This window comes from Ruegeria sp. TM1040 (assembly GCF_000014065.1).
Lineage (GTDB): Bacteria > Pseudomonadota > Alphaproteobacteria > Rhodobacterales > Rhodobacteraceae > Epibacterium.
The window spans coordinates 115344-173014 of sequence record NC_008043.1; the positions used below are offsets into that span (position 1 = coordinate 115344).

Genomic DNA, 57671 nt, shown 5'->3' on the forward strand with positions numbered 1-57671 from the left:
TCATCGCCATGATTTCGGGCGCAAAGGTCCGATCCGGGGTCATTACCTCGACTTCTGCGCCTGCTTCGGCGGCGATTTCAGCTGCCTGAAGTCCGGGATGATCGCCGCTTTCGTCGTAGATAAGCACCCGGCCCGCCGGCTTTACATCCCCCGCGATCAGATCCCAGGCCGAGACCACATGCGCGGCCTCCTGTCCGGTCTCGAACAGCTCCAGATTTGGAAGCCCGCCGGTGGCGATGATGACCAGATCGGGGTTTTGCGCCAGAACATCCTCTTCTTCGGCCCATGTATTAAAGTGAAACTGCACATCCCGCGCCGCGCATTGCGCCATGCGCCAATCTACGATCGAAATCATCTCGCGACGCCGGGGGGATTGTGCGGTGAGACGGATCTGGCCTCCGGGGTCGGGCTGCGCCTCAAAGACCACAACCCTGTGGCCACGCTCTGCCGCCACCCGCGCGGCCTCCAGCCCGGCCGGACCAGCGCCCACAATCGCTACTTTCCGTTGCTTTTCGGCCGGGGCGATCTCATGCGGCATCGTCAGTTCACGCCCGGTGGCCGCATTGTGAATGCAGAGCGCATCGCCCGCCTGATAGATCCGATCCAGGCAGTAGGTCGCGCCCACGCAGGGCCGGATGTCCTCTTCGCGCCCCTCTTTGAGTTTTTGCACCACATGCGGGTCGGCCATGTGGGCCCGCGTCATGCCCACCATATCCAAAAGCCCTGCCTGCACCGCATGGCGCGCGGTGGCGACATCGGGGATCCGCGCCGCATGGAATACAGGCAGATCGGTTTCATGTTTGACACGGCCCGCAAAATCCAGATGCGGTGCGGATCGCATGCCCTGCACCGGGATCACATCCGTCATCGCCGGATCGGTATGAATGCGCCCCCGGATCACATTGAGAAAGTCCACCTGCCCCGTCGCGCTCAGGATACGGGTGATTTCCAGCCCTTCTTCTTCGGTGATGCCACCTTTTTGCACCTCGTCGGCGGTGAAGCGCATCCCGACAATAAAGTCCGGCCCCACCCTTTTTCGAATGGCCTGAAGCACATCCATCGGAAATCGCAAACGATTCTCAAGCGTGTCCGCCCCATAGGGGCCGTTCAGATCATTGGTCAGCGGCGACCAGAACTGGTCAATCAGATGTCCATAGGCCTGCAGTTCGATCCCATCCATGCCTCCGGCTTTCATGCGTTCTGCGGCATCGGCAAAATCGGTGATGATGCGCTCGATGTCCCAATCTTCGACCAGTTTGGGAAAGGCGCGGTGCGCCGGCTCGCGATGCCGCGACGAAGACACTGACGGCAGCCAGTCGCCCTTGTTCCATGTTGTCCGCCGTCCCAGATGCGTCAGCTGGATCATTACCGCGCAGCCGTGTTCATGACAGCCCTCAGTAAGATCACGGATCCACGGCACCACCTCGTCCTTGTAGGCGAGGATATTGTTGAACACCGGTGGGCTGTCCTTTGAGACCGCCGCAGACCCCGCCGTCATCGCCAGCGCCACTCCGGCCTTGGCCCGCTCCGCATGATAGGCGCGGTAACGCGCCTTGGGCATGCCGTCCTCAGGGTAGGCCGGTTCATGACTGGTGGTCATGATCCGGTTGCGAAGGGTCAGATGCTTGAGTTGAAAGGGCTGCAAGAGCGGGTCGTGTGACATGGCGCTGCCTCATGGAATCAGGTGACTTGACACAAGTGTAAAGTCAGCCTGCACCCCGATTGACACTAGTGTCAATTATTTTAGAGTGCCCACATGTCCAAACCCACCTCCCCTCGCCCGCGCGGCTCGCGCGACCTCTGGCTCGATGCCGCGCTTGATCTTTTGGTCTCAAGTGGGATCGACGCGGTGAAAATCATGCCGCTGGCCCGCGCCGTGGATCAAACCCGCACCGGGTTTTACTGGTATTTCAAGGATATCGGCGCATTGCACGAGGCAATGATCGACACTTGGGAAGCGCGCAACACCGGCCAGATCCAGGCCCGCTGCGAGGCCCCGGCCCAGAGCATCGGCGCAGCGCTGTTCAACCTGATGGATTGCTGGCTCAACCCTGCGCTTTTTGATGCCCGCCTGGATCTGGCTATCCGCAACTGGGCGCGCAATGACACCAGACTCGCCGCGCGGCTGGAAAGCGCCGACAACGCCCGCATAAAATCCGTGCGCGACATGTTCCTGCGCTATGGCTACAGCAAAGAGCAGGCCGATGTCCGAAGTCTCACCACGATTTACACACAGGTGGGCTATATCTCGATGGAGGTCGAAGAAGATCCCCTGCAGCGCCTCAACCGCGTGCCGCATTATGTGGAGATGTTCTCGGGCCAGCCTCCCACAGAGGAAGAGATCGCCGAATTCATGGGGCGCCACCAAACGCCGCAATAAAAAACGGCAGGGTCACTCGACCCAGCCGTTCTATTGTTAGCCTTCCGCCATGTGGCAAGCGACACGGGTGGTGCCAAGCCTGCGCATCTCGGGGCGCTGCTGTTTGCAGATATCCGTCGCCAGCGGACAGCGCGGATGGAAGGCGCACCCCGAAGGCGGGTTGATCGGATCAGGGATCTCGCCTTCGGGCGGTGTCACTTCGCGTCCGAACCCGTCCATCCGCGGCGCAGCTTCAAGCAGCATCTGCGTGTAGGGGTGCTTGGGGCGCTCAAAGAGCTCATCGGGGGCGCCCTCTTCGACCAATCGGCCAAGATAGAGAACCCCGATCCGGTCCGCCATATGCTGCACCACCGTCAGGTCGTGCGTGATCAGCACATACGTGAGGCCAAAGTTGTCCTTGAGGTCGCTCATCAGGTTCAAGACCTGAGACTGCACCGACACATCCAGCGCCGAGGTGGGCTCGTCACAGACAATGAGGCGCGGCTCGGACGCGAGCGCACGGGCGATACAGATCCGCTGTCGCTGTCCGCCAGAAAACTCATGCGGGAATTTGCCTGCGTCTTTGACCGAAAGCCCCACCTGCTCCAGGAGCTTCTCGGCAAGGCCTTCGGTCTTGCCCCCACGCGCCGCCACCGGTTCAACGATGATATCACGCACCCGCCAACGCGGATTGAGCGAGGCATAGGGGTCCTGAAAGATCATCTGGATGTCAGAGCGGATCGCATCGACCTTGGCGGCGTCTTTCTCATTGGCGAGATCAACGCCCTCGATCTCCACATTGCCGTCAGACGGATTGAGCAAGCCCACCAACATGCGGCCGATGGTGGATTTCCCGGACCCGGATTCCCCCACCAAGGCATAGGTGGTCTGAGGTTCGACCTCGAAATCTACATCCGAGACCGCAGTCAAAAAGGCCTTGGGTTCACGCTCGATCACCCGGTTGAGCCAGGGCTTTGAGACATCAAACACACGGCTCAGGTTCTTGACAGAAACAAGCGCCATCAGGAGGCCTCCTCATGTTGAAGTGGGAACCAGCACGCGGCGGAACCTCCGTCGACCTTGGGTGCGGGGGCCGCGCGGCATTTGTCGGCCGCATGCGGGCAGCGTGGGTTGAAGGCGCAACCATCCGGCACCGCATCCAGACGCGGCATTGCGCCGGGGATCTGGTGCAGACGTTTCTGGCCACGCGACGCGAGTGGTGTCGAGGCCATCAGCCCATGCGTATAGGGGTGCTCAGGCGCGGTGATCACATCGCGCACCGGGCCGAGCTCTGCGAGGCGCCCGGCATACATCACCGCCACACGATCTGCTGCTTCGGCAATCACGCCCATGTCGTGCGTGATCAGCATGACAGCCGTGCCGCGCTCACGACAGAGCCGTTTCAGCAACGCGATGATCTGTGCCTGCACAGACACATCCAGCGCCGTTGTCGGCTCATCCGCGATGACCAGCGAAGGCTCCGCACAAAGCGCCAAGGCGATCACCACCCGCTGGCGCATACCGCCGGAAAACTCGTGCGGGTAGCTGTTCACACGTTTCGCAGCACCGGGAATGCCCACTTCTTCTAGGGCGGCCACGGCGCGTTTTTCGGCCTCGGATTTGCTGATCGGCAGGTGGGTCAGCATGGTCTCCACCAGTTGATCCCCGATCCGCAACAGCGGATTGATGGAGGTCAGTGGGTCCTGAAAGACCATACCGATTTCCTTGCCCCGCAGGCGGCGCAGCGCGTCCCCTTTCAGGGTGTCGATACGTTTGCCGTTGAGCCAGATCTCACCGGAAGACACATGCGCCGGCGGGTTCAGGAGACCAATGACGGCATTGCCCGCCATCGACTTGCCGGCGCCACTTTCGCCAACGATGCCAAGGATTTCGCCCTTGGCAATGTCATAAGAGACGCCATCGACCGGTTTCAGGATGCCGTGGCGGGTCGGGATTTCCACACAAAGGTTGCGGATGGACAGAACAGGGTCAGCCATTAGCGAAGCCTCGGGTTCAGAGCGTCACGCAGCCAGTCGCCCAGCAGGTTGACGCTGAGCGCCAGTCCCAACAGCGTGATCGCAGGGAAGAGAAGAATCCACCATTCGCCAGAGAACAGGAAGCCCTGCCCGATGCGAATGAGTGTACCAAGAGACGGCTGGGTCGGCGGCGCGCCCACCCCGAGGAACGACAGTGTCGCTTCGGCAATGATCGCCAGCGCCAGCGAGATCGTCGCGATGACCAAGACCGGCGACAACACGTTCGGCAGGATGTGCCTCAGCATGATCGCGCCGGAGCGCCGACCGATCAGCCGCGCGGCCTCGACGTATTCCTTGTTTTTCTCAACAAGGGTCGCGCCACGCACCACACGGGCAAACTGCACCCAATCCGACAGGCCAATCGCAAGGATCAGCACCCAGATCGCCATCTGATCGCGGTATTCCACCGGGGTGATGCCCTTGGCGACACCAAAGATCAGCATCGCCACGAGGATCGACGGGAACGTCAGCTGCACATCGGCAATGCGCATGATCACCGTCTCGACCCAACCCCCGAGGTAGCCGGACAACAGACCCAGCGTGATCCCCAGAACCATGGCAAAGAGCACCGCAGCCACACCCACAAAGAGTGAAATCCGCATGCCATAGAGAATGGTCGAGAATACATCGCGACCCTGATCGTCGGTGCCCATCAGGAACACTTCGCCGGTGAAATCATTGGGCGACATCGGCGCGGTAAAGCCGTTCATCAGGTTGAGCGAGGCCGGATCAAACGGGTTCGTGGGCGCGATCAGCGGCGCAAACACCGCCGAGAGGACCAGAACCAGAACCACGATGGTCGACACAACGGCCACGGGCGAGCGCTTGAACGTATAAAAGAGATCGCTTTCAAGCGCAGTGCGCAGGCGCGATTTCTGGGCGGGGGTAGATGTCTCAGACATTAGTGACCTCCCTTGCGATCAACGCGCAGACGCGGATCGATAAAGAAATAGAGGATATCGACGATAAGGTTGATGCCGACAAACATCACCGAGATCAGCATAAGATACGCCGCCATGACGGGAATATCGACGAACTGGATCGCGTTGATGAACAACAGGCCCACGCCTGGCCACTGGAACACCGTCTCGGTGATGATCGCAAAGGCGATGATCGCGCCCACTTGCAGGCCGATCACGGTGATCACGGGTACCATGGTGTTCTTGAGCGCATGGCGGAAATGCACCGCCCGGTCGCGCAGGCCACGGGCGCGGGCAAAGCGGATATAATCCTGCCTCAGCACTTCGAGCATCTCGGAGCGCACCAGCCGCATGATCAGCGTCATCTGATAGAGCCCGAGTGTGATCGACGGCAAGATCAGCGCCTTGAGACCGCTCACCGTAAGGAACCCGGTACTCCAACCGCCCAGATCGACGACATCGCCGCGCCCGAAACTCGGCAGCCAGCCGAGTTCGACGGAGAACAGATAGATCAGCAAAATCCCGATCAGGAACGTCGGCAACGACACCCCTATGAGCGAGCCTGACATGATGAGATTGGCCGCGATCCCGTTGCGTTTGATGGCCGTGAAGACCCCGAGCGCAATGCCGAATATGATCGCCAGAATGCCCGAGACCGCCGCCAGCTCCAGTGTTGCGGGCGCACGTTCCATCAGGATGTCGATGACGGGCCGCCCCTGCCGGTAGCTGACCCCGAAATTGCCTTGCACGGCGTTCTCGAGGAACCGGTAGTATTGCACCACAAAGGGCTGGTCGAGGCCAAGTTGTGCGCGCAGACGCTCGATGTCTTCGGCGGTGCGCTCCTGGCCCAGCATGTTGTCGATCGGGTCGCCGACAAAGCGGAACATGGCAAAGGCCACGAGTCCTACGATAAGAAGAACCAGCGCGGATTGGGCCACGCGCCGGATGATATAAGCGAGCATATCCTTGCTCTCCTGTGGGTGGATGAAGGGGGCCGAAGCCCCCGTCTGCCTTGATGAGCGGCGTTATTTAACGGAGACCCAGCGCAGGATAAAGAAGTTATCTGGCCGTTGGGTCAAAGTGACGTTGCTGCGGGTCCCCCAGACCAGCGGTTGCACGTAGAGCGGTACATAGGCGGTCTCGTCCTGCAAGACCTGCGCCACCTCATCAAGCATCCCCTGCCGGGTCGAATCGTCGATCTCGGACTGGATCTTAGGCAACAGCGCGTCCACGCGCGCGTTGGAATAGCCGCCAAAGTTCCAGGAACCGAGCTTCTTCTCCGTGTTCGGGGTCGCCGCCAGGAAGCGGATTGGATGCTCCGCATCAAAGGTGCCGGGCGACCAGCCCAGAAGATACATGTCAAAGTTCCCGGCCCGCAGTTCCGGCCAGTAGTTCTGCACCGGCATCGCATCCAAAGTCGCCTTGAGCCCCACCTGCGCCAGCATGGCCGTCACAGCCTGACAGACCGCCTCATCATTGAGGTAGCGGTTGTTGGGGCACTTCAGACCAAAGGAAAACCCGTCGGGATAGCCTGCCTCTGCCAGGAGCGCCTTTGCGGCCTCCGGGTCATAGGCCATCTGGCCCGGCAGCGCCTCGGAGTAGCCGCGCATGGCGCTGCTCACCAGCTGGTTCACCGGCTCGGCGTTGCCACGCATGATGGTGCGCAGGATTGCAGGCACATTGACCGCATGGGCCACGGCCTTGCGCACGCGCGGGTCCCCAAAGGGGTTGTCTTCAGTCTCGGCAGAGTATTTCAACGCCTCCGCCTGATGGCCAAAGCCCAGCATGATGACGCGGGCCTCGATGCCCTGCACCACATTCACATCCGGGTTGCCCTGCAGGCGCTCGACGTCCTGAATTGGCACCGGATTGATCATGTCCACGTCCCCCGAGAGCAGCGCCGCAAGGGCGGTGGCCGGGTTCTGGATCGGAGTCATCTCGGCGCGGGTGATGTTGTGCTCGGCCTCGCCCCACCAGCCTTCATAGGGCTCCAGCACGGTGCGCAGGCCAGGCTCGCGTGCGGTCACGCGGAACGCGCCGGTGCCATTGGCGTTGAGCGTCGCGTAGTTGCCGCTCTCCTTGTCGGGGCGGCTGGCGGCATTGGCCTCGGCCCAGCCGCTGTCCATGATCATCCAGTTCGCGATGCTGTCCGGAAAAATCGGGTTTGGAGAATTCGTCAGAAAATCAACGGTATAGTCATCGACCTTGACCACATCCGACACGGGCGCAAACCAGCTTGCGGTGTCGGATTCAGGGCTCGAGGCCCGCTCATAGGAAAAGATCACATCCTCCGCATCAAAGGCGCTGCCGTCCTGAAACGTCACGCCCTCGCGCAGGAAGAACCGCCAGCCCTCGCCCTCGCCAATCGGCTCCCAGCCGGTGGCCAGCGCAGGCTCGATGCTCATGTCCTTGCCGCGCCGCACAAGACCTTCGTAGACGTTGTTCAAAAAGCCCAGAACGGGCGAGGAATTCACCGCATGGGGATCCATGGTCTGCGGATCGGTGGTCACGGCCCAAGAGAACTCCTTGGCCACGGCGGAGGCAGGGAGCTGGGACACAAGGGCGGTTGCACAGGCAGCCGTGCATAACAGACGGAGCATCGGAACTTTTCCTTTCCTATCAATGCGCGTGTCGCCGGGATGCGTAAGCGCCCCGGCGACCTTGGCAAATCCTGCAGCACATCCTGAATGGCATGCGCTGCACACGAGATCAGTTCATCTTGAAGTATTTGACCTTCGGCTGATCCTCGGGATCGACAGCGATGTCGACCTTCTCGGACATGCCCCAGTTCAGCACCTGATGGTGGATCGGGATATAGAGCTGCTCGTCCTGAACCACACGCCAGATATCTGCGATGTCCTGGTTGCGCGCTTCAAGATCGGTGTTCGACGCCAGAGATTTGATCTTCGCGTCCAGCTCGTCATTGTCAAAGCCGGTGCCGTTCCAGGTGCCGATGTCGCTCTCACGACCATGCACGAGGAAGTTGAAGATATACTCGGAGTCGTATGTCGGCACGCCCCAGCCCAGCATGTAGAAGTCGGTCTTGCCATCGGTGATCAGCGGGAAGTGCTGCGCCTTGGGTTTGGCGTCGAGGTTCACGGTAATCCCGATCTGACCCAGCATGCCCACGGCGGCCTGACAGATCGGCTCGTCGTTGACGTAACGGTCGTTGGGACAGTCCAGACGGATCGAGAAGCCATCCGCGTAGCCCGCTTCGGCCATCAGCGCCTTGGCGCCTTCGATGTCTGTCTTGGATTCCGAGTCCATCTCTTCGGTCCAGCCGTTGACAAACGGCGGCGCGATCATGCCTGCCGGCTGCGACTGGCCGCGCATAACGACCTTCTGGATTGCATCGCGGTTGATCGCCATCGACATCGCCTTGCGCACGCGCACATCAGCGAGCGGGTTCTTGCCATCAACGTTGTCGGCTTCGATGTCATCGGCACCCATGTTCATGCCAAAGAAGATCACGCGGTTCTGCGGCGCCTTGCGCACCATCAGACCATCTGCACCGCTGACGCGGTCAAGATCCTGCACCGGCATGTCCTGAAGGAAGTCGATCTCACCCGACAAGAGCGCTGCCACGCGGGTCGCGGGATTCTGGATCGGCGTGTAGACGATCTCGGTCACTTCGAGCGGGAACTGGTCCTTGCCCCAGTAGTTCTCGTTGAGCGTCATCACGGTTTTGACGTCCGGCTCGCGGCTTTGCAGCACATAGGGACCGGTGCCGTTGGCATTGGTGGTGGCATAGGTGATTTCGCCGCCCTCAAAATCCTGCACGTTCACGGTGTTGTTGGCCTCGGTCCAGCCCTTGTCCATGATGAACAGGTTGGTGAGGTTCGACGGCAGGATCGGGTTCGGACCATCGGTGACGATCTCGACGGTCAGATCATCAACAGCGCGCACCTCGGTGATGGAGCCAATAAGCTCCTTCATGTCGGAGTTGGCCTGCTTGGCGCGTTCAAAAGAGAACACCACATCCTCAGCGGTGAAATCCTCGCCGCCGTGGAACTTCACGCCCTCACGCAGCTTGAACACCCAAACGTTGGGATCGCCTTCCTTGGGTGCCCATTCGGTCGCCAATGCGGGCTCAAACGCGCCGGTCACGTCGCGGATGATGAGCGGCTCATACATCTGGTGACGGACGGTATGCGTGGGCCCTTCGTTCTGGGCATGCGGATCCAGCGTCAGCGCATCGCCAGAACGCGCCCAGCGCAGGGTTTCCGCGCTCAGCGGCGCCGCAGACGCCAGCAGCAGCGACGTCAGTGTCAATACAGTCGTGGTCTTCATAGGACCTCCCCTAGTCTTTTCTCGATTCTTGGAACTGTTCGGCACATAGGCCGCCAGCCCGATGGCGGCAGTGTTGGCGAACACCCGGAGTTTGACAAGCCTACTCCGGGCAATCTTGGGAATAAATTTCACCCCAACACCCAGATTTGCTTACATATTATTATTCTCAGCGCAGCTCACCCAGAGCAATCCCATTTGCATGCGCAAATGCGAATGTTCAGATTGCCAACAGGGCTTGCGGATGCCCATGACAGCCCCCGACTGTGCCGCAGGGTGGCACCGAGCCACAAAGGGGGTTGCCATCCGCGTTTCCTCGCGTGGCGACCGGCGACGCTTCTCGAACCCGCTGCGACCTAATCCCTTGCTACCCCCCAGACGGACAGGGCTGGCCCGCCGCGCCCCAAAGCGCCATGTCATTGATGTGACCATCCAGACTGTAGGGCGCAGGCTCCCGCCCCGCACCCGGAGACCAGCCCCAGGCCACCGGCCCATTGAGGCTGGCGTCGTGTTCCAGATGCTCCACCATTCCTCGCCAGTCGCGCCCGCCGTTGCGCTCAGGGTCCTTGAGCTGTGCACAGATCTCGGCGCGGGATTTGCCGAACCATTCAAACTCCACCGGCGCCAATTGCCAGGCAATGCCAAAGCGCGGCGCGGCATGGGGAGCAGTGTTGAAATCATCCGACACCACATGACAGGTCTGGCAGGGCAGGAACTCCGCACCGATGCGGCTCTCGCCGGCGTTGATGTTCATGCCATGTGGTTGCGGCGCACCATAGCTTGGCCCCGACCACATGGGGATATTGTCATCACCCACATGGCAATTGGCGCATCTGGGGTGGGTCACGACCTCGTAGATCCGCTCAAACGCGGCCTGCCCCTCGCTACGGCTGATGCTGCCTTCCTCCGGCAGGGTCACTGAGCCCTCGGCCAGAGCCGTCCCAGCGATCGAGGCGAGCGCCACAATGGCAAATCCTTTTTGCATGTCCGGCCCTCCTCAGACGAAATCGATATGTTTATTCAGCGGCAACTCGCGAATGCGCTGCCCGGTGGCGGCAAAGATCGCATTGGCAAGGGCCGGCGCTGCGGGCGGCACCCCGGGCTCACCGATGCCCCGGATACGACTGCCTGTACTCAGCGCGCGGACCTCGATCTTGGGCGCCTGGTAGAGCCGCATTCCCTCATAGGCGTGATAGTTGGTCTCCAGCGGCGCGTGATCCTCATAGGTGAGCGCGCAATTCATGGCGTGCCCCAACCCAAAGATCACCCCACCAAAGACCTGCGCCTCAAGGTTGGTGGGATCCAGCACCTCGCCGACGTCCACCGCCACATGGACCCGATCGATACGGATACCCGCCTCCGTCTGCGTGACCTCGACGACTTGCGCACAGGGCACCCCGAAGGACATGCAAAAGCCCACACCGCGCCCGCGCCCCGCGCCAAGAGACGGACCATCCCAGCCTGACATTTCGCCCACGGCCTCCAGCACCCTGCGCGACGGGTCATGCAGACACAGGCGGATGCGTTCGGCCAGCGGGTCGGCCCCGGCGGCATGGATCAGCTCATCAAGAAAACAATCGTGGTAGAACCCATTGCTCGACGCGCCCACCGAGCGCCAGGACGATACCGGCACCATACTGGGCGCGCGATAGCCGGTGACGCGGTAATCGGGAATATCAAAGGGCTGGTCCCAGGCCCCTGTGGTGATAGTCGCATCCGGCCCCGGCAGTCTCATCCCGCTGAGGCGACCAAACCATTCCGGGGCCATGGCCGACTGGCTCACCGAGAGATCAAAGGCCACCACCTTGCCTGCCGCCACCTTGCCCCGCGCTGCCGCCACCGACGCCGGGCGCGGATAGTCGTGGCTCATGTCCTCTTCGCGGCTCCAGGTGAGCTTCAGATGCCGCCCGGGCACGGCCAGCGCCAGCTCCACCGCCTGCTCCACATGGGTCATCTCAAGACGGTGCCCAAAGCTGCCCCCCATGGGCAACACATAGACCTTGACAGCCTCGGTCGAGACCCCGGCGATTTTTGCCGCGCGGTCCCGGACAAAGACCGGGATCTGCGTGCCGGTCCAGATCTCCACCTGCCCCTCACGCACCCGCACCACGGCATTCATCGGCTCCAGCGGCGCATGGGCCAGATACGGCACACGATAGCGCGCCTCGACGATGTCGCCTGTGGTGCCGTCTGTGCCCAGCGCGGCATCCACGTCGCCCTCGTTGCGTTGGCGATGATCATAGTGATCGGGATCGCCCAGCGCCTCTTCGAGCGCGGTAAAGATCCCCTCTGAGTTGCCGGGGTAGTCGGGCTTGCGCCACTCGATCTCAAGCGCCTCTGCGGCCTGAAAGGCCCGCCATGTGTTGTTGGCAATCACGCCGACGCCGCTCGTCACCGGATGGATCTTCTCAACACCGCGCAGGGCCTCGGCTGCACTGGCATCATATCGGGCCACGCCCGCACCGACGGCGGGGTTGGCCCGCACGGTGGCATGCAGCATGTCCGGAAAATCAAGATCGATGCCATAGACCTCGGTCCCGGTCGATTTGCGCAGAATATCAAGGCGCGGCAGATCGCGCTTGCCCAGGTACCGCCACTCGGATGCTGGCCGCAAGGCGACATCCGTGATGGGATCGATCTCTGCGGCCTCTGCCGCAAGATCCGTATAGGCGATCTCGGTACCATCCGGCAGGATGACCGCGCCCTCACGGGTTTTCAGCGCCGCACGCGAAAGCCCAGTGCGCCGGGCCGCCGCCTCTTTCAGGGTTTCACGCGCCGTGGCTCCGGCAAGGCGCATGCGCTCGAACCCATCGGGGACAGTGGATGACCCCCCTGTGATCTGGATCGAGAACAGCTTTGCCGGCACCGCCATGAAATCGCGCAGCGTCTCGGCGACAAAGCCCTCCTGATAGGCCGGAACCGGTGCGCCCTCGCTCAGGACTGTGCCGTTGTAATAGGCCTGCCCCGGGATCCCCGGAGAGAGCGTCGCGGTGGCCGGGTCAATGTCGAGCTCCTCTGCGATCAGATAAGCCTGAATGGAATAGGCCCCCTGCCCCTTGTCAGCGCGCGGCGTGATCAGGGTGATGCCGGAAGCGTCGATCTTCACAAAGGGTGTAATCGCAGCCTCCCCCTCCTTCAGATCATCCAGCAACGGGTTGGGGATCGGCTTCTTTGCCATGTAAACGCCAAAGGCGACGCCCCCGGCAATCGCGGCAGAGCCAATCAGGAATGTACGACGGGCGATTGTTCCAGCTCGGCTCATGGCTCAGGCCTCGCTCAGCTTTTGCGCGGCGTCATGGATCGCAGCACGAATGCGGGGATAGGTGCCGCAGCGGCAGAGGTTTGCGGACATCACCGCGTCGATCTCTTCATCCGTAGGCGCTGGGTTCAGATCGAGCAGCGCCGCCGCTTGCATGATCTGGCCGGACTGGCAATAGCCGCATTGTGCCACCTGATGCGCCACCCAGGCCGCTTGCACCGCGTGCAGGCTCTCGGGCGTGCCGAGCCCCTCGATGGTGGTCACCTCACCCTCGAGCGCCCCCACCGGCAATTGGCAGGAACGCACCGCCATTCCGTCTACATGGACCGTGCAGGCCCCGCATTGCGCGATACCACAGCCGTATTTCGGACCTTTGATATGCAGCTCATCCCGGAGCACCCACAAAAGGGGCATCTCGGGCTCGACATCGACCTCATATTCGGTCCCGTTCACGGTCAGCTTCATGATGGATCTCCGTGGCAGCCGTTTGATCCAAGTCTAAAGCAATCCGCGCAGAGGAAAACGCCAGAATGGCGCTGACCTAAGGGAACCCTCGCCGCGTCCTGAACGCTCAGGGCGCCGGATACCGCCATACCCGCGCGGTAGGCCGGTCAGCCCTTTGTGTTCAGGGCAGTACCGGCGCGGCGGCGCTGAGCTCCGGCTTGATGCGGATCATATCCACCTGCTTCTGTCCCGGCTGCGTCAGATCCACCGACTTGCCGATCAGGGCGGCGGGCACAGATGTTGCCGCCTCTAGCCCCTCGGCGAGCGGCACATCGCATTGGCTGACCAGAACCCGCAGGGCCGTGGTCAGATCAAGATCCGCACCAGCCAAAGTCCCATCCGACAGGCACAGCCGTCCGTCACTGCGCGTGATCCGGCGGCCTTCGAGCAGGAATTCGCGATCCTCGGTCCCGGCAACTGCCATCGCGTCCGAGACGAGGAACAGGTGCCCGGGGCCGCGCCGCTTTGCCTGCCAGGCGGCGCGCAGGCTTGCAGGATGTACATGGATCCCATCCGCAATCACACCCGCCGAAAGCTCTGCGGTATCAAGCACCGCTCCCACCAGCCCCGGCGCCCGGTTGCCAAGCTGGCTCATGGCGTTGAACAGATGGGTGGCACAGCGCGCACCGGCCCGCACATAGTCCACGCAGGTATCAAAGGGCGCATCCGTGTGACCAAGCGATACCAGCACACCCGCTTCGACCATCCGCATCACCTGCTCCGGGGTGACGCTTTCTGCCGCCACCGTGACCTTGAGCTTGGGCAAGCGTGCAGCCGCCGTGCAGATCGCAGCAAGGTCGCTGTCATCCATTGCGCGGATCAGGTTGGCGTCATGGGCGCCCTTGCGAGCAACCGACAGATGTGGACCTTCCAGATGCAACCCGCCAAACCCACGCACGCCGGCCTCATGCGCGGCAATCCCGGCCTCAAGTGTCGCACGGGTCTTTTCGGCGGTGTCGGTGATCAGCGTCGGCAGGATCGTGGTGGCACCCAGGCTGCGATGCGCCGCGCAGATCTTGCGAATGGTCTCGACATTGGGCGCATCGCCCAGCATCACCCCCCCGCCGCCGTTGACTTGCAGGTCGACATAGCCGGGCGACAGAAGGTCCCCACCTAGGTCAATCACCTCCCCCTGCTCTTGCAGCTCCGCCACCGGGGCAAGCGCCACAAGCGCGCCCTCGCGAAACTGCGCGCCAAAGCCTTGCAGCACGTGCTTGCCATCAAAGATCGGCCCGCCGAGGTAGGTCGTAAGGGGATGCATCATACGGTTTCCGTCACCTTGTTCAGATGCCGCGGCGCATCCGGGTTCACACCACGGCGGGCCGCGACGGCTTCGACCATGCCATAAAACGATACGATCGAGGCAATCGGATCGGTGATCCAGTGGTCCGTGCGCACATGCGGCAGCACCTCTGCGCCCTTGGCCTTGTGGGTGGTGGCGAAGACCCGCGCACCCTTGTCCCCCAGTGCGGCAACCATCTCGCCCACGCTCTCTTCGGCGGCGTCGGCGGCGGCAAAGGCGATCACCGGAAAGTTCTCACCCACAATCGACACCGGGCCATGCAACACTTCTGCCGCCGAGTAGCTCTCGGCGTGGATCTGACAGGTTTCCTTGAACTTCAGCGCCGCCTCATTCGAGATCGCCCAGCTTGGGCCGCGACCGAGCGTGTAGAGCGACTGACCATCGATGGCCTCAATGGCCGCACTCCAGTCGCAATCCTTGGCCTTGGCCAGATGTCCCGGCAGGCGCAGGATCGCCTCGAGGAGGGCGGCGTCCTGTTTGACCTCTGCCAAGACCCAGAGCCCCGCCACCAGTGACGTGACAAAGGTCTTGGTGGCCGCAACACTCAGCTCAGGCCCGGCATGGATCGGCAGAACCGCTGCAGCCGTTTCCGCCAGGGGTGATCCAGCGTCATTGGTGATCGCCACCGTATAGGCCCCCTTGTCGCGAAACGCCGAGGTCAGCTGCACGATGTCGGGGCTTTTGCCCGACTGCGACACAGAGATGCTCAGCGCGCCTTTGCAATGGAGGTCAACGCCATAGATGGATTTCACCGAGGGCCCCACCGAGGCCATCGGCAGACCCAGAAGCAACTCGCTGGCATATTTCAGATAGGTCGACGCATGATCCGAAGACCCCCGCGCCACCGACAAGAGATAGCTTGGCTGCAGGTCGCGAATATCGGCCGCGGTGGCCGCAACCGCGCCAGCACCTTCGGTGAGGAGACGCTCGACCGCGTCCGGGATCTCGTTGATTTCTCGACGCATCTGCGTTTGAGTGGCGTTCATGGTTCAATACCTTTCACTGAGCAGATCAGTTGTTGAGGGTAGATGTGAAACCGCGGGCACATTGCTCAGGGCGATCAGCCCGATAGTTGCAACTCCGCGACAAAGTCATAGGCGTCGCCGCGATACAGCGAGCGCGTCAGCTCCGCGACGCGACCGTCCTCGAGAAAGGACACCCGCTGGATGCGCAGCCCGGCAGTGCCTTCGGCCACGTTCAAGAGTTTGGCGTCATTCGAATCCAGATTGAGCGCAGAGATCTTTTGCACCGCCCGCACCGGGCGATGCCCGATCTGGCCAAGCGTTGCATAGAGCGAAGACGTCACCTCGAGCGGATTGGGCAGAACACTAAGCGGCAGCGCTGCCCGTTCCAGCGCCATCGGCTGCCCGCCCGCCTCACGCAGACGGTAGATCCGCGCCACAGACTCCTCAGCGCCGAGACCCAGCACGGAGATCTCTTCTTCGGTGGGCATAAAAACCCCCCGCTCCAGCCATTTCGACGTGGTCTCCATCCCGCGTTTCTGCATGTCCTCGGTAAAGGACGTCAGATGGCGCAGGGATTGCTCGACCCGGGCCGTGCTCTCGCGCACAAAAGAGCCAGATCCCTGCCGCTGCTCGATCGCGCCTTGCTGCACCAGTTCCTGCATCGCCTTGCGCACGGTGACGCGCGACATATCGGTGATCTCGGCAATCTCGCGCTCTGGCGGCAAAGAGCTGTTGGGCGGCAGAACACCGGACTGGATCGCATCCTCAAGGCGGCGGCGCAGCTGGACATAGCGCGGCCCCGCGCCCTGATCGAACCAGCTTTCAGGCTTCAGGAACTCAGTGATCGTCATCTCGGACCTCCCGGGCAAAGTCATGGGCGAGCGCGATCGCCCCATCGAGCGGAGTGCCGCGTGGCGCAATGCAGGCCTCTTGCATCGCTGGGGGCAGATAGGCGCGAAACTGCGGCGCAATGCCGCCGGTCAGACACAGCGGCAACCCCGCCTTCCAGCCCATCTTGTGCAATGTGATGGCAATCTCATGGGCGGCATCGGTCAGGATCTCGACGGCCAGCGGATCGCCCTTGGCGGCAAAGGCTGTCACATCCGGGGCCACCCGGCCAAAATCCGCAGGCCGCGCCGTGACCGCAAAGGCGACAATTTCAGCCGATCCGCCAAAACGCGCCAAAAGATGCGCCCCCAGTTCAGAAACCTCTCGCAGCTGATCGACCTCCTCAAGGGTACAGGCGAGCGCACGTCGCCCGACCCATTGCGCCGAAGCCGGATCGCCCAGCACCGACCCCCAACCGCCCGCGAATCGAGAGCGCCCGTCGATTTGCGCCGCAAAAAACGACCCGGTGCCGCAATGCGCGATCAGTCCGTCCGCTCCGCCAAGGGCACCCGCAAGCGCCGTCGGGCGATCATCGGTCACGCGCACCCGCTCAAAAGGAAGTGCCTCGGCAAACCGCCCGGCGATCTCAGGTCCCGTCACCCCAGCAATCCCGATATAAATCGGGCACATGGCCAGCGCCTCGACCGGCGCGCCACTCTTGACCGCAAGCTGTTCCAGCCCGTCACGCACCTGCGCCACGGCCCCCACCATATCGGTGGAAATATTCGCCGACCCCGTCTCTACCGCGATGACAGAATGACCATCGCAGAGCGCCAGCCGGCACCGCGTGCCGCCGCCATCAAGAGCCAGAACAGAGGTTTTCAATGCATCCGTCATGAAAATACCATTACGATACCAAAACGGTTTTTGGAAGATAGAAACAGGACCAACCGCACAAGAATTACCGGCAAAATCGTTGAAACCGGCGATTTCAAAGGTAAAATTAAGATACCAAGGCGTACCAAAACGTAATGGTGGACAAAAGGTATCAAATGGGTATTGTTGGTGCAAACCTGGAGGGAATCACGTGTCGACCGCTGCCACGGAACAATTGCACAACCAAGCCGAGGGCCTCGACGCCCGCCCCCTGCACGAGGTGGCAGAGATCCTGGCTGAGGCCCAGCAAGAGGCCTCAGGCGCGGCGCGCGCGGCGACAGATCCCATCTGCTCAGGCGCAACAGCCATGGCGCAGGCCATCCGGGCGGGCGGTACGCTCCACTATGCAGCAGCTGGCTCGTCGGGCCTCATGGCCGCTGCCGACGCTCTGGAGCTCGGAGGGACATTCTCCATCCCGGCAGAACAGCTGCGCATCCACATGGCAGGTGGCATGCCCACCGGTGTAGAGATGCCCGGTGGCACCGAGGATGAGACCGCAGACCTCGAACGCGCGCTGTCCAGCATCGGCCCCAACGACGTGCTGATCGGCGTCTCCGCCAGCGGCACCACACCCTATACGGTTGCGGGGGCCGAACGCGCCAAGGCGCAGGGCGCATGCGTCATCGGGATCGCGAACAACCCCAATTCTGCACTGCTGGGCATCGCCGATCACGCGATCCTTCTGCCGACCCCACCCGAAGTCGTCTCAGGCTCCACCCGCATGGGGGCAGGCACTGCGCAGAAGATCGCGCTCAATATGCTGTCGACGCTGATGGCGATTGATCTCGGCCATGTCCACGACGGCATGATGATCAACCTGCGCGCCGACAACATCAAGCTTCGCATCCGCGCCCGCCAGATCGTGACCCGGATCACCGGCGCCGACGAAGACACCGCCACTGCGGCCATCGAGGCCGCAAACGGCAACGTAAAAAGCGCCATCCTGATTGCGGCGGGCGCATCCGACCTCGCAGACGCCAACGCGCGCCTGGAGACAACTGGTGGCAAGCTGCGCCCGGCGCTCCTGTCGCTCAACACACAAGAAAAACAACAATAATTCATTCCAATAGGAGGAAGACCGATGAAAAGTAAGTTTATGATGGCCGCGCTGACGGGCACTGCCCTGGTGGCCACTTCCGCACTGGCCGAGGATGTCACCCTCACTGTCGAAAGCTGGCGCAATGACGACCTGACGCTCTGGCAGGACAAGATCATCCCCGCGTTCGAAGCCGCAAACCCCGGCATCAAGGTGAAATTCACCCCCAGCGCGCCGACCGAATACAACGCGGTCCTGAACTCCAAGCTGGACGCAGGCTCTGCTGGTGATCTGATCACCTGCCGCCCGTTTGACGCCTCGCTTGCGCTCTATGAGGCGGGCCACCTCGCCGCGCTGGATGATATGGACGCGATGAGCAACTTCTCTGACGTCGCCAAATCCGCATGGCAGACCGACGATGGCTCCGCGAGCTTCTGTGTGCCGATGGCCTCCGTGATCCACGGCTTTATCTACAACAAAGAGGCCTTCGAAGAGCTCGGCCTTGAGGTTCCGACCACCGAAGACGAATTCTTTGCCGCGCTTGAGACCATCAAGGAAGACGGCAGCTATATCCCGATGGCGATGGGCACCAACGACCAGTGGGAAGCCGCCACCATGGGCTATAACAACATCGGCCCGAACTACTGGAAAGGCGAAGAAGGCCGTCGCGCCCTGATCGCGGGCGAGCAGAAGCTCACCGACGAACAATGGGTTGCCCCCTATGCGACCCTCGCCAAATGGGCGGATTATCTGGGCGACGGCTATGAGGCGCAGACCTATCCTGACAGCCAGAACCTCTTCACGCTGGGCCGCGCGGCGATCTATCCGGCAGGCAGCTGGGAAATTTCTGGCTTCAACGCGCAAGCCGATTTTGAAATGGGCGCCTTCAAGGCTCCGGTCAAATCCGCAGGCGACACCTGCTATATCTCGGACCACACCGACATTGGTATTGGCATGAACGCCTCCACCGAGCACCCCGAAGCCGCCAAGGCCTTCCTCGCCTGGGTCGCATCGCCCGAGTTCGCGGACATCTTCGGCAACGCTCTGCCGGGCTTCTTCCCGCTCTCCAATGCGCCGGTTGAGCTCGAAGATCCGCTGGCCAAGGAATTTGTAAGCTGGCGTGGCGAGTGCGAGAGCACCATCCGCTCCACCTACCAGATCCTGTCGCGCGGCACGCCGAACCTCGAAAACGAGACCTGGGGCGCATCCGTTGCCGCAATCAAAGGCACCGAAACGCCCGAAGCTCTGGGCGAAAAACTCCAGTCGGGTCTCGCAACCTGGTACGAACCGCAACAGTAAGTCCCCGAAACGACAAGCAAACCACTGTTGTAACATCCCCGGACGCGCCACTCCGCGCGTCCGGGAACTGGACCGGAGGTTCCCATGCAAAAGCCCCGCATCCGCTGGCATATCGCCATTTTTCTGGCCCCTGCCGTGCTGATCTACACCTCGGTTATGATCTTCCCCCTCTTCAACACGCTGCGCCTCGCTCTCTTTCAGGAGATCGATCAGGAGCGCGTCTATGTGGGGCTGGAGAATTTCCGCACGCTGTTCTTTGACCCGATCTGGTCAGAGCAATTCTGGAACGCGCTGGGAAACAACTTCTGGTTCTTCCTCATTCACATGCTGGTGCAAAACCCCATCGGGATCGCCCTTGCGGCCCTCCTGAGCCATCCGCGCCTGCGCTTTGCGGCGCTCTATCGCTCCGCGATCTTCATCCCGACGATCCTGAGCTTTGTGATCGTGGGTTTTGCGTGGAAGCTCATCCTGTCGCCCATCTGGGGCATCGCGCCTTCTATGCTGGATGCGGTCGGTCTGAAATCGCTCTTTGCACCCTGGCTCGGCAAGGAAGAATACGCCCTCACCACGCTGGCGCTGATCTCCGTTTGGCAATTCGTCGGTATCCCGATGATGCTGATCTATGCCGCGCTGCTGTCGATCCCCGAAGAAATGCTCGAGGCGGGCGAAATTGACGGCGTCACCGGCATGTCCGCCTTCTGGAAGATCAAACTGCCGCTGATCCTGCCCTCGATCGGGATCATCTCGATCCTGACATTTGTGGGCAACTTCAACGCCTTCGACCTGATCTACGCCTCCCAAGGCGCATTGGCGGGGCCTGATTTCTCCACTGACATCTTGGGCACATTCATGTACCGGACGTTCTTTGGTTTCCAGCTGCAACTTGGCGATCCGCATATGGGGTCCGCGATTGCAGGGGCAATGTTTGCGATCATCCTTGTAGGCGTCTGTCTTTATCTCTTCGGCATCCAGACCCGGATGCGCCGCTACCAGCTCTGACGGGAGGCACTCATGAGTTCCGCACGCTCCAACCCGATCAACACGGCTGCAATGCATGGCGCGCTGATCATCTACACCTTGATTGCGCTGTTTCCGGTCTTTGTGATCCTGATCAACAGCTTCAAGACCCGCAAAAAGATCTTCCGCGAACCGCTGGCCCTGCCGGATGCGGACAGCTTCTCCCTCGTGGGCTATCAGACGGTGATGAAACAGGGGGATTTCTTCCTCTACTTTCAGAACTCCTTCATCGTCACCGTCGGCTCGCTCACGCTGATCCTGCTGTTTGGGGCCATGGCGGCCTTTGCGCTCAGCGAATATCGCTTTCGCGGCAATATGCTGATGGGACTGTATCTCGCGCTCGGGATCATGATCCCGATCCGCATCGGCACCGTGGCGATCCTTGAAATGATGGTGTCGACGGGGCTGGTGAACACGCTCTGGGCGCTGATCCTCGTCTACACGGCCCAAGGCCTGCCGCTCGCGGTCTTCATCCTGAGTGAATTCATGCGACAGGTGAGTGATGACCTAAAAAACGCTGGTCGCATCGACGGGCTCAGTGAATTCACGATCTTTTTCAAGCTGGTCCTGCCCTTGGTGCGCCCTGCATTGGCCACCGTCGCGGTCTTCAACATGATTCCGATCTGGAACGATCTGTGGTTCCCACTGATCCTCGCCCCCGCCGAGGAAACCAAGACGCTGACGCTCGGCAGCCAGGTGTTCATCGGCCAGTTCGTGACCGACTGGAACGCGGTTCTGTCGGCGCTGTCGATGGCGATCCTGCCGGTGCTGATCCTCTATGTGATCTTCTCCCGCCAGCTCATTCGCGGCATCACGTCGGGGGCGGTGAAATGATGGTTTCTCTCCTCACCACAGAAGGGCAGCGCCCGGTCGCGGGAGGGCGTGAAAGCTCAAACCACAAAGGAGCCACATCATGACCCGTGTTCTGATCGCTGGCCTCGGCAACATGGGCCTCTCCCACGCGCTCGCGCATCACACACAGGACGGCGCCGAGATCGTCGGCCTCGTCAATCGCTCAGGTCAGGTCGACCACCCCGACCTTCAGGGCTATCCGGTCTTCACCGACTTTCACGCGGCCCTCGAGGACACAAAACCGGATCTGGTGGTCGTGGCCACCTACTCCGACAGCCACGCCGACTATGCCGTGGCCGCGATGGAGGCCGGCGCGCATGTGTTTGTCGAAAAACCCCTCGCCACCACGGTGAAGGACGCCCGCCGGGTGGTCGCCACCGCCAAGGCCAAGAACCGCAAACTGGTCGTGGGCTATATCCTGCGCCACCACCCCTCGTGGGTGCGGCTCATTGAGGAATCCCGCGCACTTGGCGGACCGTATGTGTTCCGCATGAACCTGAACCAGCAAAGCAAGGGCGCAGAGTGGGAAACTCACAAGGCGCTGATGCAGACCACCGCGCCCATCGTCGATTGCGGCGTGCATTACGTGGATGTCTGGTGCCAGATCACCGATGCCAAACCCGTTCAGGTCAACGCCATGGGCCTGCGGCTCTCGGACGAGATTGCGCCCGATATGTATAACTACGGCCAGTTTCAGGTCACATTCGATGATGGCTCTGTCGGCTGGTACGAGGCGGGCTGGGGGCCGATGATGTCGGAGACCGCCTTCTTCGTCAAAGATGTGATCTCCCCCAAAGGCTCGGTCTCGATCACCGAAGCCGACAAGTCCGGCTCTTCGGATGTGGACGGCCATACCCGCGTCGGCGGGCTGTTGGTGCACCGCCCCGAGGGCGACCAGCTGATCGACCTGCCCGATGAACCCGGCCACCAGGCGCTCTGTGACGCCGAACAGGCCTATATGCTGCGCGCCATCCGTGAGGATCTCGACCTCTCCCGCCACGCGCAGGACGCCGTGCAGTCGCTGGCGATCTGCCTGGCCGCCGATGAAAGCGTCCGCAGCGGCGCCCCTGTCAAACTCAATGAGGTAACGCCATGACCGCGCTGACCCTGACCAATGTGAACAAATCCTTCGGCAATGTGCATGTCCTCAAGGACATCAACATCGAGGTCGATGAGGGCGAGTTCGTCGTCTTTGTCGGCCCCTCGGGCTGTGGCAAATCCACCCTCCTGCGCACCATCGCGGGACTTGAGGATGTGACCTCGGGCGAGGTGTGCATCGCGGGCGAGGTGGTCAACCAGACCCCGCCCTCCAAACGCGGCATCGCCATGGTGTTTCAGTCTTACGCGCTCTATCCGCACCTCAACGTGCGCAACAACATGTCGCTGGCGCTGAAACAGGCCAAGGAAAGCAAGGAAACCATCGAGGAACGCGTGGCCGAAGCCAGCCGTATGCTGAGCCTGGGCGATTACCTCGACCGCTTCCCGTCGGAACTCTCGGGCGGTCAGCGCCAGCGGGTTGCCATTGGCCGCGCCATTGTGCGCCACCCCAAGCTGTTCCTCTTTGATGAGCCGCTTTCAAACCTCGACGCGGCCCTGCGTATGAACACGCGGCTGGAGATCGCCAATCTCCACGAACAACTGGGCGCAACGATGATCTACGTCACCCACGACCAGACCGAGGCGATGACCCTTGCGGATAAAATCGTGGTGCTGCGCGATGGCCGTGTCGAACAGATCGGCTCTCCGATGGAGCTTTATAACAACCCGGCCAATCAGTTTGTGGCGGGCTTCCTTGGCTCTCCGGCGATGAACTTCCTGCCCGCTGCCCTGCTCGAAGATGGCAACCCCAACACGCTTGGCGTACGTCCCGAAGATCTCCGGTTGGATGACGCCGGCCTCCTCGAGGTGACGTCAAAGCATGTTGAACACCTCGGCGGTGACACCAATGTCATCGCGGATTGCCACGGCCACCAGATCACCCTGCGGCTCTTTGGGCAGCATGCCATCCGCACGGGCCAGGGCCTGCGCCTGAGCATCGCCGAAGGCAAATCCTACGTCTTTGACCCAAGCGGCGCGCGCCTCAGCTGACCCACAGGCGCGGCGCGGACCGCGCGGCCTTGTGGCCATGCGACCTCCTGCCTCACGGCAACCTTCGCACCCGAGGCGCGACAGCGGCCTTGACCCGTTGCGGGGCGCTTGTCATGTCCAAGAGGCACCAGACGCAGGAGACAGCCATGCCCAAACTTGGAATGGAGCCAAAGCGCCGCGCCGCCTTGGTCTCTGCGGTGATCGACGAGATCGGTGAGACCCGCTCGATCGATGTGACCGTGGCCAAGATCGCCCGCCGCGCGGGCATGAGCAGCGGCCTTGCGCATCACTACTTTGGCAGCAAGGAGCAGATGCTCATTGCCGCCATGCGCTTCATTCTGGCGGAGTTTTCCGCCGATGTGCGCGCCGAGCTTGCCAAGGCCAAAGACCCCCGCGGCCGGCTCGAGGCGATCATCCGCGCCAATTTTGCCGCCCATGTGTTTGATCCGCGCAAGATGTCGGCCTGGCTCAGTTTCTATGCGCTGGCGCAATCCAACCCGCAGGCCGCACATTTGATGAAACTTTATCAAAGACGGCTGCACAGCAATCTGATGTATGACTTGCGCGCCCTGACGCCCGATGCCTCTGCGGTTGCGACCAAGCTTGCCGCCCTGATCGACGGCGTCTATCTGCGTGCCGCGCTCAATGTGACGGGGGATCGAAAAGAGGCCGCACAACAGGTCTCTGAGGCGCTCGAGAGCTTTCTGAACGCCAAAGATTGACTCCGCAGAGGGGCCAATCTCGCCTGTGCATCGCGACCACACCCTACAACAAACCCACCCCTGCCCGCTGGACAACACGGTTAATTTTTGTCGTTTTATCGCTAAATCTGTGCCACAATTTTGAAAATAATAAAACTGGGCATGGGTTGAGGCGACCGACCGCAGTGGATCAGGTCGCTCTACACGAGGTGAGAGTAAGTGGCGCAGTATACGGTTACAGCGTTCAGGTGGTCAGGAACTGGGTATAACGCCCAGTACAATACATCCTACACAGCGGTCATCACCGATGACGACGCTTTTCTGAACGGCAATGGCGATAGCAACGAAACCGTCAGCATTGACGGCGGGCCCTCCTATGTGACCAACGGGGCTCCGTATGACATTAATGTCTCCTTTACCGACACCAGCGGCACTCCTCATGTGGAGACCTTCTATTTTTTCAATGTAAACAACAGCTGGTATTTCATCCCCGGGCCGGGATCGGCCTTTACCGAGGGGGCGACGCTCGGCAGCTATCAGAGCCACACCACCGCGCCGACACTCTACAGCACGATCACCTGCTTTGTGCGCGGCACCCTGATCGAGACGCAAAACGGCCTGATGCCGGTCGAGATGCTGCGCCCGGGCACCATGGTGCGCACCAGCGACGGCAGCTTCAAACCGCTGCGCCTGCCCATGAGTCGCAAGATCCGGCCAGCAGAGCTGCGCGCCAACCCCAAGCTCGCTCCGGTGCGGATCGTGGCGGGTGCCTTGGGCAACGGCCTGCCAAAACGCGATCTTCTCGTTTCGCGCCAGCATCGCATGCTGGTGTCTTCGAAAATCTGCGAACGCATGTTTGGCCAGACCGATGTGCTGTTGGCGGCGCACCAGCTCACCGTTTTGCCGGGGATCTTTGAAGACAACACACAAGAGGATGTGGAATATTTCCACCTTGTCTTTGATCGCCACGAGGTGATTTTTGCCGAAGGCGCGCCGACCGAGAGTTTCTTCCCCGGGCCCGAGGCGATCAAGGCAATGCCTGCCGAGGCGCGCGCGGAAATCCTGGCGATCTTTCCGCAGATCCAGACCTGGGGTTTTGTCCCTGAGCCCGCGTTTCAGATCCCAACGGGCAAGTTGCAGCGCAAGCTGGTGGCGCGTCATCTCAAGAACAATCGCCCGCTGCTCTGAGCCCGGCGCCGCCACCAAAAAGCCCCCGCCAATTGGGCGAGGGCTTTAAATTTCTTATTCATTTTCAGCAGCGATCAGGCGGCCAGGCCCTTCGACCCGATGTCGAGGAATTTCTGGCGCCGATCCTTGATCAGCGCTTTGGCGTCCATGTCCTTCATTTCCGCCAGCATCTCGCTGATGGCTGCACCCACCGCGCGGTAGCTGGCTTCGGGATCGCGATGCGCGCCGCCCAGGGGTTCGGGGATCACCCGGTCCACTACCTCCAGCGCCTTCAGGTCCTGCGCGGTCAAACGCAGCGCCTCGGCAGCCTCGCGCATTTTCTCGGCGTCTTTCCAAAGGATCGACGCACAGCCTTCGGGCGAGATCACCGAATAGACCGAATGCTCCAGCATCGCGACGCGGTTGGCGGTGGCAAAGGCCACAGCGCCGCCAGAGCCACCCTCGCCGATGATCACGGAAATCACCGGCACGCCGATCTTGAGGCTCATCTCGGTCGACCGTGCAATCGCCTCGGACTGGCCGCGCTCTTCGGCCCCCTTGCCGGGGTAGGCCCCGGTGGTATCCACCAGCGTGACGACGGGCAGACCGAAGCGGCCCGCCATCTCCATCAGGCGCACGGCCTTGCGGTAGCCTTCGGGACGCGCCATGCCAAAGTTATGGGTGATACGCGATTTGGTGTCAGAACCCTTCTCGTGGCCGATCACCACCACCGGCTGGTCATTAAAGCGCGCAAGACCGCCCATCACCGCAAGGTCATCGGCAAAATTCCGGTCCCCTGCCAGCGGCGTGTACTCGGTAAAGAGCTTTTCGATATAGTCCTTGCAGTGGGGCCGCTCAGGGTGGCGTGCCACCTGACATTTGCGCCACGCGGTCAGATCCGCATAGAGATCCTTCAGAAGCTGCGCTGCTTTCTTGTCGAGCGCGGCGGCTTCATCCACCACATCCATTTCTTCGTTGGTGCGCGCCAACGCCCGCAGCTCTTCCGCCTTGCCTTCGATCTCAGCGAGGGGTTTTTCGAATTCCAGATACTGGGTCATGCTGTCTCTACTGTCACGGTTTGCTCGTTATATGGACTTACGCTGCGTCCGATGCAACTCTCCGTGTAGGATATGCACCCCCTCCTACGCGGTCGCGGCGGGGCTTTGCCACTGTTGAGCGTGCAGAATGCGTCGCCTGAGGGCCTTGCGCAAACTCAGCAAGATTTGTCACGCCCGCTTCTGGCATCACGAGGCGGCACGACGACCAAAGGACAAAAGCATGGCCCAGAGTTACGAGGATCGCATCCTGCGGGTGCTCCGGTATATTCACGACAACCCGGCCGGGGATCTCAGCCTCGACCGGCTGGCGGATGTGGCGGCGATGTCGCGGTTTCACTGGCACCGGGTGTTTCGCGCCCTCACCGGCGAGACCTGCGGCCAATCGGTGCGCCGTATCCGGCTGCACCGCGCTGCCGTGGCGCTGGCGCATTCCGATGCCTCGATCGAGGAGATCGCCGCCACCGTGGGCTACCCCAGCCGACATTCCTTTTCGCGTGCCTTTACTGCGGCTTATGGCGATGCGCCCGGAGCCTTCCGCGCCAAGGGGCTGCATTTGCCGCCGCTTGCACTTCGCGATCCAAAGGAGCTTTCTATGCACAATGTCACCCTGCGCGATGAACCCGCGCGCCACCTCGTCACCGTCCCGCACCGCGGCCCCTATGCCGAGATCGGGCGCGCGTTCGAGCATTTTTCAGCGCTCGCCAACAGTCGCAACCTCTGGCCGCAGCTGGGGCCGGTGCTCGGCGTGTACCTCGATGCGCCGGGCGAGATGCCCGAAGATCAGTTGCGCAGTTATGCCGGAGCGGAATATCGCGGCGATGGCACGCCGGAGGGGCTCGAACCCTTTGCGCTGCCTGGCGGCAAGGCGGCGGTGCTCACCTTCAAGGGCCCCTATGCGGGGCTTGCAGCGGCCTATGACAGTCTTTTTGGTGGCTGGCTGCCGCAATCGGGCGAGACCCCGGCCGATCAGCCCTGCTATGAGATCTATCTCAACGATCCCCGCGCCACCGCCCCCGAAGAACTGCTCACGGAAATCGTGCTGCCCCTGCGTTGAGCGCGCCGCTTTTCGCGAGAGCGAAAAGGCGTGCAGGGGGCCCTCGATGGGCGCTCTGCACGCTCCCCATCCACGCGACCCCTCTTTGGGGGATCATTCTTTCCTGATGTGCGAGATCAATTGGGCCAGATCACCGGATAGAGCGAGGCCACCAGCAGCACTGCCATGGTCCAGTTAAAGAGCGTCAGTCGTTTGGGGCTGGTCAAGAACCGCGCCATCTGCTGCCCAAGCACGGTCCAGGACCCCACGGACGGCAGGTTGATCGCCCCAAAGACCACCCCCACAACCAAAATTGCCCAGAGCGTATGATCCGGCGTATAGGCGCTGATCGCAGTGAGCGCCATCGCCCAGGCCTTGGGATTCACCCATTGAAAGGCCGCCGCCTGCAGAAAGGTCATCGGGGTACCGGCATCCCCGTCTGCGCCGGTTTTGGCAGCGCCCGCATTGGCGATTTTCCACGCCAGATAAAGAAGATAGACCACCGAGCCAACTTTGAGCACGGTGTAGCTCACCGGGTAGGCATCAAAGACCTGCACCAGCCCCGCGCCGACCAGCAGCACCATGAACACAAAGCCAAGCGCCACGCCCAGCATATGGGGAATGGTGCGCCGAAAGCCAAAATTGGCGCCAGAGGCCATCAGCATCAGGTTGTTCGGCCCCGGTGTGATCGAGGAGACGAAGGCAAAAAGCGCAAGCGCTGCGAGGAGATCATAGGTCATCATGCGCAATATCTTGCGGCGCAGATGCGGAAATGAAATTGTGTTTTTGTGTTAGCCCGGGCATTATTTGCAACAAATGGCGAAGACTGACAAAATAAACCAGCAGATATTGCAAGAACTGGGCCGCGATGGTCGGATCTCGAATCTCGAGCTGGCGGACCGGGTCGGCCTGTCGCCCTCGGCCTGCTTGCGCCGGGTTCAGGAGCTTGAACGCGCCGGCGTCATCACCGGCTATCGTGCGGTGCTCGACCGCGAGGCGATGGGCGTGGGGTTTGTCACCTATATCGGCGTGGGGCTCGGAGAGCACACCAAAGAGGCGCAGGAAGCCTTTGAGCGCGCCATGCGCAGCGCGCCTGAAGTGGTGGAGTGCCACAACATCACCGGCACCATCGAATACCTCTTGCGGGTCGAATGCGCCGACCTCAAAAGCTACAAGCAGTTTCACACCGAGATCCTTGGGACCTCGCCCTTTGTGACTGCGATCACCACCTATGTGGTGATGGGCTCGCCCAAGGATCAGCGCGCCTGAGCACGCTTTCGGCAGAATGTGTTGCGCAGCCCCCGTACGCCCTGGCAGGGAAATCCTATTGAACTGCCGCTAAGCTCCTGAGAGATCGCGATCATCGGCCGGGTTGACACCCCGGCCGCTCCTGGAACCGGCTTTCCCGAACGGGAAGCGTGCAGAGACAACGTTTAGCGCGCGGGTGGATACACCCGTCCAACTCCGATCTGGCGGCGCCGCCTCCTTATAGTCAACAAACTCGTCGTCCTCATCATTCAGATCCCCGCCCAATCCGAGGATCGCCCAAACCGCAAGACGGATACGGCGCCCCATCCCGGGTCACGCCGGTCATCGTGTTGCTGATACACCCTGGGACTGAGGAATTGCGCCGCGCTGCGCGCGCCGCCGCAGGGCCGGGGCCGCGCCTTCGGCGCGGCCCCGGCTTGGCCCAACGCTTTTGGATCAGGCTTGCCCTGATCCCTAAAAGGGGCGGGAGCGCTCCGCCCTCCTGCTCGTCATCTTCACCGCAGCCACACAGATCGCGCACCCTGTCGTTCGCGCTTAGACTACACGCTTGACCTCAACCCCGCTTGAGATCCGAGACTCGTTTTCGTGACGGCCATCTTCGGGGGACAGCCAGTATGAAAATCACCACAGCGGGTCTCATATTGTTCACGCCGCAGTATCAGGCCTGCGTCACCTTTTATCGCGATTGCTTGAGACTGAGATTGCTCCATCGCATCAATCGTCCCGGAGAGACCCTGAGCACCTTTGATCTGGGCGGCGCCTATTTGATGATCGAACCCGAAGACGATCCCGCCGCAGCTCTGGCCAGACTGCCACTGAAGTTACGATTCAATGTGCCGGATGTCCAAGCGAGCTCTGAGAAACTGCGGCAACGCGGTGTGGAGGTGCGACTCCGTCACCATTCCTGGGGCAGCACTGCGGAGTTCAGTGACCCCGCAGGCACGCGCTGCGCCTTGCGCTCCGATGAAGGGTTCGGCGTGTGAGCCGAACCCATTCCTATCGGGGAAGAGCGCAAGGGAGCGAGGCTCTGCCTCGCGCTCCGGGATATTTTTGGTTAGAAGAAGCCTGAGGCCGTATCGCGCGGGCCCCGACAGCATTGGGCCGGGTTTAGCTGTTCTGTGCGATGAGGTCGGATTGCGCCACGATGACTTCGGCCTGTTTAATGGACGCAATGTCGACCAGACGCCCTTTGTAGACGGTTGCGCCGGCGCCTGTGGCCTTGGCCTCTTCCATCGCAGCCAGGATTTCGCGCGCCTCGGCAACGGCAGCATCCGAAGGCGTAAAGACCTCATTCGCCAATGCGATCTGCTTGGGGTGGATCGCCCATTTGCCCACCATGCCCAGCGTCGCGGAGCGTTTTGCCTGGGCCATGAACCCTTCGTCATCGGAGAAGTCCCCAAAAGGCCCGTCCACCGGGAGCACCCCATGGGTGCGGCAGGCGGCGACGATTGCGGCCTGGGCCCAGTGCCACGGGTCGGACCAATGTTTGGCGCCCTCATGGAGCATGTAGTAATTCTCCTGTGTGCCGCCGATCCCGGTGGTCTGCATGCCCATGGAGGCGGCAAAATCCGCCGCGCCGAGGCTCATGGCCTCCAGACGCGGGCTGCTGGCGGCGATGGCCTCGACATGAGCGATACCTGCCGCAGATTCGATAATGACTTCAAAGCTGATCGGCTTCTGGCGGCCCTTGGCACGTTCGATCGCGGTCACAAGCGCGTCGACAGCATAGACATCCTCTGCGCAGCCCACCTTGGGGATCATGATCTGGTCGAGCCGATCACCCGCCTGCTCCAGAAGGTCCACCACATCGCGGTACCAATAGGGCGTGTCGAGACTGTTGATGCGCACGCTCAGGGTTTTGCGCCCCCAATCGACGGTATTGATGGCGTCGATCACATTGGCGCGGGCCTGATCCTTGTCCGACGGGGCCACGGAATCTTCGAGATCGAGGTTGATCACATCCGCAGCCGACGCTGCCATCTTGGCAAAGAGTTTTGTGTTGGAGCCGGGGCCAAACAGCTGGCAGCGGTTGGGGCGGGCCGGGGGTGTGGGCTGCGGGCGAAAGCTCATACTGGGTTCTCCGGGTTCTTAAATTCCAAAATGCGTTGTGATTTTGGTATTTCGTTACCGCACACTTGGCAAGCGCTATTTGCAGTTGCAGCATCATCCCCATGCCGCAGGCGCAAAGAGGCCGACGCCCTGGCGCGTCATCTTGGGCGCGTATCGGGGAATGGCGGGAGATTCTTCGCAGGATTTGACCAATGGTCGAAGATTTCACCCCAATCCCCCGCTGCATCGGCGAATTAGACAGGAAGTTGCAGCTCGATTGCCGCAAGCTACTTTGGACTCTGACGAATTCCAAAAAAGGACGCTGGATATGATCGAGACCCCTTATCTCCTGTTCCTCGGCGACGCGCCCGACATGCTGGCCGCCAAAGTGGCCATCGGCATCCGCGACTGGCGCCCCGACCATGCGGTGGGCCAGATCAGCCTGCCAGGATGTGGCGCGGATCTTGGCCTCACCGAGATGACGCTTGAAGACGCCAAGGCCGCTGGCGCCAAAACGCTGGTGATCGGTGTCGCCAACCGAGGCGGCAAGATCAGTCAGGAGTGGAAGAAAGTTCTGGTGCAGGCGCTGGAAGAGGGGTTCGACCTTGCCTCCGGCTTGCACAACCTCTTGCGTGATGAACCTGATCTGGCCGCCGTGGCAGAGGCCACCGGGCGTACCCTACATGATGTGCGGGTGCCTTCTGTGCAATATCCGATCGCCGATGGCGTCAAGCGTCGCGGCAAGCGCTGCCTCGCGGTGGGCACCGATTGTTCGGTCGGCAAGATGTACACGGCGCTTGCCATGGACAAGGAAATGCAGGCCCGCGGTATGAAATCGACCTTCCGCGCCACGGGTCAGACCGGCATTCTGATCACCGGCGACGGCGTGCCGCTGGACGCGGTGATCGCTGACTTTATGGCGGGCTCAATCGAGTATCTGACGCCCGACAATGATGACGATCACTGGGATCTCATCGAGGGTCAGGGCTCGCTGTTCCACGTGTCTTACTCCGGTGTGACCATGGCGCTGGTGCATGGCGGCCAGCCCGACGCGTTGATCCTCTGTCACGAGCCCACCCGCACCCACATGCGCGGTCTGCCCGATTATGATGTGCCCACGCTTGAGGAACTGCGCGATGTGGCCCTGCCGCTGGCGCAACGGGCCAACAAGAACTGCAAGATCGTCGGAATTTCCGTCAACACCCAGCATTTGGGTGAGGAGGAGGCCGTGGCCTACCTGAAGGAAGTCGAGGGCCGGATGGGTCTGCCTGCGGTGGACCCCTATCGCCACGGCGCCGGTCGTCTGGTGGACGCGCTGGCCGCGGTCTGATTAACATCTCTGGCCGGAGGCGTCTGTGGAGCGCGCAGGAGCCTCCGGCGGGGATATTTTCAAGAAGATGAAGAAGGGGTGGCGCCGCTGCCCGAAGGGAGAGCCATGAAAATCACCGTCACCCCCGATGTGTTCAAACTGGCGCAAGTGTTCACCATCTCGCGCGGGTCGCGCACCGAGGCCAAGGTGCTGACGGTTCGGATTGAGGATGGAGATCATGTGGGCTGGGGCGAATGTGTGCCCTATGCGCGCTATGACGAGACACTCGAGTCGGTGACGGCTCAGATCGAAGCGCTGCCCGCTACGTTCACCCGCGCGGAACTGCAGTCGCTGCTGCCCGCTGGGGCGGCGCGCAACGCGGTGGATTGTGCCCTGTGGGATCTGGAGGCCAAAAAGGCCGGCAAGCCGGTCTGGGAATTGGCCGGTCTGGACCAGCCGGGACCCGAGATCACCGCCTATACGCTGTCGCTGGCCTCTCCGGAGGAGATGCAGAAACAGGCCGCAGAGAACGCCCATCGTCCGCTGTTGAAGATCAAGCTCGGCACGCCAGAGGATATGCCCCGCCTTGAGGCGGTGCGCGCAGGCGCGCCCGATGCGCGGATCATCATTGACGCCAACGAGGGCTGGTCGGCCGAGGTCTACGCCGAGCTTGCGCCGCATCTGCTGCGCCTTGGGGTGGAGCTGGTGGAGCAACCCCTGCCCGCAGGCGAGGATGAGGCCCTGATCGGGATGGAACGTCCGGTGCCGGTCTGCGCCGATGAGAGCGCGCATGACTGCGCCAGCCTGCCAAAACTCAAGGGCAAATATGATGTTGTGAACATCAAACTGGATAAGACCGGCGGCCTGACAGAAGCGTTGAAATTGCGCGATGCAGCGCTGGCCGAGGGCTATCAGGTGATGGTCGGCTGCATGGTCGGATCGTCGCTGGCCATGGCCCCCGCGACACTGGTGGCGCAGGGTGCGTTGGTGACAGATCTTGACGGGCCGCTCCTTCTGGCCGAAGACCGTCCCGAACCGCTGACTTTTGACGCCGAGGGGGTCCACCCCCCACGGCCCGCGCTCTGGGGCTAAGGAGACGAGAATGACCCGTACCGTATATGTAAACGGCGACTACCTGCCGGAAACCGAGGCCAAGGTCTCTATCTTTGATCGCGGCTTTCTGATGGCGGATGCGGTCTATGAGGTGACTTCTGTGCTGGGCGGCAAGCTCATCGATTTTGAGGGCCACGCGGTGCGCCTGAAGCGGTCGCTGGATGAACTCGATATGGCCGAGCCCTGCACCAAGGAGGAACTCCTTGAGATCCACCGCAAGCTGGTGGAGCTGAATGATATCGACGAGGGTCTGGTCTATCTGCAGGTCACGCGCGGCTCGGACGGGGATCGGGATTTTGTGTTCCCGTCTGAGGATACAAAACCGACCATCGTGTTGTTTACACAGAACAAACCCGGCCTCGCCGATAGCCCCGCCGCCAAGAAAGGTGCCAAGATCATCTCGATCGAGGACATCCGCTGGGGCCGTCGCGACATCAAGACCGTGCAGCTGTTGTACCCCTCCATGGGCAAGATGATGGCCAAAAAAGCCGGTGCCGATGACGCCTGGATGATCGAGGATGGCCATGTGACCGAGGGCACCTCCAACAACGCCTATTTCGTGAAGGATGGCGTGATAGTCACCCGCCCGCTGTCCAATGACATCCTCCACGGGATCACCCGCAAGGCGGTTCTGCGCATGGCCGAAGAAGCCCAGCTGAAGGTCGAAGAGCGCCTCTTTACCATCGACGAAGCCAAAGCGGCGGATGAGGCGTTTACCACCTCGGCCTCTGCATTTGTGATGCCGGTTGTGGAGATCGATGGCGTGGCCTTGGGTGACGGCACACCGGGTCCCATCGCCAAACGTCTGCGCGAGATCTACCTTGAGGAAAGCATCAAGGCGGCTGTGTGATCCCACACAAGACCTGACGGAATTCTTCAAAAGGCCACCCTATGACGGGTGGCCTTTTATCATGTCAGCCGAACCGAAAGCCCGAGGCGGTCACACCGCCGAATATCTCGGTCTGGTGATAGATCCGGGTCGTTTCGTCCTGCTCTGCCGCACCAAGAGCGGCAAAGATCGGGGCGAGGTGGTCTTCTTGGGCGTGGCAGTCGCGCGCATAGGGGGCCTGCTCCCAGTTCATCAGCGCCTCGGTGCGGGCGGACGGATCCAATGCCAGCGCATCGTTCAGCCAGGCATCAAACGCTTCTGACGGCACCCGCGCACCGGGGCCAAAGGCGCGCAGATTGTGGTAGCTGAGCCCAGAGCCGATGATGACAACGCCCTCGTCGCGCAGCGGCGCCAAGGCGCGCCCCATGGCAAAATGCGCCGCCGGGTCATAGGCTTTTTGCAGCGAGACCTGATAAAGCGGCACATCGGCCTCCGGGTAGATCACTGCCATCGGGGCAAAGGTGCCGTGATCAAAGCCGATCTCGGGATCGAGCCGCGTCGGCAACCCTGCCTGCGCCAGCAAATCCTGGGTCCGGGCCGCCAAAATCGGCGCGCCGGGTGCGGCGTAAGTGATCTCATAGGTCTCGGGGGGAAAGCCGCTGTAGTCGTAAACCATGGGCGGCTGTGGGCTGGACATCACCGCAAAACCCTCGGTCTCCCAATGGCCGGAGATCATCAGCACCGCTTTGGGGCGCTCCGGCAGCTGATCCGGCATCGCCTTGAGAGAGGCTTCGAGCGGGGCGAACTGCGCCCGCCACTCCGGCATCCAGGGCCATGGGCCACCGCCATGAGAGATAAAGAATGTGGGCATGCGCGTCATGAAAGCTCTCCCGGATCGCAGGATGAAGGAACACGCTCAAAGCTAGGCAGAGCGGGCGGCAAAACATAGGCGCAAGCCCGCACAGCCCCTGTGCAGTTGCAAGCCGCCCCCCCGCACGCAACAAAAAACGCCCCGATCGCGAACCGGGGCGCTGTCTGCGGTCACGCGCGCTGTCAGGTGAAAATCAACCCTTCTCGGTGCCGACATTCTCGGCAAAGGCCTTTTGGAAGGCCTCTTGTTTATCGGCGCCCGCCTCGGTTTGGTAGTTGGCCTTCCAGTCGTCCATGGTCATGCCATAGAAAATCTCGCGCGCTTGTCCTTTGTCCATCTCGATGCCCTTCTCATTGGCCGCTTCCTGGTACCAGCGGCTGAGGCAGTTGCGGCAGAACCCGGTGAGATTCATCATGTCGATGTTCTGCACATCCGTGCGGTCCTGCATCAGGTGTTGACGCAGGCGGCGAAAGGCGGCCGCTTCCAGTTCGATCTGGGTCTGGGCGTCGAGGTCTGGCTGTGTCATGGGGGCTCCTGTCCTTTGGTGTGCTCAAGAGGTAGCAACCCCGCAATAGTCCGACAAGCGCCCCGGGGCACAAAGCGCTGAGCACACGGCCGAAATAGATTTTACCGCGTCCTTGAAACGGTGCGATAAAACCGCCAGTTCAGCGAAAATCATACGCCGCATTGGGCGTTTGCGGAGAGACGAATGTTGGAAATTGGACTGCTTCTTGTGGTTGGCCTCGCCCTGCTGATGGTGGGAGGTGATCTCTTGGTGCGCGGTGCTGTGCAGGCTGCGGCCAGACTGGGGGTGTCGCCCTTGGTGATCGGCCTCACCCTTGTCGGTTTTGGCACCTCTACGCCCGAACTCGTGACATCGGTGCAGGCCGGGTTGAGCGGCGCACCGGGGATTGCTTATGGCAACGTCGTGGGATCCAATATTGCCAATATCCTGTTGATCGCGGGGATTTCAGCCCTGTTGTGTCCGATCATTGTCGCGCGGGCCGCTCTCAGACGTGATGCCGTGGTGATGCTGCTTGCGGCACTTGTATTCAGTGGCCTTGCAGCCGTCTGGCCGATGGGGCGCCTGAGTGGCGCTGCGCTCATTATTGCCATGATTGGCTACATAACCTTCGTGGTCCGCCAAGAGCGCCAGAATGCGGATACCGGTGCGCTCCATGACAAGGGCGAGGCGCTTGCGGGTGCGGCACCCGGTCTGGATCCCGCGCAAACGAAGAGCGGGCGCGGGCTGGCTGTGTCGCTGTTGCTCGCCCTTGGCGGATTGGTGCTGGTTGTGGTCGGTGGCGCGGCCCTGGTGAACGGTGCGGTCGCCCTCGCGCGGAGCTTTGAGATCTCGGAAACCGTGATTGGCCTGACGATCGTGGCAGTCGGCACCTCAATGCCCGAGCTTGTGACCTCGGTGATTGCCGCGCTGAAGCGTCAGGGCGATGTGGCCTTTGGCAATGTGGTCGGCTCCAACATCTACAACATCCTTGGCATTGGCGGCACGACGGCGCTGATTGCCCCTTCTGATCTGCCGGGCGACATCCTGCGGTTTGATGCGCCAGTGATGATCCTCGTCTCCGCCGGATTCGTGCTGTTTGCAGCCACCGGCTTTCGCGTGGGGCGTCGAGAAGGCGCGATCCTGCTGGCGGGCTATGGGCTCTACATCTGGATGATCTGGCCGCAATAACTTCGCCGCTGAGCCTTCGTTAGTCCTCGGGCGTCGGCAAGCGTCCGGGACGGAGCAAAAGCCGCTGATTGGCCTTCACGGTCGACCAATCCGACACCTGCCCATCGGGCCAGGTCACGCGCAGATCGACCGTTTCCACCCCGCCAAGACCAAAATGCAGATCGCCCAGATCGCCGCCTGCATGTCCGCCGCCGATCGTCACTTCGCGCAGGTAGGTGCGATCGCCAGCCGTGACTTCGACAAAGGCGCCGATGGCGTCCCGGTTGGGCCCCTCTGCGCCAAGGCGCAGCAGCAGCCAGTTGCCGCCCGTCGCATCCGCGGGGCCTCTGTTTTGCCAGACCTCGAGCGGGGCGCGGCGATTGACCACCGCCATATCGAGCAGGCCATCGCGGTTGAGATCAACCAGAGCGCCCCCGCGCCCGCGCTGAAGGCTTGCGATCCCCGCCTCTGCGCCGGCTTCGGTGAACAGGCCGTCCTGTTGCTGCAACATCAGGTTATTGGGGTCTTTCTGGGCGGCATCGGGCATCTGTTCCACGTTGCCCTTGGTCACAAAAATATCGTCCAGCCCGTCGTTGTTCACGTCGCCAAAGGCTGCGTGCCAGCCGGTCGAGGGGCGCCCATCGCCGCCCGTATAGGGTCGATGTGCGGTAGTGCCAAACCCATAGGTGACATCCTCCCAGACCGGCCCCTCGGCCTCGGGGTTGCGCAGTTGAAACTTCTGATCGCCCATGGACGTCAGATAGACATCCGCAAACCCGTCGCCATTCATGTCGCGCGAGGCGATGCCCATGCCCCAGAGCGCATAGGGCTTCCAGCCTTCGGCCTCAGTATAGAGCCGCGGGGTGGCCTCCATCGCCCACATCTGTTCCTGCCCGCCGCGCACATAATAGTGCCGGTCGTTCGACAGCCGCAGATCGGCGCGGCCTGTGCGGTTCCAGTCGCTGAACAGCACCGAGAGCGCGCAATAGCCCGGCGACAGCGCCTCGGGGGGGCCGTATTTGTCGCCGCTGGGGCGATAGAGCAGTGTATCATCGCAGGTGCCAAACGGCCCTTCGGGGTTGGCGCGGTCCACATAGGTGCCAAAGGCCAGCGTCGGCAGGGTGTTCTCGCCCTCCCAAGTGGCGGAAAAACCCGTGGTCCAGTGATCGCCGCTCTGAAAGCCCAGTCCCTGAAAGGGGTGAAAGGCGCAGCCCCCCTGCCCTTGCAGCAAGAGATCCGTCCCGGCCCGCATCACCGCCAGATCAAGATGGCCGTCGCCATCAATGTCGATGGGATAGGCCCCCGTCACGCCCGTCAGGGCCAGCGCCTCGGGCGTGGCCGGCTGAAAAGAAAGCGCGCCGTCCGCGCCGGAGGTGTTGAGGAACAACTGGGCCGGGGTCTCGCCACCAGCGGCATAGAGCTCCGGCAGAGCGTCGCCGTTGCAGTCGAACACCGCCAGACCGCCGCCCACGTAGTGTTCCCAGCCGCCGCTGTAGATATGTTCACCCATCTCGATCGGAGTAAACCTGGGGATCTGCGGGTCGGCCTGCGCCACCGAAGCAAACAGGGCCGCCACAGGCCAAACGCACGTCTCAGGCCGCCGCATTTGCAAGCTCCCGCACGGTGCGCGCCGTCACCTCTTCGAGCGCATAGGCCGCCGCCCCCTTGGCCCACATCAGATCGCCCCAGTCATGGACCATGACCTCTGGCAGCGGGGCATCCACCTGCACCACCCACTGACGCATCTCCTCGATGAGCTTGTCGGAATAGAGATAGTCGAATGACAACCGGGCCCCCGCGAGGATGATCTTGCTCGGGTCAAAAATGTTGACGACATTTGCCAACCCCATCGCAAACATCCGCCGCGCGCGGTCAAGGATGGACTTAGCCACCACATCGCCATTTTCAGCCGACTGAAACAGTGAGGCGATGGTGGTGTGGCGTTCACTGCCGCTCGAAATATTCGCCTCGCGCAGGAGCGCGTAATCGCCCACATAGGCCTCCAGACAGCCGCGTTGCCCGCATTGGCACAGCGCCCCTTCGAGATGGACCTTCGTGTGACCCAATTCGGCGCCGCAGCCGCGGGTGCCGCGATAGATCTGCTGGTCGATCACGATCCCCATGCCAACGCCGTGTTCGATGGTGATGACAATGAAATTGTCGCAGGTGCGCCCCTCGCCAAAAAGATGTTCGGCCTTGGCCACGAGGTTTGCGTCATTGTCCAGAAACACCGGACAGGGCAGCTCGGCACTGATGGCGGCGGTGAAGGCGACATTGCGCTCTTCGAGCGATGAGGACCAATAGATAAAGCCCCGGTCCGCATCCATCATCCCGGCCATTCCGAGACCGACACCGGAGAGATCCTCGATGCTGAAGCCGCCTTTCTCGCAGGTGAGGTCAAGCGCGCGGCGGATCTGCGCGCACAGTTCGGGCACCGGCATCGTGCCCTGCACCAGCGGCATCTCGTGGCTGGCAAGTTCCTGTCCGACAAAATCGGTAATCACGGTGGAGATCACATGATGGGAAACCTTGAGACCGGCGATCAGGCGCGCCGCGCCGCGCAGACGCAGAGCCACACGCGGACGCCCCCGGCGCGCACCGGGCGCCAGCTCGGGCGCGATCTCTTCGATCAGGCCCGCTGCCAGCAACTCGGCGGTGATCGCGGTCACCGTCGCCGGGCTCATGCCTGTGGCCTGGGCGATGTCGATGCGGGCGATGCTTTCCTGCGCGCGGATCACATCCAGTATCTGCTGGCGCCCGCTTTCGCGTTGCTCGCTGCTCGGCGTCAGCCGTCCTGATCGTGCCAATTCAAAGCTCCTCCCTCGCCGCCCGCCAAAAGGCGCTCGCTTATGCCACCTTGGGCACGCCGCGGCAATCTCTCCCTGTGAGAAAGGATACATGATTTAATTTGAAACTCAAAAAAAATATTGCTACAGATGATTCACAGTGTCGGCCAAGATCCAAAACGGCCCACACGCCAAGGGAGGAAAATATGAAATTTTTGAACGGACTGTCCGTCATCGCGCTGAGCGCCTTTGCTGCATCTTCGGCTTTTGCCGCTGATCTGACCGTAGGCGTCAGCTGGTCGAACTTTCAGGAAGAGCGCTGGAAAACCGACGAAGCCGCGATTGTTGCCGCACTGGAGGAAGCAGGCGCCGAGTATATCTCTGCCGATGCGCAGTCTTCCTCTGCCAAGCAGCTTTCCGACATTGAGAGCCTGATCGCACAGGGTGTCGATGCGCTGATCATCCTCGCACAGGACGCACAGGCCATCGGCCCCGCCGTGCAAGCGGCTGCGGACGAGGGTATCCCGGTTGTGGCTTACGACCGCCTGATCGAGGACAATCGCGCCTTTTACCTGACCTTCGACAACGTCGAAGTGGGCCGGATGCAGGCCCGCGCCGTGCTCGAGGCGATGCCCAAGGGCAACTACGTCATGATCAAAGGCTCGCCCACCGACCCCAACGCTGACTTCCTGCGGGGCGGTCAGCAAGAGGTGATCCAGGCGGCAGTCGACGCCGGTGACATCAAGATCGTTGGCGAAGCCTACACGGACGGCTGGCTGCCCGCCAACGCACAGCGCAACATGGAGCAGATCCTGACCGCCAACGACAACAAGGTCGACGCGGTTGTGGCCTCCAACGACGGCACCGCTGGCGGTGTGGTTGCAGCGCTCACCGCGCAGGGCATGGACGGCATCCCGGTGTCCGGTCAGGACGGCGACCACGCCGCGCTGAACCGCGTCGCCAAGGGCACCCAGACCGTTTCCGTCTGGAAAGACGCCCGTGACCTCGGCAATGCGGCGGGTGAGATCGCCGTGGCTCTGGCCGGTGGCACCGCGATGGAAGAAATCAGCGGCGCGACCTCCTGGACCTCTCCGGCAGGCACCACCATGACCGCACGGTTCCTCGCACCGATGCCGGTGACCAAAGAGAACCTCTCTGCGGTTGTGGATGCAGGCTGGATCACACAGGAAGCGCTTTGCCAGGGTGTCGAAAACGGCCCGGCCCCCTGCAACTGATCTGACCTGAACTGATCGGATGGTCCGACATGGCTCGGACCATCCCCCCTACTTTGTTACTTGTCGCTGAATACTGGAGCCGGATATGACCGACACCACGTCTCAGCCAATCACCCCACAAAACAAGCGCAATCTCTTCCAGCAGCTTGAGCTGGACGTGCGGCTATTGGGTATGATTGGCGCCTTTATCATCCTCTGCATCGGGTTCAATCTGGTGACCGACGGGCGGTTCTTGACCCCGCGCAACATCTTCAACCTGACGATTCAGACGGTTTCCGTGGCGATCATGGCCTCTGGCATGGTGTTTGTGATCGTTACCCGCCACATCGACCTGAGCGTCGGCGCATTGCTCGCGACCTGCTCGGCAGTGATGGCGATGACGCAAACCGAATTTGTGCCCCATGTTCTCGGGCTTGGTCTCAACCACCCGATCACATGGATCGTGGCAGTCGTGGTGGGTCTGGTCACGGGCACGCTGATCGGTGCCTTCCACGGCTGGATGGTCGGCTATCTGACAATCCCGGCCTTTATCGTGACGCTTGGTGGCTTTCTCGTCTGGCGCAACGTGGCGTGGTATCTGACCGACGGGCAGACCATCGGCCCGCTCGATTCCACCTTCATGATGTTTGGCGGCACAAATGGCACCCTTGGCACCTCGCTGAGCTGGATTCTGGGGCTGGTGGCCACGGCGTTGGCGCTCCTGACACTCTGGAACAGCCGCCGCGCAAAGCTCGCGCATGAATTCCCGGTAAAACCGCTCTGGGCCGAAGGCGCCTTGGCGCTGATCATCTCCGGCTCGATCCTCGGGTTTGTCGCGATCCTCAACGCCTATGAGATCCCCTCGCGTCGTCTGGCGCGCATGTTCGAGGCCCGTGGCGAAGTGATGCCCGAAGGCTTCACCCAAGGCTACGGCCTACCGATCTCGGTGCTGATCCTGATCGCGGTGGCCGTGGTCATGACCCTGATCGCACGCCGCACTCGGTTGGGTCGCTATATCTTCGCCACCGGCGGCAATCCGGATGCGGCAGAGCTCTCGGGGATCAACACCCGCATGCTCACCGTGAAGATCTTTGCCATCATGGGCTTTCTCTGTGCACTCTCGGCAGTCGTGGCCTCGGCCCGTCTGGCGAACCACTCCAACGATATCGGCACCCTGGACGAACTGCGCGTCATCGCGGCAGCCGTCATTGGCGGCACCGCGCTCTCGGGTGGGTTTGGCACCATCTATGGCGCTATCCTCGGCGCACTCATCATGCAAAGCCTTCAGTCCGGCATGGCCATGGTGGGTGTCGACGCCCCGTTCCAGAACATCGTTGTGGGCACCGTGCTGGTCGCGGCCGTCTTCATCGACATCATCTATCGCAAGCGTGTGGGGGCCAAGTAATGACCACTCCCAAGGAACTGCGCGCCCAAGGCGTGACCCCGATGGTGGAGATGAACAATATCTCCATTTCCTTTGGCGGCATCAAAGCGGTGGATGACGTCTCTGTCGATCTGCACCCGGGCGAGGTCGTCGGCCTTCTGGGCCACAATGGCGCGGGCAAATCGACCCTGATCAAGGTGCTTTCGGGCGCCTACAAGATGGACTCGGGCGAGATCCGCATCAACGGCAACAAGGTGGAGATCACCAACCCCCGCGATGCCCGCAGCCACAATATCGAGACGATCTATCAGACGCTTGCACTGGCGGACAATCTCGATGCGGCCTCGAACCTGTTTCTGGGGCGCGAGCTCGTGACCCCACTGGGACTGGTCAATGACGCCGCGATGGAGGCCGAATGTCGCAAGATCATGGGTCGTCTCAACCCGAACTTTCGCAAGTTCAACGAGCCGGTATCGGCGCTTTCGGGCGGCCAGCGGCAATCGGTGGCGATTGCGCGGGCGGTCTATTTCAACGCCAAGATCCTGATCATGGACGAGCCCACAGCCGCGCTTGGTCCGCATGAAACTCAGATGGTGGCCGAGCTCATTCAGCAGCTGAAGGCGCAGGGGATCGGCATCTTCCTCATTGATCATGATGTGCATGCGGTGATGGAGCTCTGCGACCGGGCCTCGGTGATGAAAAACGGCCAGCTTGTCGGCACCGTGGACATCGACGATGTCACCGATGACGATTTGCTGTCGATGATCATCCTCGGCAAAAAGCCGGGTGAGGCCGCGTCCGAGGGACGCTGAGCCATCGATTCGACACAACGCGCGCCCCTGCGACGGTTTTCTGATCGCAAAATACGCATCAAAAACCAATGTTTGGGGCGTGCGTGCCCGCCAAAGACCCTCTGCCGGCGCTGTTTTAAACGTTTGGCAAGCCGCACCTGATACCAGCGAGGAAACAGCTGTATATTCAGGGCGCATCGATCATGAGCGATCTTCTAAAGACTGTAGCAGGCAAACTGGTTCTCGCGACCGGCATAGCCATCACCGTCATTCTGGCGGGCTACATCAGCATCAGTGGCTGGCGCGCATCGCACCAGGCGGATCAACAGGTGATGGAGCTGGCCACACAACAGGCCGGGGAAATCGCGCAGACCATCGCCGTTCAGGTGACGCAGGCAACCTCTGCCGGGGCCGCCGTGAGCGGCGCGCTTTCGGGCTATATGGCGGGCGGCAACGCCAACACCGCGGACGCGATCGAGCTGCTGCGTGGTGTGCCCACACAGTATGAGACGATCTTTTCCTCCTGGATGGCGGGCATGCCCGATGGGTCGACCGACGCTTTCCTGACCGGAGCTGAGGGGCGCAACGAGAGCGGCGTATTCACCCCCTACTGGACCAAAGCGGATCAGGGTGGGCTGGATTTCTCGACCTTTGACATCGACCCGACCTCGCAATGGTTTGCCGCCCCGATCGAAACATCCGCCAGCATCATCACAGAGCCATATCTCTCCTCCGAAGGGCGTCTGCTGACCTCTGTATCGGTGCCCGTCGTGGTCGAGGGCCAGACCGTCGGCGTTGCCGGCGTGGACATTGTCCTGACCGATCTCACCACGATGCTCGGCACGCTTGAAACCTTTGAGGGCGGGCGCGTCATGTTGGTGGACAGCAACGGCAAATGGCTGGCGAACCCGGATGTAGCGGACCTGACACAGCCCTACGACGAAACCGGTGCAGAGCTGGTGGAAGCCGCGCTTGCCGATGGCGCACCTCGGGTCATCACCGGGCTCCCGGATGGCGCGACGCGCCTTGTCTATCCGTTCACGGCACCGGGCATGAACACCACCTGGGCCACGATCCTCGATGTGCCGGCCGCGGTGTTCACCATCCCCGTGCGCGATGCGGTGCTCTCCTCTGTTTCAGGCGGCGTGTTGATCCTGCTGATGTCGCTCGGCACCATCTACTTTACCGCGCGCGCGCTGGTGGGGCGGCCCCTGAGCGAAATGCTCTCCTCCGTCAACAAGCTGGCCTCCGGTCAATATGATGAGGCCGTGCAAGGCACGGAGCGCAAGGATGATGTCGGCACAATGGCCGCCTCGGTCGAAGCTCTGCGCGAACGTCTTCTGGAAAAAGAACATCTCGAACAGGAGCAGGACAAACAGCAAGCCGAACAGGCGCGCGTTGTCGACACCCTCGCCCAGAGCCTGCGGTCCCTCGCCAAAGGGGATCTGTCGCGCACCATCGACGAGGAATTCTCGGGCTCTTACGAGGCGCTGCGCGAAGATTTCAACCTGACCGTCAACACGCTCAATGACATGATGGCCACCCTCTCCGAGAGCATCATGGAAATTCGCGCGCGGTCTGATGAAATCAGCCTTGGCTCTGATGAACTGGCGCGCCGCACCGAAAGCCAGGCGGCCACGCTCGAAGAAACCGTCGCCGCGCTCGACGAAATGACCACCTCGGTCCGCTCGGCTGCGGATACCGCCGCCAATGTGGAGCGCAATATTTCCGAGACGCGCAAGAATGCAGAAACCTCTGGCGGCATTGTTCGCGATGCGGTGGTTGCCATGTCCGAGATCGAGAAATCCTCGGAGAAGATCAACCATATCATCAATGTCATCGAGGATATTGCCTTTCAGACCAATCTGTTGGCCCTGAATGCCGGGGTCGAGGCGGCGCGCGCCGGCGAGGTGGGACGCGGCTTTGCGGTTGTCGCCTCAGAGGTCCGCGGGCTTGCGCAGCGCTCTTCTGAGGCCGCGATGGACATCAAACAGCTGATTGAATCCAGCTCCGCGCAGGTCGCAAGCGGGGTGGGATTGGTCAACCGAGCAGGCGAGTCACTGACCGATATCGTCGACCGGGTTGCCCGTGTCGCCGACGAGATGTCCGAAATCGCCGCTGGGGCAAACGAGCAATCTGTTGGCCTTGGAGAGATCAACACCGGCGCCACGCAGCTTGATCAGGTGACACAGCACAACGCCGCGATGGTCGAAGAAACCTCTGCAGCCGCCGTGACACTGCAGCGCGAGGCCGCCTCACTTGAACGTCAGGTGGGCCGCTTCACCCTGCGCGCGCGCAGCTCCAAGCCGCAGGGTGCCGCAAAGCCCTCGGCTCAGACCATCAAGCGGGCAGATGCTGTCGCTGACCACAGCGCCCCGGAGGCAGACATGGCGGATTTTGACATCCAGCCTGACGTGCCCAAGGTGGCCAATGCCGGCTGGACTGACTTCTAAGCCATCCGAGCCTTCACGCGGAGCGGTGCGGACCCAGGTCCAGCACAGCTCCGCGTGGCACCTCCCTCAGATGATCTCTTATGATCGAGCCCGCCCGAGGTCGCACCAAGCTGCGACCGCTAATCAAGCAGCCCAGCACTGCGGCTGCAGCCCGCGTGCGGCACTTGATCCCACTAGCTTATCGGCGTCACACAATGCTCAATCGCCGTAGAACGGTCTCCTGGGTATTAATAAATATCAACAGCTTACACGACATTTTTCTGGAGCCCCGAACCCACAAAGGCAAAGGTCACCTTGTGAGCATCCATATGACGCTTACACCGCACCGTCTGCGTGCCAGCCATGTTTTGGAACCAAATGCTGTGGCCTCTCTGTCGTGCTGCGCGATCTGCCGTCATGTGACACCATAACGGTGTACCTCCCGGGCATCCCGCGTATAGAGCGCCGCATCTACGCGACGCGCCACGCCCCCATAAAGGTTCGGGTGGCAACCGGCTCACAGCTCAGGAGCGCCGAAAATTCCCTCCATATTTATCGAGGCCTTCACGACAGCCCGCCTTCGGAGGTCGCGCAAACCCGTTTTACGGGGGAAAGAAACTCAAATTTTAGGCAGAAAGCTGCGCCAGGACCCAAGCTGTAATCGTTTCCTTAACACCGCTGGGCAAACACTTCGGGACCAGGTTCATACCAGTCGATCGGAGTTTTTGTCATGTTTCTCAAGAAAACGATGCTTGCCGCTGCTGCGGCTTTGGCATTTCCCCTCATTGCGTCCGCCGAGCAAGGCGTGACTGGCGACAGTGTCACATTTGCACAGGTTGCCGCCTTTGATGGGCCAGCCGCTGCACTCGGCACCGGCATGCGCCTTGGCATTACCGCAGCCTTTGAGGAAGCAAACGCCGCAGGTGGTGTGCACGGGCGGATGCTGAAACTCGACAGTATGGATGACGGCTACGAGCCCGACCGCTCTGCCGCTTTGGTCAAGACCGTGATCGAAGGCAATGGCCATATTGGTCTGATTGGCGCGGTGGGCACCCCGACCTCCTCTGCGACGCAGCCCATCGCTACCGAGGCCAATGTTCCCTTCATCGGCCCCTTCACCGGCGCGGGCTTCTTGCGCGACGCCTCTCATGGCAACATCTACAATGTGCGCGCCAGCTATTTTGCGGAAACCGAAGCCTGGATCGAATATCTCGTCGATCAGCAAGGCATGAAGTCGATCGCGATCCTCTATCAGGACGACGGCTTTGGCCGCGTGGGGCTGAACGGCGTCACCGCTGCGCTTGAAAAACGCGGCATGAGCCTCGCGGCAGAAGGCACATATACCCGCAACACCACCGCCGTCAAAAAGGCGCTGCTGGCGATCCGCAAGGCGAAGCCCGATGCGGTGGTCATGGTCGGCGCCTATAAACCGGTGGCCGAATTCATCAAACTCGCGCGCAAAATGAAGCTCGACTCGGAGTTCGTGAATATCTCCTTTGTCGGCTCTGACGCTCTGGCACAGGAATTGGGCGAGCATGGCGAAGGTGTGATCATCAGCCAGGTGGTGCCCTTCCCGTGGGACATGTCGATCCCGGTTGTCGCGCAATATACCGAAGCCCTGAAGGCCGTGGATGCCGCCGCCAAGCCCGGCTTTGTGTCGCTTGAAGGCTATATCGTCGGTCGTCTCGCCATTGCCGGTCTCGAAGCCGCAGGCAAGGAGCTGACCCGTGACTCCTATCTTGCCGCTCTGGCAGGACTCTCCACGGTCGATCTCGGCGGTGTCAGCATGGTCTTTGGTGCGGACGACAACCAGGGCATGGATGACGTGTTCCTGACCCGTATCACGGCAGACGGCCAGTTCGAGCCCATCGTATCCGGCGGCGGCTCCTAAAGCACCCCACTCTGAGATCCGCCGCCAGGCGGGTCTCCCCCGCACGCCAGGTTCCTGCCCTCTTCTTCGGTGGGAATAGCCAGCAGTTTCATAGTCGTAGGTGTTAGTATGTTGCGTCAAATCGGCCCCAAAGGAGCAAAGTTCCTGCGCCGCCTCAACCCGCTTTCCAGTATTCGCGGCAAGATTACATTCATTTTGCTGGCATTGCTGATGATGGTCGGTGGCGCGGGCTATCTGATCCTTCAGTCGTTCGACCGCGTGTCACGCAGTGTCGGAGAAATGACGGAGCGGGACCTGCCGCAGCTCGCGCAGAGCAATGGTCTTATTCTGGCCGCCACCAAGACCAAGGATGCGATGATCGAAATCTTGATGTCGCAAAACCCCGAGGCCTTGAAAAACGCGGCGACCCATGTCGAGACGGCCTCGACCGAACTTGCATCTGCCGTCGCCGCGCTCCCCGCCGAGCAGCAGCAGGCCTTTGAGGCGGATCTGGCCAAAGTGGGCGCAACATTGCAGGCCTCGATCGACGCCCGCGCGACGTCCTTTGCCAACACAGACCAGCTCAATGCGATGACGCAGGATCTGCAGCGTCTGGCGGCGGACCTGCAGGCGGTCCTGCTGGAAACCGCAGATGACGCATATTTCAATACAGCGATGAAGGGCGAAGACACGATCACCTCGATCGAGGAGACGTTGTTTGATCTGGCTGAAAACAAGTTCGCCACCCTGCAAACCGTGTTGGAAATTCGCGCCGAAATCAACTTTCTCTCTGGCATCACTCTGGCGATGTCCTCCACCACCGATCGGTCGATGTTGTCGATCTTCGGCGATCTGGCGATCTCGTCGCGGGACCGGTTGTCCGGTGCGATCAGCTCCCTTGACGGGACCGATGCAGGTGCAACCGCAGGCGAGGACCTTGCCATGATCTCTGCCGCGCTCTCGGACGCGGTGGCAGCAGGGCGCGAGGGCCGCGCCGTTGACCGCGATGCGGTACTTTCCACCCGGCGGGAGGCTGATGCGGTGCTGTCTTCGACAGTGGATGATCTCGTCTTTGAGCTGACAATTGCCGCCGACGATGCGGCAACCGGCAACCGAGATGCGATCCAGGGGCTGCTCGACAACGAAGTTGCCTTCCTCAACCGGCTGCTGGAGATCAGTTCCTGGCTCAGCGCCTTCCAGATCGAAGCCCTGAAAATCGCAACCGCGCAGACCTTTGAACAGGCTGAGGTTGCCTCAAAAGCAATGCAGGCCGCCTCGGGCGCCCTGGCGGGCTTTAGCGAGTTTGGCGGAGGTATCCTTGCGGACCAGATCGCGCAGATGGCGGCCATGGCGGATCCGGACACAGGCCTTGCCGCCTTTCGGATCAAGTCCCTCGAAGCCAATCAGGCTGCAACCGAGGCGGCTTCGGCCACTGTGAATGCAGTGCTGCAGATCGCCGGTCAGGCCTCCCTGCGCGGATTGGAAAGCCAGACCACGATCACCAATCAGGCTCTGGGCATCGCCGCGGACGCGACCGAGGTGCAAGCCAACCTGCAGACGATTGGCTGGATCGCACTGGCCTTCGTGGGTGTCGCACTCCTTCTCAGCCACGTCCTGATCATCCGCCCGCTCAATGCGATCAGCCTCACCACCGAGCGGCTGTCACAGGGTGACATGAGCCCGGTGACCGGCTTCAACCGGGCCAGCGACGAAATTGCACGGATCGCGCGCGCGCTGACCGTGTTCCGCGACGGGTTGGTCGAAAAAGAAGAACTCACCCGGATCGCCGATGAGGAACGGGCCGAAAACCAGGCCCGTCAGACCGCCGCTGTCGAAGCGATTGGCATGGGGCTGGCACGCCTCGCCCGAGGCGACCTGACCTATCGCATCGATCAGGAGCTCACAGAGGGTTACGCCCAGCTCAAGGAAGACTTCAACAGCACGGCGCAGACCTTGAACATGACGGTTGTGGACGTGGTGCAGCTGGCGGATTCGATCCGCAATGGCTCGTCCGAAATCAGCCAGGCCTCTGATGATCTCTCGCAACGCACCGAAAGCCAGGCCGCGACGCTGGAAGAAACCGCCGCCGCGCTCGAGGAGCTGACCGCCAGTGTGCGCTCTGCCGCAGAGGGCGCGCGGGATGCGGAAAACACCACGAACAAGGCGCGCGAGCAGGCCACCCAGAACGGTCAGGTCGTCGAGCAGGCCGTCACCGCCATGCAGGAGATCGAGAGCAGTTCGAGCCAAATCGAACAGATCATCGGCGTGATTGACGACATCGCCTTTCAGACCAACCTGCTGGCATTGAATGCCGGCGTCGAAGCGGCGCGGGCGGGCGAAGCCGGGCGCGGTTTTGCTGTGGTGGCCTCCGAGGTGCGCGGCCTCTCGCAACGCACAACCGAAGCCGCACGCGACATCAAGGAGCTGATTTCCAAGAGCAGCACCCAAGTCGAAGCCGGGGTGGATCTGGTCGGACGCGCCGGACAGGCGCTTGGCGACATCCTTGAACGGGTGACCCATATCTCGGGGCTGGTCAGCACGATTGCTGAATCAACTGACGAGCAGGCCACGGGGCTCGGTGAGGCCAATGTCGCGGTCTCACAGCTGGATCAGGTGACTCAGCAAAACGCTGCAATGGTCGAAGAAACCAACGCCGCCGGACAATTGCTGCGTCAGGATGCGGAGAAACTGGCAACCCTGATGGCGAACTTTACCGTGTCGTCAATCTCCTCGTCGGCGCAGGCTCCGGCAGAGCACGGGTCAAGCGCGCCAGAGCAGGCTGCGTGATCTACATCAGCCACTAAGTGAGATGCGCCACCCGGGCTGACCTCGCCCGGGTGGCGCATGTGCTTTTCCCTAGGGGCTCCGCTCAACCCCGGCAGCGCAGAACCCAAGGCCCTCGGCAGGGATCAGTCCGCGCCATGGATCACGAGGTTGAAGCCCTCATCGGCGCCGGGGCGCGTAACATGCTGCATGAAGTCGTGAAATTGACTCTCCGTCACGGTGAAAGGGTGACTCCCCTCGGCATTGCGCCGCTGCAACCGCGCCAGACAGACATCATCGGATACATCAAGCACATGCAGGGCATGGTCAACGCCGGAGACCTCGACGATTTCCCTGAACCACTGCCTTTGAGCGGGTGTATTTGCCGCAAAATCGAGGACAACAGACACCCCCGACTGCAGCAGTGCGACCACATGCGGCGCCATCGTCGCGCGAAGCAGGCGACTGCAACGGATGTAGTCTTCTAAGGTCTGCAGCGCATCGCCAAAAAGGGTCTTGAGCCAGACATCCTCGGAAATCAGAACCGTCGCCGGCTCCGCAGCGAGCCGCTTGGCAAGCGTGGACTTCCCGGAGGCGATCTTACCAAAGATGATATGCAGCCGTGGCCCTGAATGATGCATCGTGCTGCCCTCCTGTTGGCGATATTGTCATGGATCAAAGAGCCGCGTGGCTTTCGGTTTGCTGCCCCAGCCCCCGGACAAAAGCGGTATGACGCCTGCGGCGGCAGGCGTCGAGTGCCGATAAATGCATATCGCGCCTATACCCGGTGATGAAGTCTCCGATACAGAGAAACCACCGTCACGTCCGGCCAATCCCCCGGGGGAGAATATCGGCACCCTCGTGGTCAAAGGGGTCGCCTGATGGCTCCAGCAGCCCCAATGTGGCGGCCTTGGCAACCGCTTCGACGTCATTGCGCGCGCCCAGAGACCGGCGCACCCGCGCCATATGATTGTCGACCGTCTTGGGATTGTCGCGCTCGATCTGGTGCAAGATCTCTTTCACGCGCAGACCGCGCGCCTTGAGACGCAGCACACGCAGGTTCATTTCGCTTAGCCTGGTCTGCGCGATGGTTTCCTCTGCCCAGCTGGACGACACATGGAGATGGCGTGCCAGTGCTTCGATCAGCGTGCCGTATTTTCGGTATTTCTCATCGTGTTTTGCAGCATCGCCTTTGGGATCATAAAGGCCAACAACGCCCTTGCGACCATTTGCATAGACAGGCAGGACCACGCCGCACTTTACAAAATCATGCACGCCTTCGATGACCTCTGCATAGGGCTTTGGAATGTCGTCTTGCCGCTGCATCTGGTAAAATTGGGTTTGCAAAATCGGGCGTTTGGTCACGGCGCCCATCATCATCGCAAGATCACGCCGCCCATACCCCTGTTTCTGGTAAATCTCTCGCCATTCCGAAGACATCCCCATGCGTTTTGCAATAAAATGATTGCTGATCGCCTGCGCGGAGCGCGCATCCAGAAAAATACCGTAGTTCACGCCCACATACCCGAACTCACCTTCCATGAAATCGGCAAAAACACGATACTTCTGCTCGAGCGTCGGTGCCTCGAGGATCTGAGTCATGATCTTGGGAATGTCGGACATGAAGAGCGTTGTTTTCTAATTGACGGGATTTAACGAATCTAGCGGCGCAAACCAGAACTATAGTGCCTAATAAACTGTGGCTTATCCCGATCCTCAGGCTCTTGTTCAGTGACATCAGAGCGGCCTCAGAACGGGCGTGGGTTAAAACTTGGTCAGAATGAAATTGGCTCCAAAGGTCTTTTTGCGAAAATACTGTAGCGGTGAACGTGTGTCCGAATAGCTCAGATCGAATGCAAGCCTGTCGGTCAAAGGCACGGAAATGGTCACAGAGGCCGTGCGCTCATCCCGTTGCAGTCCGAGAAAGCCGCCGCCACTTGATGTGGAATATCGAAAAACCGTCGAAACCGGGCGCCCGATCATTGAATTGGTGATCTGCATATAGGCCGATTTGTCTTCACTATGTCCTTCCCCTTCAATACGCGTCATCAATCCAATTGCATAGGTCGCACGCGCGGTATTGACGTTATAGTTGGCGTGCACCTGCGTATAGTCTGCGTCATTTCCGTTGGTTTTAGACAGTCCCAATTGAAAAGACTTGGGGAATTTTCCGACATCAAACACCCTACCAATCGAAATGCGGGCCGTTTCAGTCTGGGTTTTGGACAATTCCGTTTTGGACAAACCCGCCGTCACACAGGCCTGCGCAAAGGTCCAGCTGGGCGCGTCATAGTGATAGCAGGCATTGGCCGTGGCGACCTGGCTGGCCAGATCATGTGCCAGCGCCCGGGTGTAGCGGGCCGAGAGCGCACCGGAGAGACGATGCCCCTGCGCCAGGTAATACTCCGCCCGAACACGGGCCATGACGCCCGCCTCCAGTCCGCCAATGGCGCGGTCTTTTTCCAGCACCGTGAACCTCAGGCCATTGATGTCCACAACATCATGGGGCACGCCGCCGTTGAGGTTTGAATCATACCCAAAGACCGGCATCACATTGAAGCGCCAAGTCCCCTTGGGGGCGGCCTCGACCTGACCAAACCGCACCAAAGGATCCTGCGGCACAAACACCGGGATCCCCGCAACCGCGAGCTTCATGCCGTAATAGGTCCGCAAGCGTTCATCGGCTTTGCCCCCTCCGGCAAGACACAGAGAGAGAAAAAGCACCAAAAGCTGCTTCATGGATCGCCTCGGAATTTCTGAAAAAAGGAAGGGAAGCGGAGACCCGCTTCCCATGACTGCAAAACAGAAGGATGGATCAGTTGTCCAAGGCGCCGATCATGCCGATGTTGGCGCCAAAAGGCTGGTTTGCATCCGTATAGGCGTGGCCTGTGATCAGCTCTGGCGCACTGGTACTGCCAGCCACGGCGGTGCTTCCGGCCAGGGACAGAAGCGCCTCGCCCGAGGCGCTCTGGGTTGCTGTCGTGAACACCACTGAGCCCGTGACCTGCTGGCTTGCAGCGTCATAGGTCAGGGTATTGCTGCCGCTGGCCTCATTGATAAACGTCTGGGCGCTGGTCGGGTCATAGACGATCAGATCTGCCTGCCCGGTGCTGCCATTGACCACGATATTGACCGCGCCCTCTTCGTAGTTGACGCCATCAACCTCGCCGTTCCACTGCCCCCAGTAGCCCACCGAGCCCACAACCGCAGCCGTCGCCGCGTTGCTGCCACGTGTCTCGATCGCCACCAGCGCATCATTCGGATCATAGAGCCGGTAGGTCTCTACCATTGCGCCATCAATGCCGCTGATCCGATCGCGAGTGATCTTGTGGCCATTGGCCGCGATGGAGGCCACAACCGTACGCTCCACTTCGGTTTCCCAACGGTTCACGCCTTGCTGGGCCAGAACGTCCACGCCATTGCTCAGCCCCGGCAGAGTCTTGTTGACCGTCGAGGGCGTATCGCCAGCGGCATTGTAGACGGCGACCACATCGTTGTAGCCCGCGTCTTTGGTCACAACCGCGCCCATCGGTGTGGTTCTGACCGTCAGTGCCTGTCCCGTCTGCGGCGTCGCAGTCGTTCCCCCGGTTGTGCCGCCGCCCGAGCAGGCAGCAACCAAAGGCAGCAAGGTCAGCATCATGTATTTTTTCATTTTTCCTCTCAAATCGTCATCCGTTGCAATGTGGATAAACCGCTTGAATGCCCCAGCATTTATGCCGCGCGTGCCGCATGGGCGCGCGAGGATCCACGTCCAGAAGTCGTTGGATAGCCGCGGGTTTGAGAGGGTTGAATATGGGGAATTCCCCATATTCGAGGGAGACATGCACAAGGAAAAGTTTGTGTAGGGGTTTGTTTTTGAGCCGTTTTCGCGGTGCGTGACACAAGCGTATGCGCTCTGCGCTGCCGAGGCCCTGAACCGATGCGACCCTCAGCCTCAGCCTCGGTTGGTGAGCGCGACACCGAGGATAACTACGCCGCCGCCAGCAAGCATCGCAGCGGTCAGGGGCTCACTCAGGATCACAAAACCCAGAAGCACGCCCGCACAGGGAACCAGATTGTTGAAAACCGCCGCCCGCCCGGCGCCGAGCGCACGGATGCCTTCGGAATACCAAACGAAGGGGACGACAGTCCCGCCAATCGCAAGATAAAAAAGCGCGGCGGCCACATCGAGGCGCAGGCCCTGCGGCGCTGGCCCGTGCCCAGACCAGTACACCGACCAGAGCAGAGCCCCCGCCAATATCGCAAACCCCCAGAGCGCGGCATATGTGGTCGCCGCCAGAGCGCTGAGCTGCCGCATCGCACTGCGACCAATCACCGTGTAGCCCACCCAACTCAACACAGCGCCGCACATATAGGCCTCACCGCGCCCAAAATGCATCGAGACATGCAGGAGATCGCCCTTACTGATGACGACCAGTGCACCAAACAGCGCTACGAGAATGCCCGCGACCTGCCGCAGTGTCATCCTCTCCTGCCCGAAAACAACCATGACAACGGTGACAGAGATCGGGTTGAAAGTCACAAACAATGCGGTGCGCGATGCGGGCATCTCGGTCAGCGCCGCAAAGAAGAACAGGTTGTAAGACACAACGCCGGTCAGACCGAGCCCGAGGGTCAGCCCCAGCTGGCTGAGGGTGAGGCGCGGCAGGCCGCCTTCGACGCAGCGGGTCAGCACAAGCAGGCAAAGCACGGCGATTCCAAACCGCCCGGTTGCCGAGGCCAGCGGATCAAGCTGTCCCGCCAATGCGCGTCCGGCCACAAAGGTGCCGCCCCAGAAAACCGCAGTTGCGGTGAGTTTTGCATAAAGCGCCGCCGTGGGGAGCGGCAGCGCGGTATCGGGTGAGAAGGCCATCTGAACCACCATGAGAATCAAGATGGACATTCAATTTCACTTATGGAAACTAATACGCAAATTAGGATTCATTCATGACATTCGGTCAGCTCGAAATCTTCGTTGCACTTTCCGAGGCCCAGAGCTTTACCCTCACCGCACGCCGTCTCGGGATCAGTCAGCCTGCGGTGTCTCACGCGCTGAAATCTCTCGAGACCGCGCTGAATGTCAGCCTGTTCGACCGTCAGGGGTCGCAGATCGTGCTGACACCGATTGGAGCACAACTGCTTGAACGCGCGCGCGAAATTCTTGGCCTGTCGCGCACCATGCAACAGGAGGCGGCCTCTTTTCGCGGCCTGGACACCGGCAGCCTGCGCATCGGCTCTTTTGGGGCAACATCTTCGTTGCAACTTCTTCCAGATCTCATGAGCGCGTTTCACCGCGCCTACCCCGGCATCGACGTGTTCATCGAGGAAGCCGCCGACGACATCATCGTCAAATGGCTCGAAGAACGCCGCATCGACATGGGATTTGTGGTGCTGCCAGATGATCGGTTTGAGACCATTCCGATTGCGACAGACCAATTTGTCGCCCTGGTGCCGAGACAGAGCGCACTTGCAAAACAGGAGCGCGTGACCCTGAGTGATCTGTGCAATGATCCCTTCATCATGCCTGAATCCGGGTCCGTCAAAATTGTGAGCGCGCTTTTTGCCGCTGCGGGACTTACACCCCAAACGCGCTACCGCACCTCGCAGCTTTTGAGCACGCTGTCGATGGTTGGCCGGGGCCAAGGTGTGTCTGTTGTTGCAGAGATGGCCGTTCCTGCGGCGCACCCTGACAACCCTTGGGTCATCCGGCCCCTTTCGCCTGCGCATCCCCGCATGATCGGTCTCGCCCTTCACCCTACTGCGGTTCGCTCTCCGGCGGTCACGGCCTTTCTCAGGATCGCAAAGACTCTTCGGACCCGCCCAAAGTGCGCTTAAGGAGGCGACACAGGAGCTCGGCAGACACAAGCACTGGTCGGCGCCAACGCTAGGACATGGTATCCAGAGCCACAACCGGCTCGCGGCTGCGCAGAGATCGTGCGGCTGTGGCGATCTGCGCTGTCAAATCGCCCAGCACCGAAGAAGGGTGATAAACCGCATTGCAGGCCAGTTCCATCTCCGGGACGCCTTGAACCGGGAACAGATGCCCGTGCTGGATGTCCTCGACAACCATCGAGACCGGAAAAAAGGCGATGCCCCCGCGTTTCCGGAGATAGCGAAGCCCCATCGCGCAGTTGCCCATCATGATATGCTGTCCGGCGTGGCCGGAAAGATGCCGCGCGACAAAGGCATCATACTGCCCACCCAACTGGAAATTCATAAAAAGAGGCAGGTCGCTTTGGCCCAGATCAAAAGGCTCTGACCCCACAAGAACAAGCCTCTCGGCCGGGAGCGCAACGCCGGTCAGATCCGGGGCTGGCTGTTCATGGGTCAAGGCAAAATCCAGCACACCGTTGCGGATCGCATCCTGAACATTCATCTCATGATCGAAGTTGAGCGCAAGCGGCAGCGCGCCCAGGGTCTCTTCCACCCAGATCACGAGGTCCACAAGTTGCTGGTCCCAAATGCTGAGCTGCCCCCCGAGCCGCAAGGGTACGCGCCCAGCGTAGAAATGCCGCGCATCCTTGGAAATCGTGGTCCAGGTGCTGGCGATGGCCTCCGCTCCGGGCAAGAGGAAGCGTCCCGCCTCGGTCAGCTCCGCCCCCCTTCGCCCCCGTTCGAAGAGCCGCAGATCCAGCTCTTCTTCAAGCTGTCGGACCCGCGCACTGACGGCGGCCTGCGTCACGTTGAGTTGCCGCGCGGCGGCATGGAAATTTCCAAGCCGGGCCACCGCAAGAAAGGTCTGTATCTGGGCAAACGTCATATTTGATAAACATCTTCGATCATTGAGCCAAAATCAATTTGCTTTTTTTCTCATATCTCTGGGCATACCGTCGATTGCACAGGAGCAGCCTGCCATCAGAGAAGGATACCGCGCATGCTTGATAAAACGCATCGGCCCACATGGACCCGCATGGAAGACGCAAGCAAAGAGGATTTTCTGGCCGTTATGGCCTATGACGATCACTTCAACGCGGGCTTGGTGGACCGCTTGATTGCGGCGTTGATCTCGCTTGACGAGGATTGGACGCCCTATCCGATCAATCGCTATCAGCACTCTCTGCAGGCCGCGAGCCGCGCCTATGAGGACGGCGCCGAGGAAGAGATAGTCGTTGCCGCCCTGATCCATGACATTGGCGATATTCTTTCACCGTACAATCATGGGGAAGTGGCCGCCGCAATTGCCAAGCCGTATATGTCGGAGAAAGCGTGCTGGATCCTCAAACATCACTGCGTTTTTCAGGGGTATTATTACAACCATCACCTCGGAGGAGATCGCCTCGCACGGGAGAGATACAAAGACAGCCCCTATTACGACGCCTGTGTGTACTTCTGCCATAATTACGATCAGAACGCGTTTGACCCTGCGTACGCGACCAAGCCTCTTGAGTTTTTCGAGCCTATGCTGCGGCGGGTCTTTTCAAACGCGGGCGGGCATATTGAGTTGAACGAGACGCGGGACGCGTGAGGTTTTGGCTTTTTGGGGCCCTGACTTTTGCTTTCGTTCGCAACCTTTCGCGACCTGCGCCTTGGCGCTCATCCCGGCTTGGTGCTCCTTCAAGATGCCAATGATCTGCTCTTCGCTGAATCGACTTTTCCGCATTGTCTGTCTCGTCATGTGGAGAACAGGCTAACTTCAAAACGCGGACATTTCATGAGAGCACGTCACGTTGTTTTTCGTTTTCTCGAACGCGA

General features: G+C 61.2%; 51 protein-coding genes (1 of these 51 only partly in view). 24 read left to right on the forward strand and 27 right to left on the reverse strand.

What is annotated here, in order from left to right; genetic code table 11:
• On the reverse strand, positions 1–1663 hold the 5' portion of the coding sequence (locus TM1040_RS01080; protein ID WP_011536757.1) for an NADH:flavin oxidoreductase. It extends 383 nt beyond the left edge of the window; 1663 of the gene's 2046 nt are visible here — the first part of the coding sequence; the start codon lies at positions 1661–1663; the stop codon falls past the left edge of the window.
• 93 nt (positions 1664–1756) lie between these two features.
• On the opposite strand from TM1040_RS01080, the gene TM1040_RS01085 reads away from it, so the two are divergent.
• Positions 1757–2380 carry a TetR/AcrR family transcriptional regulator gene (locus TM1040_RS01085; RefSeq protein ID WP_011536758.1) on the forward strand — a complete coding sequence of 208 codons (624 nt, stop codon included), beginning with the start codon at positions 1757–1759 and terminating at the stop codon, positions 2378–2380.
• Positions 2381–2416: 36 nt separating this feature from the next.
• On the opposite strand, the gene TM1040_RS01090 is transcribed toward TM1040_RS01085, so the two are convergent.
• From TM1040_RS01090 to TM1040_RS01150, 13 genes are all read right to left on the reverse strand, one after another.
• A complete protein-coding gene (locus TM1040_RS01090) occupies positions 2417–3382 on the reverse strand; it encodes an ABC transporter ATP-binding protein (protein WP_011536759.1) in 966 nt (321 codons plus the stop codon).
• Entirely contained in the window at positions 3382–4356 is a 975-nt protein-coding gene (locus TM1040_RS01095; protein ID WP_011536760.1) for an ABC transporter ATP-binding protein, read from the reverse strand. The genes TM1040_RS01090 and TM1040_RS01095 overlap by 1 nt, the downstream gene beginning before the upstream one ends.
• Positions 4356–5297, reverse strand: coding sequence for an ABC transporter permease (locus TM1040_RS01100; protein ID WP_011536761.1), 942 nt, complete (start codon positions 5295–5297; stop codon positions 4356–4358). The genes TM1040_RS01095 and TM1040_RS01100 overlap by 1 nt, the downstream gene beginning before the upstream one ends.
• Positions 5297–6277 (reverse strand): ABC transporter permease, encoded by a 981-nt coding sequence (locus TM1040_RS01105; RefSeq protein ID WP_011536762.1) that lies wholly within the window; start codon positions 6275–6277, stop codon positions 5297–5299. The genes TM1040_RS01100 and TM1040_RS01105 overlap by 1 nt, the downstream gene beginning before the upstream one ends.
• Before the next feature lie 63 nt (positions 6278–6340).
• Entirely contained in the window at positions 6341–7915 is a 1575-nt protein-coding gene (locus tag TM1040_RS01110) for an ABC transporter substrate-binding protein (RefSeq protein ID WP_011536763.1), read from the reverse strand.
• 109 nt (positions 7916–8024) lie between these two features.
• A complete protein-coding gene (locus TM1040_RS01115; RefSeq protein WP_011536764.1) occupies positions 8025–9605 on the reverse strand; it encodes an ABC transporter substrate-binding protein in 1581 nt (526 codons plus the stop codon).
• A 364-nt stretch (positions 9606–9969) separates the two neighbouring features.
• Positions 9970–10587, reverse strand: a complete 618-nt coding sequence (locus tag TM1040_RS01120; RefSeq protein ID WP_011536765.1) for a hypothetical protein — start codon at positions 10585–10587, stop codon at positions 9970–9972.
• Between the two features lie 12 nt (positions 10588–10599).
• Positions 10600–12864, reverse strand: coding sequence for a xanthine dehydrogenase family protein molybdopterin-binding subunit (locus TM1040_RS01125; protein ID WP_011536766.1), 2265 nt, complete (start codon positions 12862–12864; stop codon positions 10600–10602).
• Between the two features lie 3 nt (positions 12865–12867).
• Positions 12868–13326 (reverse strand): (2Fe-2S)-binding protein, encoded by a 459-nt coding sequence (locus TM1040_RS01130; protein WP_011536767.1) that lies wholly within the window; start codon positions 13324–13326, stop codon positions 12868–12870.
• A 160-nt stretch (positions 13327–13486) separates the two neighbouring features.
• Positions 13487–14629 (reverse strand): N-acetylglucosamine-6-phosphate deacetylase, encoded by a 1143-nt coding sequence (nagA, locus tag TM1040_RS01135; protein WP_011536768.1) that lies wholly within the window; start codon positions 14627–14629, stop codon positions 13487–13489.
• On the reverse strand, positions 14626–15654 hold the full coding sequence (locus TM1040_RS01140; RefSeq protein ID WP_011536769.1) for an SIS domain-containing protein: 1029 nt from the start codon (positions 15652–15654) through the stop codon (positions 14626–14628). The genes nagA and TM1040_RS01140 overlap by 4 nt, the downstream gene beginning before the upstream one ends.
• 74 nt (positions 15655–15728) lie before the next feature.
• The gene (locus TM1040_RS01145; RefSeq protein WP_011536770.1) at positions 15729–16484 is read right to left on the reverse strand and encodes a GntR family transcriptional regulator; all 756 of its coding nucleotides are present in this window, start codon (positions 16482–16484) and stop codon (positions 15729–15731) included.
• Positions 16471–17358, reverse strand: a complete 888-nt coding sequence (locus TM1040_RS01150) for a BadF/BadG/BcrA/BcrD ATPase family protein (RefSeq protein WP_011536771.1) — start codon at positions 17356–17358, stop codon at positions 16471–16473. Before TM1040_RS01150 ends, TM1040_RS01145 begins: the two co-directional genes overlap by 14 nt.
• Before the next feature lie 190 nt (positions 17359–17548).
• Between TM1040_RS01150 and TM1040_RS01155 the strand changes: the two genes are divergently transcribed.
• The 8 genes from TM1040_RS01155 to TM1040_RS01190 all read left to right on the forward strand — a co-directional run bounded on the left by TM1040_RS01155 (position 17549) and on the right by TM1040_RS01190 (position 25578).
• Positions 17549–18454, forward strand: a complete 906-nt coding sequence (locus tag TM1040_RS01155; RefSeq protein WP_044026435.1) for an N-acetylmuramic acid 6-phosphate etherase — start codon at positions 17549–17551, stop codon at positions 18452–18454.
• A 24-nt stretch (positions 18455–18478) separates the two neighbouring features.
• Positions 18479–19732: an ABC transporter substrate-binding protein gene (locus TM1040_RS01160; protein ID WP_011536773.1), complete on the forward strand. Its 1254-nt coding sequence runs from the start codon at positions 18479–18481 to the stop codon at positions 19730–19732.
• A gap of 84 nt (positions 19733–19816) precedes the next feature.
• Positions 19817–20731, forward strand: coding sequence for a carbohydrate ABC transporter permease (locus tag TM1040_RS01165; protein WP_011536774.1), 915 nt, complete (start codon positions 19817–19819; stop codon positions 20729–20731).
• 12 nt (positions 20732–20743) lie between these two features.
• Positions 20744–21583 (forward strand): carbohydrate ABC transporter permease, encoded by an 840-nt coding sequence (locus TM1040_RS01170; protein ID WP_011536775.1) that lies wholly within the window; start codon positions 20744–20746, stop codon positions 21581–21583.
• A 79-nt stretch (positions 21584–21662) separates the two neighbouring features.
• A complete protein-coding gene (locus TM1040_RS01175) occupies positions 21663–22697 on the forward strand; it encodes a Gfo/Idh/MocA family protein (protein WP_011536776.1) in 1035 nt (344 codons plus the stop codon).
• Positions 22694–23689: an ABC transporter ATP-binding protein gene (locus tag TM1040_RS01180; RefSeq protein WP_011536777.1), complete on the forward strand. Its 996-nt coding sequence runs from the start codon at positions 22694–22696 to the stop codon at positions 23687–23689. Before TM1040_RS01175 ends, TM1040_RS01180 begins: the two co-directional genes overlap by 4 nt.
• A gap of 146 nt (positions 23690–23835) precedes the next feature.
• Positions 23836–24411: a choline-binding transcriptional repressor BetI gene (gene betI, locus TM1040_RS01185; protein ID WP_044026436.1), complete on the forward strand. Its 576-nt coding sequence runs from the start codon at positions 23836–23838 to the stop codon at positions 24409–24411.
• A gap of 198 nt (positions 24412–24609) precedes the next feature.
• Complete coding sequence (locus TM1040_RS01190; protein ID WP_011536779.1) at positions 24610–25578, forward strand: Hint domain-containing protein; 969 nt, start codon at positions 24610–24612, stop codon at positions 25576–25578.
• Positions 25579–25652: 74 nt separating this feature from the next.
• Here TM1040_RS01190 and TM1040_RS01195 read toward each other — a convergent pair whose 3' ends face one another.
• Positions 25653–26615, reverse strand: a complete 963-nt coding sequence (locus TM1040_RS01195; RefSeq protein ID WP_011536780.1) for an acetyl-CoA carboxylase carboxyltransferase subunit alpha — start codon at positions 26613–26615, stop codon at positions 25653–25655.
• A 220-nt stretch (positions 26616–26835) separates the two neighbouring features.
• Between TM1040_RS01195 and TM1040_RS01200 the strand changes: the two genes are divergently transcribed.
• Complete coding sequence (locus TM1040_RS01200) at positions 26836–27669, forward strand: AraC family transcriptional regulator (RefSeq protein ID WP_011536781.1); 834 nt, start codon at positions 26836–26838, stop codon at positions 27667–27669.
• 116 nt (positions 27670–27785) lie between these two features.
• Here the strand turns inward: TM1040_RS01200 and TM1040_RS01205 are convergent, their stop codons facing one another.
• On the reverse strand, positions 27786–28388 hold the full coding sequence (locus TM1040_RS01205; protein ID WP_044026525.1) for a LysE family translocator: 603 nt from the start codon (positions 28386–28388) through the stop codon (positions 27786–27788).
• Between the two features lie 76 nt (positions 28389–28464).
• On the opposite strand from TM1040_RS01205, the gene TM1040_RS01210 reads away from it, so the two are divergent.
• Complete coding sequence (locus TM1040_RS01210; protein WP_011536783.1) at positions 28465–28917, forward strand: Lrp/AsnC family transcriptional regulator; 453 nt, start codon at positions 28465–28467, stop codon at positions 28915–28917.
• 614 nt (positions 28918–29531) lie between these two features.
• Positions 29532–29900, forward strand: coding sequence for a VOC family protein (locus TM1040_RS01220; RefSeq protein ID WP_049763163.1), 369 nt, complete (start codon positions 29532–29534; stop codon positions 29898–29900).
• 124 nt (positions 29901–30024) lie between these two features.
• Here the strand turns inward: TM1040_RS01220 and TM1040_RS01225 are convergent, their stop codons facing one another.
• Complete coding sequence (locus TM1040_RS01225; RefSeq protein ID WP_011536785.1) at positions 30025–30987, reverse strand: L-malyl-CoA/beta-methylmalyl-CoA lyase; 963 nt, start codon at positions 30985–30987, stop codon at positions 30025–30027.
• A gap of 307 nt (positions 30988–31294) precedes the next feature.
• Between TM1040_RS01225 and dgcN the strand changes: the two genes are divergently transcribed.
• The 3 genes from dgcN to TM1040_RS01240 all read left to right on the forward strand — a co-directional run bounded on the left by dgcN (position 31295) and on the right by TM1040_RS01240 (position 34238).
• On the forward strand, positions 31295–32296 hold the full coding sequence (gene dgcN / locus TM1040_RS01230; RefSeq protein WP_011536786.1) for an N-acetyltransferase DgcN: 1002 nt from the start codon (positions 31295–31297) through the stop codon (positions 32294–32296).
• A gap of 105 nt (positions 32297–32401) precedes the next feature.
• A complete protein-coding gene (dgcA, locus tag TM1040_RS01235; RefSeq protein WP_011536787.1) occupies positions 32402–33367 on the forward strand; it encodes an N-acetyl-D-Glu racemase DgcA in 966 nt (321 codons plus the stop codon).
• Positions 33368–33377: 10 nt separating this feature from the next.
• Positions 33378–34238: a D-amino-acid transaminase gene (locus tag TM1040_RS01240; RefSeq protein ID WP_011536788.1), complete on the forward strand. Its 861-nt coding sequence runs from the start codon at positions 33378–33380 to the stop codon at positions 34236–34238.
• A 64-nt stretch (positions 34239–34302) separates the two neighbouring features.
• Here the strand turns inward: TM1040_RS01240 and TM1040_RS01245 are convergent, their stop codons facing one another.
• Positions 34303–35097, reverse strand: a complete 795-nt coding sequence (locus tag TM1040_RS01245) for a DODA-type extradiol aromatic ring-opening family dioxygenase (protein ID WP_011536789.1) — start codon at positions 35095–35097, stop codon at positions 34303–34305.
• A 184-nt stretch (positions 35098–35281) separates the two neighbouring features.
• Complete coding sequence (locus TM1040_RS01250; protein WP_011536790.1) at positions 35282–35614, reverse strand: DUF1244 domain-containing protein; 333 nt, start codon at positions 35612–35614, stop codon at positions 35282–35284.
• A gap of 183 nt (positions 35615–35797) precedes the next feature.
• On the opposite strand from TM1040_RS01250, the gene TM1040_RS01255 reads away from it, so the two are divergent.
• On the forward strand, positions 35798–36781 hold the full coding sequence (locus tag TM1040_RS01255) for a calcium/sodium antiporter (protein ID WP_011536791.1): 984 nt from the start codon (positions 35798–35800) through the stop codon (positions 36779–36781).
• A gap of 19 nt (positions 36782–36800) precedes the next feature.
• Here the strand turns inward: TM1040_RS01255 and TM1040_RS01260 are convergent, their stop codons facing one another.
• Together TM1040_RS01260 and TM1040_RS01265 are read right to left on the reverse strand one after the other, a co-directional pair.
• Positions 36801–38366, reverse strand: a complete 1566-nt coding sequence (locus tag TM1040_RS01260) for a CRTAC1 family protein (protein WP_011536792.1) — start codon at positions 38364–38366, stop codon at positions 36801–36803.
• Positions 38353–39567, reverse strand: a complete 1215-nt coding sequence (locus TM1040_RS01265) for an ROK family transcriptional regulator (RefSeq protein ID WP_044026439.1) — start codon at positions 39565–39567, stop codon at positions 38353–38355. Before TM1040_RS01265 ends, TM1040_RS01260 begins: the two co-directional genes overlap by 14 nt.
• Positions 39568–39752: 185 nt before the next feature.
• On the opposite strand from TM1040_RS01265, the gene xylF reads away from it, so the two are divergent.
• From xylF to TM1040_RS01295, 6 genes are all read left to right on the forward strand, one after another.
• The gene (xylF, locus tag TM1040_RS01270) at positions 39753–40781 is read left to right on the forward strand and encodes a D-xylose ABC transporter substrate-binding protein (protein ID WP_011536794.1); all 1029 of its coding nucleotides are present in this window, start codon (positions 39753–39755) and stop codon (positions 40779–40781) included.
• An 85-nt stretch (positions 40782–40866) separates the two neighbouring features.
• On the forward strand, positions 40867–42165 hold the full coding sequence (locus tag TM1040_RS01275) for a sugar ABC transporter permease (RefSeq protein WP_011536795.1): 1299 nt from the start codon (positions 40867–40869) through the stop codon (positions 42163–42165).
• Positions 42165–42956 carry an ATP-binding cassette domain-containing protein gene (locus TM1040_RS01280; protein WP_011536796.1) on the forward strand — a complete coding sequence of 264 codons (792 nt, stop codon included), beginning with the start codon at positions 42165–42167 and terminating at the stop codon, positions 42954–42956. Before TM1040_RS01275 ends, TM1040_RS01280 begins: the two co-directional genes overlap by 1 nt.
• A gap of 182 nt (positions 42957–43138) precedes the next feature.
• Positions 43139–45388 carry a methyl-accepting chemotaxis protein gene (locus TM1040_RS01285; protein WP_011536797.1) on the forward strand — a complete coding sequence of 750 codons (2250 nt, stop codon included), beginning with the start codon at positions 43139–43141 and terminating at the stop codon, positions 45386–45388.
• 709 nt (positions 45389–46097) lie between these two features.
• Entirely contained in the window at positions 46098–47258 is a 1161-nt protein-coding gene (locus TM1040_RS01290; RefSeq protein WP_011536798.1) for an ABC transporter substrate-binding protein, read from the forward strand.
• Between the two features lie 108 nt (positions 47259–47366).
• The gene (locus tag TM1040_RS01295) at positions 47367–50024 is read left to right on the forward strand and encodes a methyl-accepting chemotaxis protein (protein ID WP_011536799.1); all 2658 of its coding nucleotides are present in this window, start codon (positions 47367–47369) and stop codon (positions 50022–50024) included.
• Between the two features lie 122 nt (positions 50025–50146).
• On the opposite strand, the gene TM1040_RS01300 is transcribed toward TM1040_RS01295, so the two are convergent.
• From TM1040_RS01300 to TM1040_RS01320, 5 genes are all read right to left on the reverse strand, one after another.
• Positions 50147–50641, reverse strand: coding sequence for an AAA family ATPase (locus tag TM1040_RS01300; protein WP_011536800.1), 495 nt, complete (start codon positions 50639–50641; stop codon positions 50147–50149).
• Positions 50642–50819: 178 nt separating this feature from the next.
• Positions 50820–51623, reverse strand: a complete 804-nt coding sequence (locus TM1040_RS01305; protein WP_011536801.1) for a response regulator transcription factor — start codon at positions 51621–51623, stop codon at positions 50820–50822.
• A gap of 141 nt (positions 51624–51764) precedes the next feature.
• Positions 51765–52739 carry a hypothetical protein gene (locus tag TM1040_RS01310; protein ID WP_011536802.1) on the reverse strand — a complete coding sequence of 325 codons (975 nt, stop codon included), beginning with the start codon at positions 52737–52739 and terminating at the stop codon, positions 51765–51767.
• 76 nt (positions 52740–52815) lie between these two features.
• The gene (locus TM1040_RS01315) at positions 52816–53652 is read right to left on the reverse strand and encodes a hypothetical protein (RefSeq protein WP_044026440.1); all 837 of its coding nucleotides are present in this window, start codon (positions 53650–53652) and stop codon (positions 52816–52818) included.
• 282 nt (positions 53653–53934) lie between these two features.
• Complete coding sequence (locus TM1040_RS01320; protein ID WP_011536804.1) at positions 53935–54882, reverse strand: DMT family transporter; 948 nt, start codon at positions 54880–54882, stop codon at positions 53935–53937.
• Between the two features lie 44 nt (positions 54883–54926).
• Here TM1040_RS01320 and TM1040_RS01325 point away from each other — a divergent pair, with 44 nt between their 5' ends.
• A complete protein-coding gene (locus tag TM1040_RS01325) occupies positions 54927–55814 on the forward strand; it encodes a LysR family transcriptional regulator (RefSeq protein ID WP_011536805.1) in 888 nt (295 codons plus the stop codon).
• A 49-nt stretch (positions 55815–55863) separates the two neighbouring features.
• Here the strand turns inward: TM1040_RS01325 and TM1040_RS01330 are convergent, their stop codons facing one another.
• Positions 55864–56739 (reverse strand): LysR family transcriptional regulator, encoded by an 876-nt coding sequence (locus tag TM1040_RS01330; RefSeq protein ID WP_011536806.1) that lies wholly within the window; start codon positions 56737–56739, stop codon positions 55864–55866.
• A 114-nt stretch (positions 56740–56853) separates the two neighbouring features.
• Between TM1040_RS01330 and TM1040_RS01335 the strand changes: the two genes are divergently transcribed.
• A complete protein-coding gene (locus tag TM1040_RS01335; RefSeq protein ID WP_011536807.1) occupies positions 56854–57444 on the forward strand; it encodes an HD domain-containing protein in 591 nt (196 codons plus the stop codon).
• Positions 57445–57671 lie beyond the last annotated feature (227 nt).

What these genes read in the sequence shown, in the direction of transcription:
- TM1040_RS01300 (WP_011536800.1), bottom strand. Translation starts at nt 50,641, where the DNA reads ATGCATCATTCAGGGCCACGGCTGCATATCATCTTTGGTAAGATCGCC.
- TM1040_RS01160 (WP_011536773.1), top strand. Translation starts at nt 18,479, where the DNA reads ATGAAAAGTAAGTTTATGATGGCCGCGCTGACGGGCACTGCCCTGGTG.
- TM1040_RS01280 (WP_011536796.1), top strand. Translation starts at nt 42,165, where the DNA reads ATGACCACTCCCAAGGAACTGCGCGCCCAAGGCGTGACCCCGATGGTG.
- betI (WP_044026436.1), top strand. Translation starts at nt 23,836, where the DNA reads ATGCCCAAACTTGGAATGGAGCCAAAGCGCCGCGCCGCCTTGGTCTCT.
- TM1040_RS01220 (WP_049763163.1), top strand. Translation starts at nt 29,532, where the DNA reads ATGAAAATCACCACAGCGGGTCTCATATTGTTCACGCCGCAGTATCAG.
- TM1040_RS01110 (WP_011536763.1), bottom strand. Translation starts at nt 7,915, where the DNA reads ATGCTCCGTCTGTTATGCACGGCTGCCTGTGCAACCGCCCTTGTGTCC.
- xylF (WP_011536794.1), top strand. Translation starts at nt 39,753, where the DNA reads ATGAAATTTTTGAACGGACTGTCCGTCATCGCGCTGAGCGCCTTTGCT.
- TM1040_RS01260 (WP_011536792.1), bottom strand. Translation starts at nt 38,366, where the DNA reads ATGCGGCGGCCTGAGACGTGCGTTTGGCCTGTGGCGGCCCTGTTTGCT.
- TM1040_RS01200 (WP_011536781.1), top strand. Translation starts at nt 26,836, where the DNA reads ATGGCCCAGAGTTACGAGGATCGCATCCTGCGGGTGCTCCGGTATATT.
- TM1040_RS01120 (WP_011536765.1), bottom strand. Translation starts at nt 10,587, where the DNA reads ATGCAAAAAGGATTTGCCATTGTGGCGCTCGCCTCGATCGCTGGGACG.
- TM1040_RS01255 (WP_011536791.1), top strand. Translation starts at nt 35,798, where the DNA reads ATGTTGGAAATTGGACTGCTTCTTGTGGTTGGCCTCGCCCTGCTGATG.
- TM1040_RS01115 (WP_011536764.1), bottom strand. Translation starts at nt 9,605, where the DNA reads ATGAAGACCACGACTGTATTGACACTGACGTCGCTGCTGCTGGCGTCT.
- TM1040_RS01305 (WP_011536801.1), bottom strand. Translation starts at nt 51,623, where the DNA reads ATGTCCGACATTCCCAAGATCATGACTCAGATCCTCGAGGCACCGACG.
- dgcN (WP_011536786.1), top strand. Translation starts at nt 31,295, where the DNA reads ATGATCGAGACCCCTTATCTCCTGTTCCTCGGCGACGCGCCCGACATG.
- TM1040_RS01100 (WP_011536761.1), bottom strand. Translation starts at nt 5,297, where the DNA reads ATGTCTGAGACATCTACCCCCGCCCAGAAATCGCGCCTGCGCACTGCG.
- TM1040_RS01240 (WP_011536788.1), top strand. Translation starts at nt 33,378, where the DNA reads ATGACCCGTACCGTATATGTAAACGGCGACTACCTGCCGGAAACCGAG.
- TM1040_RS01335 (WP_011536807.1), top strand. Translation starts at nt 56,854, where the DNA reads ATGCTTGATAAAACGCATCGGCCCACATGGACCCGCATGGAAGACGCA.
- TM1040_RS01175 (WP_011536776.1), top strand. Translation starts at nt 21,663, where the DNA reads ATGACCCGTGTTCTGATCGCTGGCCTCGGCAACATGGGCCTCTCCCAC.
- TM1040_RS01140 (WP_011536769.1), bottom strand. Translation starts at nt 15,654, where the DNA reads ATGAACGCCACTCAAACGCAGATGCGTCGAGAAATCAACGAGATCCCG.
- TM1040_RS01195 (WP_011536780.1), bottom strand. Translation starts at nt 26,615, where the DNA reads ATGACCCAGTATCTGGAATTCGAAAAACCCCTCGCTGAGATCGAAGGC.
- TM1040_RS01180 (WP_011536777.1), top strand. Translation starts at nt 22,694, where the DNA reads ATGACCGCGCTGACCCTGACCAATGTGAACAAATCCTTCGGCAATGTG.
- TM1040_RS01085 (WP_011536758.1), top strand. Translation starts at nt 1,757, where the DNA reads ATGTCCAAACCCACCTCCCCTCGCCCGCGCGGCTCGCGCGACCTCTGG.
- TM1040_RS01310 (WP_011536802.1), bottom strand. Translation starts at nt 52,739, where the DNA reads ATGAAGCAGCTTTTGGTGCTTTTTCTCTCTCTGTGTCTTGCCGGAGGG.
- TM1040_RS01330 (WP_011536806.1), bottom strand. Translation starts at nt 56,739, where the DNA reads ATGACGTTTGCCCAGATACAGACCTTTCTTGCGGTGGCCCGGCTTGGA.
- TM1040_RS01325 (WP_011536805.1), top strand. Translation starts at nt 54,927, where the DNA reads ATGACATTCGGTCAGCTCGAAATCTTCGTTGCACTTTCCGAGGCCCAG.
- TM1040_RS01275 (WP_011536795.1), top strand. Translation starts at nt 40,867, where the DNA reads ATGACCGACACCACGTCTCAGCCAATCACCCCACAAAACAAGCGCAAT.
- nagA (WP_011536768.1), bottom strand. Translation starts at nt 14,629, where the DNA reads ATGATGCATCCCCTTACGACCTACCTCGGCGGGCCGATCTTTGATGGC.
- TM1040_RS01295 (WP_011536799.1), top strand. Translation starts at nt 47,367, where the DNA reads ATGTTGCGTCAAATCGGCCCCAAAGGAGCAAAGTTCCTGCGCCGCCTC.
- dgcA (WP_011536787.1), top strand. Translation starts at nt 32,402, where the DNA reads ATGAAAATCACCGTCACCCCCGATGTGTTCAAACTGGCGCAAGTGTTC.
- TM1040_RS01225 (WP_011536785.1), bottom strand. Translation starts at nt 30,987, where the DNA reads ATGAGCTTTCGCCCGCAGCCCACACCCCCGGCCCGCCCCAACCGCTGC.
- TM1040_RS01165 (WP_011536774.1), top strand. Translation starts at nt 19,817, where the DNA reads ATGCAAAAGCCCCGCATCCGCTGGCATATCGCCATTTTTCTGGCCCCT.
- TM1040_RS01150 (WP_011536771.1), bottom strand. Translation starts at nt 17,358, where the DNA reads ATGACGGATGCATTGAAAACCTCTGTTCTGGCTCTTGATGGCGGCGGC.
- TM1040_RS01285 (WP_011536797.1), top strand. Translation starts at nt 43,139, where the DNA reads ATGAGCGATCTTCTAAAGACTGTAGCAGGCAAACTGGTTCTCGCGACC.
- TM1040_RS01205 (WP_044026525.1), bottom strand. Translation starts at nt 28,388, where the DNA reads ATGACCTATGATCTCCTCGCAGCGCTTGCGCTTTTTGCCTTCGTCTCC.
- TM1040_RS01320 (WP_011536804.1), bottom strand. Translation starts at nt 54,882, where the DNA reads ATGTCCATCTTGATTCTCATGGTGGTTCAGATGGCCTTCTCACCCGAT.
- TM1040_RS01090 (WP_011536759.1), bottom strand. Translation starts at nt 3,382, where the DNA reads ATGGCGCTTGTTTCTGTCAAGAACCTGAGCCGTGTGTTTGATGTCTCA.
- TM1040_RS01130 (WP_011536767.1), bottom strand. Translation starts at nt 13,326, where the DNA reads ATGAAGCTGACCGTGAACGGGACCGAATATGAGGTCGATGTCGAGCCC.
- TM1040_RS01245 (WP_011536789.1), bottom strand. Translation starts at nt 35,097, where the DNA reads ATGACGCGCATGCCCACATTCTTTATCTCTCATGGCGGTGGCCCATGG.
- TM1040_RS01095 (WP_011536760.1), bottom strand. Translation starts at nt 4,356, where the DNA reads ATGGCTGACCCTGTTCTGTCCATCCGCAACCTTTGTGTGGAAATCCCG.
- TM1040_RS01210 (WP_011536783.1), top strand. Translation starts at nt 28,465, where the DNA reads ATGGCGAAGACTGACAAAATAAACCAGCAGATATTGCAAGAACTGGGC.
- TM1040_RS01315 (WP_044026440.1), bottom strand. Translation starts at nt 53,652, where the DNA reads ATGAAAAAATACATGATGCTGACCTTGCTGCCTTTGGTTGCTGCCTGC.
- TM1040_RS01290 (WP_011536798.1), top strand. Translation starts at nt 46,098, where the DNA reads ATGTTTCTCAAGAAAACGATGCTTGCCGCTGCTGCGGCTTTGGCATTT.
- TM1040_RS01105 (WP_011536762.1), bottom strand. Translation starts at nt 6,277, where the DNA reads ATGCTCGCTTATATCATCCGGCGCGTGGCCCAATCCGCGCTGGTTCTT.
- TM1040_RS01145 (WP_011536770.1), bottom strand. Translation starts at nt 16,484, where the DNA reads ATGACGATCACTGAGTTCCTGAAGCCTGAAAGCTGGTTCGATCAGGGC.
- TM1040_RS01250 (WP_011536790.1), bottom strand. Translation starts at nt 35,614, where the DNA reads ATGACACAGCCAGACCTCGACGCCCAGACCCAGATCGAACTGGAAGCG.
- TM1040_RS01170 (WP_011536775.1), top strand. Translation starts at nt 20,744, where the DNA reads ATGAGTTCCGCACGCTCCAACCCGATCAACACGGCTGCAATGCATGGC.
- TM1040_RS01125 (WP_011536766.1), bottom strand. Translation starts at nt 12,864, where the DNA reads ATGAGCCGAGCTGGAACAATCGCCCGTCGTACATTCCTGATTGGCTCT.